General features: G+C 53.5%; 47 protein-coding genes and 1 pseudogene (1 of these 48 cut by a window edge). 40 read left to right on the forward strand and 8 right to left on the reverse strand.

Translation table 11 applies throughout. The annotated features are described in order from the left end of the window. The 10 genes from GT019_RS13980 to GT019_RS14025 all read left to right on the forward strand — a co-directional run. Positions 1–3,141 carry the 3' portion of an InlB B-repeat-containing protein gene (locus GT019_RS13980; RefSeq protein WP_161743792.1) on the forward strand. 2,262 nt of this gene lie to the left of the window's left edge, so only the last 3,141 of its 5,403 coding nucleotides appear in the window; its start codon lies off the left edge, out of view; its stop codon occupies positions 3,139–3,141. A gap of 22 nt (positions 3,142–3,163) precedes the next feature. Beyond that, positions 3,164–4,354, forward strand: a complete 1,191-nt coding sequence (locus GT019_RS13985; protein ID WP_161743793.1) for a glycoside hydrolase family 88 protein — start codon at positions 3,164–3,166, stop codon at positions 4,352–4,354. Between the two features lie 48 nt (positions 4,355–4,402). After that, on the forward strand, positions 4,403–5,563 hold the full coding sequence (locus GT019_RS13990) for a right-handed parallel beta-helix repeat-containing protein (RefSeq protein WP_161743794.1): 1,161 nt from the start codon (positions 4,403–4,405) through the stop codon (positions 5,561–5,563). A gap of 17 nt (positions 5,564–5,580) precedes the next feature. Continuing rightward, the gene (locus tag GT019_RS13995; RefSeq protein WP_161743795.1) at positions 5,581–7,734 is read left to right on the forward strand and encodes an alpha-amylase family protein; all 2,154 of its coding nucleotides are present in this window, start codon (positions 5,581–5,583) and stop codon (positions 7,732–7,734) included. Between the two features lie 260 nt (positions 7,735–7,994). Continuing rightward, positions 7,995–9,797 carry a sensor histidine kinase gene (locus GT019_RS14000; protein ID WP_161743796.1) on the forward strand — a complete coding sequence of 601 codons (1,803 nt, stop codon included), beginning with the start codon at positions 7,995–7,997 and terminating at the stop codon, positions 9,795–9,797. Positions 9,798–9,803: 6 nt separating this feature from the next. Then, complete coding sequence (locus tag GT019_RS14005) at positions 9,804–11,480, forward strand: response regulator (protein WP_161743797.1); 1,677 nt, start codon at positions 9,804–9,806, stop codon at positions 11,478–11,480. Positions 11,481–11,587: 107 nt separating this feature from the next. Continuing rightward, entirely contained in the window at positions 11,588–13,345 is a 1,758-nt protein-coding gene (locus tag GT019_RS14010) for a type 2 periplasmic-binding domain-containing protein (protein WP_161743798.1), read from the forward strand. A 73-nt stretch (positions 13,346–13,418) separates the two neighbouring features. Further along, the gene (locus GT019_RS14015; protein ID WP_235947934.1) at positions 13,419–14,318 is read left to right on the forward strand and encodes an ABC transporter permease; all 900 of its coding nucleotides are present in this window, start codon (positions 13,419–13,421) and stop codon (positions 14,316–14,318) included. Positions 14,319–14,339: 21 nt separating this feature from the next. Further along, the gene (locus GT019_RS14020) at positions 14,340–15,227 is read left to right on the forward strand and encodes a carbohydrate ABC transporter permease (RefSeq protein WP_161743800.1); all 888 of its coding nucleotides are present in this window, start codon (positions 14,340–14,342) and stop codon (positions 15,225–15,227) included. Positions 15,228–15,363: 136 nt separating this feature from the next. Beyond that, positions 15,364–17,256 (forward strand): heparinase II/III domain-containing protein, encoded by a 1,893-nt coding sequence (locus tag GT019_RS14025; RefSeq protein ID WP_161743801.1) that lies wholly within the window; start codon positions 15,364–15,366, stop codon positions 17,254–17,256. Between the two features lie 172 nt (positions 17,257–17,428). Here GT019_RS14025 and GT019_RS14030 read toward each other — a convergent pair whose 3' ends face one another. After that, complete coding sequence (locus GT019_RS14030; protein WP_161743802.1) at positions 17,429–18,187, reverse strand: MBL fold metallo-hydrolase; 759 nt, start codon at positions 18,185–18,187, stop codon at positions 17,429–17,431. A gap of 141 nt (positions 18,188–18,328) precedes the next feature. Here GT019_RS14030 and GT019_RS14035 point away from each other — a divergent pair, with 141 nt between their 5' ends. Continuing rightward, positions 18,329–18,766, forward strand: a complete 438-nt coding sequence (locus tag GT019_RS14035) for an Lrp/AsnC family transcriptional regulator (RefSeq protein ID WP_161743803.1) — start codon at positions 18,329–18,331, stop codon at positions 18,764–18,766. A 65-nt stretch (positions 18,767–18,831) separates the two neighbouring features. After that, positions 18,832–19,467, forward strand: coding sequence for a peptide-methionine (S)-S-oxide reductase MsrA (gene msrA / locus GT019_RS14040; RefSeq protein WP_161743804.1), 636 nt, complete (start codon positions 18,832–18,834; stop codon positions 19,465–19,467). 67 nt (positions 19,468–19,534) lie between these two features. Here msrA and GT019_RS14045 read toward each other — a convergent pair whose 3' ends face one another. After that, a complete protein-coding gene (locus GT019_RS14045; RefSeq protein ID WP_235947937.1) occupies positions 19,535–20,347 on the reverse strand; it encodes a BclA C-terminal domain-containing protein in 813 nt (270 codons plus the stop codon). A 383-nt stretch (positions 20,348–20,730) separates the two neighbouring features. On the opposite strand from GT019_RS14045, the gene GT019_RS14050 reads away from it, so the two are divergent. From GT019_RS14050 to GT019_RS14075, 6 genes are all read left to right on the forward strand, one after another. After that, positions 20,731–22,236: a YVTN family beta-propeller repeat-containing protein gene (locus GT019_RS14050; RefSeq protein ID WP_161743806.1), complete on the forward strand. Its 1,506-nt coding sequence runs from the start codon at positions 20,731–20,733 to the stop codon at positions 22,234–22,236. Positions 22,237–22,870: 634 nt separating this feature from the next. Further along, positions 22,871–23,404, forward strand: a complete 534-nt coding sequence (locus GT019_RS14055; protein WP_161743807.1) for a hypothetical protein — start codon at positions 22,871–22,873, stop codon at positions 23,402–23,404. 214 nt (positions 23,405–23,618) lie between these two features. Then, a complete protein-coding gene (locus GT019_RS14060) occupies positions 23,619–24,047 on the forward strand; it encodes an FMN-binding protein (protein ID WP_161743808.1) in 429 nt (142 codons plus the stop codon). Continuing rightward, positions 24,047–24,943: an FAD:protein FMN transferase gene (locus GT019_RS14065; protein WP_161743809.1), complete on the forward strand. Its 897-nt coding sequence runs from the start codon at positions 24,047–24,049 to the stop codon at positions 24,941–24,943. Before GT019_RS14060 ends, GT019_RS14065 begins: the two co-directional genes overlap by 1 nt. Continuing rightward, entirely contained in the window at positions 24,944–25,771 is an 828-nt protein-coding gene (locus GT019_RS14070; RefSeq protein ID WP_161743810.1) for an RnfABCDGE type electron transport complex subunit D, read from the forward strand. Beyond that, positions 25,768–26,388 (forward strand): hypothetical protein, encoded by a 621-nt coding sequence (locus GT019_RS14075; RefSeq protein WP_161743811.1) that lies wholly within the window; start codon positions 25,768–25,770, stop codon positions 26,386–26,388. Before GT019_RS14070 ends, GT019_RS14075 begins: the two co-directional genes overlap by 4 nt. 12 nt (positions 26,389–26,400) lie before the next feature. Here GT019_RS14075 and GT019_RS14080 read toward each other — a convergent pair whose 3' ends face one another. Both GT019_RS14080 and GT019_RS14085 read right to left on the reverse strand, forming a co-directional pair. Further along, complete coding sequence (locus GT019_RS14080) at positions 26,401–27,645, reverse strand: sensor histidine kinase (RefSeq protein ID WP_161743812.1); 1,245 nt, start codon at positions 27,643–27,645, stop codon at positions 26,401–26,403. After that, a complete protein-coding gene (locus GT019_RS14085) occupies positions 27,635–28,321 on the reverse strand; it encodes a response regulator transcription factor (protein ID WP_161743813.1) in 687 nt (228 codons plus the stop codon). Before GT019_RS14085 ends, GT019_RS14080 begins: the two co-directional genes overlap by 11 nt. 139 nt (positions 28,322–28,460) lie before the next feature. Here GT019_RS14085 and GT019_RS14090 point away from each other — a divergent pair, with 139 nt between their 5' ends. From GT019_RS14090 to GT019_RS14165, 15 genes and pseudogenes are all read left to right on the forward strand, one after another. Next, positions 28,461–29,186, forward strand: coding sequence for a VIT1/CCC1 transporter family protein (locus GT019_RS14090; RefSeq protein WP_161743814.1), 726 nt, complete (start codon positions 28,461–28,463; stop codon positions 29,184–29,186). Positions 29,187–29,310: 124 nt separating this feature from the next. Next, on the forward strand, positions 29,311–29,829 hold the full coding sequence (locus GT019_RS14095; RefSeq protein ID WP_235947954.1) for a ferritin-like domain-containing protein: 519 nt from the start codon (positions 29,311–29,313) through the stop codon (positions 29,827–29,829). Between the two features lie 278 nt (positions 29,830–30,107). Next, positions 30,108–30,974 (forward strand): SDR family oxidoreductase, encoded by an 867-nt coding sequence (locus GT019_RS14100; protein WP_161743815.1) that lies wholly within the window; start codon positions 30,108–30,110, stop codon positions 30,972–30,974. A 517-nt stretch (positions 30,975–31,491) separates the two neighbouring features. Continuing rightward, positions 31,492–32,568 carry an alpha/beta fold hydrolase gene (locus GT019_RS14105; RefSeq protein ID WP_161743816.1) on the forward strand — a complete coding sequence of 359 codons (1,077 nt, stop codon included), beginning with the start codon at positions 31,492–31,494 and terminating at the stop codon, positions 32,566–32,568. 852 nt (positions 32,569–33,420) lie between these two features. After that, positions 33,421–39,102, forward strand: coding sequence for a tandem-95 repeat protein (locus GT019_RS14110; protein ID WP_161743817.1), 5,682 nt, complete (start codon positions 33,421–33,423; stop codon positions 39,100–39,102). 198 nt (positions 39,103–39,300) lie between these two features. Beyond that, a pseudogene (locus GT019_RS31970) lies at positions 39,301–39,677 on the forward strand (sensor histidine kinase). 13 nt (positions 39,678–39,690) lie between these two features. Further along, positions 39,691–40,050 (forward strand): hypothetical protein, encoded by a 360-nt coding sequence (locus tag GT019_RS14120; protein ID WP_161743818.1) that lies wholly within the window; start codon positions 39,691–39,693, stop codon positions 40,048–40,050. 28 nt (positions 40,051–40,078) lie between these two features. Beyond that, positions 40,079–42,220, forward strand: a complete 2,142-nt coding sequence (gene secF / locus GT019_RS14125) for a protein translocase subunit SecF (RefSeq protein ID WP_161743819.1) — start codon at positions 40,079–40,081, stop codon at positions 42,218–42,220. Positions 42,221–42,710: 490 nt separating this feature from the next. After that, positions 42,711–43,250, forward strand: a complete 540-nt coding sequence (locus GT019_RS14130; RefSeq protein WP_161743820.1) for an NAD(P)H-dependent oxidoreductase — start codon at positions 42,711–42,713, stop codon at positions 43,248–43,250. Further along, positions 43,250–43,882, forward strand: coding sequence for a DsbA family oxidoreductase (locus tag GT019_RS14135; RefSeq protein ID WP_161743821.1), 633 nt, complete (start codon positions 43,250–43,252; stop codon positions 43,880–43,882). Before GT019_RS14130 ends, GT019_RS14135 begins: the two co-directional genes overlap by 1 nt. A 118-nt stretch (positions 43,883–44,000) precedes the next feature. Next, positions 44,001–44,663: an NAD(P)H:quinone oxidoreductase gene (wrbA, locus tag GT019_RS14140; RefSeq protein WP_161743822.1), complete on the forward strand. Its 663-nt coding sequence runs from the start codon at positions 44,001–44,003 to the stop codon at positions 44,661–44,663. A 154-nt stretch (positions 44,664–44,817) separates the two neighbouring features. Beyond that, positions 44,818–45,120 (forward strand): EthD family reductase, encoded by a 303-nt coding sequence (locus GT019_RS14145; RefSeq protein ID WP_161743823.1) that lies wholly within the window; start codon positions 44,818–44,820, stop codon positions 45,118–45,120. A gap of 376 nt (positions 45,121–45,496) precedes the next feature. Next, the gene (locus GT019_RS14150; protein ID WP_161743824.1) at positions 45,497–45,817 is read left to right on the forward strand and encodes a WGxxGxxG family protein; all 321 of its coding nucleotides are present in this window, start codon (positions 45,497–45,499) and stop codon (positions 45,815–45,817) included. A 135-nt stretch (positions 45,818–45,952) separates the two neighbouring features. Next, positions 45,953–46,264, forward strand: coding sequence for a WGxxGxxG family protein (locus tag GT019_RS14155; RefSeq protein WP_161743825.1), 312 nt, complete (start codon positions 45,953–45,955; stop codon positions 46,262–46,264). Between the two features lie 586 nt (positions 46,265–46,850). Then, positions 46,851–48,101 (forward strand): MFS transporter, encoded by a 1,251-nt coding sequence (locus tag GT019_RS14165; protein WP_161743827.1) that lies wholly within the window; start codon positions 46,851–46,853, stop codon positions 48,099–48,101. Positions 48,102–48,222: 121 nt separating this feature from the next. Here GT019_RS14165 and GT019_RS14170 read toward each other — a convergent pair whose 3' ends face one another. The 4 genes from GT019_RS14170 to GT019_RS14185 all read right to left on the reverse strand — a co-directional run bounded on the left by GT019_RS14170 (position 48,223) and on the right by GT019_RS14185 (position 52,557). Further along, positions 48,223–48,570: a putative quinol monooxygenase gene (locus tag GT019_RS14170; protein WP_161743828.1), complete on the reverse strand. Its 348-nt coding sequence runs from the start codon at positions 48,568–48,570 to the stop codon at positions 48,223–48,225. Between the two features lie 256 nt (positions 48,571–48,826). Beyond that, positions 48,827–49,912 (reverse strand): GerAB/ArcD/ProY family transporter, encoded by a 1,086-nt coding sequence (locus GT019_RS14175; RefSeq protein ID WP_161743829.1) that lies wholly within the window; start codon positions 49,910–49,912, stop codon positions 48,827–48,829. A gap of 39 nt (positions 49,913–49,951) precedes the next feature. Next, positions 49,952–51,115: a Ger(x)C family spore germination protein gene (locus GT019_RS14180; RefSeq protein WP_161743830.1), complete on the reverse strand. Its 1,164-nt coding sequence runs from the start codon at positions 51,113–51,115 to the stop codon at positions 49,952–49,954. Next, the gene (locus GT019_RS14185) at positions 51,112–52,557 is read right to left on the reverse strand and encodes a spore germination protein (RefSeq protein WP_235947956.1); all 1,446 of its coding nucleotides are present in this window, start codon (positions 52,555–52,557) and stop codon (positions 51,112–51,114) included. Before GT019_RS14185 ends, GT019_RS14180 begins: the two co-directional genes overlap by 4 nt. Positions 52,558–52,912: 355 nt before the next feature. On the opposite strand from GT019_RS14185, the gene GT019_RS32680 reads away from it, so the two are divergent. The 7 genes from GT019_RS32680 (at position 52,913) to GT019_RS14225 (ending at position 57,246) form a co-directional block, all read left to right on the forward strand. Next, positions 52,913–53,095 carry a redoxin domain-containing protein gene (locus tag GT019_RS32680; protein WP_407945082.1) on the forward strand — a complete coding sequence of 61 codons (183 nt, stop codon included), beginning with the start codon at positions 52,913–52,915 and terminating at the stop codon, positions 53,093–53,095. A 387-nt stretch (positions 53,096–53,482) separates the two neighbouring features. Next, positions 53,483–53,887 carry a hypothetical protein gene (locus tag GT019_RS14200; RefSeq protein ID WP_161743834.1) on the forward strand — a complete coding sequence of 135 codons (405 nt, stop codon included), beginning with the start codon at positions 53,483–53,485 and terminating at the stop codon, positions 53,885–53,887. 260 nt (positions 53,888–54,147) lie between these two features. Further along, positions 54,148–55,017: a LysR family transcriptional regulator gene (locus GT019_RS14205; protein WP_161743835.1), complete on the forward strand. Its 870-nt coding sequence runs from the start codon at positions 54,148–54,150 to the stop codon at positions 55,015–55,017. Between the two features lie 442 nt (positions 55,018–55,459). After that, positions 55,460–56,302, forward strand: a complete 843-nt coding sequence (locus GT019_RS14210; RefSeq protein WP_161743836.1) for an SDR family oxidoreductase — start codon at positions 55,460–55,462, stop codon at positions 56,300–56,302. A 34-nt stretch (positions 56,303–56,336) separates the two neighbouring features. Then, positions 56,337–56,522, forward strand: coding sequence for a DsbA family protein (locus GT019_RS14215; RefSeq protein ID WP_161743837.1), 186 nt, complete (start codon positions 56,337–56,339; stop codon positions 56,520–56,522). Continuing rightward, positions 56,492–56,791, forward strand: coding sequence for a DsbA family oxidoreductase (locus GT019_RS14220; protein WP_161743838.1), 300 nt, complete (start codon positions 56,492–56,494; stop codon positions 56,789–56,791). Before GT019_RS14215 ends, GT019_RS14220 begins: the two co-directional genes overlap by 31 nt. 185 nt (positions 56,792–56,976) lie before the next feature. Continuing rightward, the gene (locus GT019_RS14225; RefSeq protein ID WP_161743839.1) at positions 56,977–57,246 is read left to right on the forward strand and encodes a hypothetical protein; all 270 of its coding nucleotides are present in this window, start codon (positions 56,977–56,979) and stop codon (positions 57,244–57,246) included. Positions 57,247–57,671 lie beyond the last annotated feature (425 nt).

A 57,671-nucleotide genomic window follows, 5' to 3' on the forward strand; every position in this document is an offset into this window, starting at 1 on the left:
CTGGTGCACGTCGCCCCCGGCACCTCCAAGGAAATCGGGTTGAACCTGATCGAGACGTATGAGAACGGCAACGAATTGAACCTCAAGGGCGTGAGCGGCTACGAGTTCGCGGCCATGACGAGCGCGGACTACGACGGCCACATGAATTCCATGAAGTCATGGCTGCACGATACGGACATCGATGTGAACGCGCGGAACGGGAATTACATCTATACCGAGAAGGCCACCGGCAAGCCTTACTCCGGCGTGGGCATCAAGAACGCCGACCCCAATGCCAAGCTGTCCATAGCGGGCGTCGGCGGCCTCGACCTCAAGTTCTTGGAAGAGATGACGGAGTGGTTCCTGACCTACAGAACGCCGGACGATTACCTGGATATCAACTATTTCTTCGACGGGGGGTCGTATTACCGGAAACACGATACCGAGAAGAATAAGCCCTACACCAGAGAAGAAGCGCTGCTCGGAGAGGAACACCCCGAGGAACCGGGCAACTTCCTGTACCGGTTCGAGCAGTTCCCGGTAGACGTACTGAACGTGCACCACTATGCCCCCGACTCCAAGGACGTCGCGAACGGCAGGCCGATCGGCGGCGTGGCGCCCGAGGAAGACCAGTGGACCAAGCAGACGTGGAACCAGGACGTTCCCCTCGAGTACGGGATGAAGTGGGTCATGAATCTTCGCGCGCTGTATTATCCCAATGCCGAGGTATGGCTTTCCGAGCTGGGCTGGGACAGCGCCCAAGGCACGGCGACCACCGCCAAAGCGAATCAGGATTATTATCCCGGCGTCAACGCCGAGCTCGAATTGAATCCCGCTCTTTATCCCGGCTTCCCCGGCAAGAACGATCCGGCTACCTTGCAAAACGTCGTCGGCGGTTTTGAGATGCAAGGCCGTTGGATGGTCAGGGAATTCCTGCTTCTGTCGTCGTGGGGCGTGGATCGCGCCCAGCAGTTCATGCTGCGCGGTTCAGGAACGGGTACCGCCGGGAAATTCAATACCAGCGGGTATCTGGATACCCAAGACGTGCTCGGCGAGGGTCCGAACGCCAAGAAACCCGCATGGTACTACGTCGCGACCATGCGCAGCTTGCTGGGCGACATGCGCTTCGAGAAGGAAGTGGAGACCCCTGCCTATACCAAAAAAGTAGAACCGTGGGATCCGTCGGGCAACGCTTTCACCAATAACGATACCACGCCCGAAAACGCGCTGAACGTTCTTCAATTCGGCTTCGACGACAAGAACGCCGGGAAAGACGAGCAAGACAAGAATAACGGCAAGGGTTACGCGCTCTGGCTCGGAACCTCGAAGGGGGATATTGACGGCAACTACGTGGATTACGAGCTGGATCTGTCCGCCATACCTCAAGCGGATATCGAGGACGTAAGGCTGGTCGAGCTGGTGCGCAATAGCGAGACCGGTTCCTCGACATCCATAAAGTCTCGGCTATCCGACGGAAAGGTGACCGTAAGAGTCACGGAAAAGCCGGCGTTCGTCATGGTGACCACGGGCGATAATCCGGCGCCTGCGGCGCACAACGTGACGATCGGCCAGACGGCGAACGGAAGCGTGACATCGAATAAAGCTCAGGCGACAGCGGGCGAGCTGGTTACCCTCACCGTTGCTCCGAATCCCGAATACAACATGCAACCTGGCTCGCTCAAGGTCAACGGCAGCGCCGCCGGCCTGACCAGCCTTGGCGATAACAAGTACCTGTTCGCCATGCCGGACGAGGATGCCACCGTGACGGTTTCGTTCGTTGCGATAGAGGCCGGCGACGGATACGCCGTTCTGTACGACGAGAACTTCGACGCCGACGTCAGTGTCGGCGGAGGAGCATGGGCCGGCGACAGAGCGGCGATTGTCGACCGTCCGGGGGGCGGCAACGGAGACAAGGCGGTTGCCATTACGCAGGGCGCCGGCAATAACCTGTACCAATTACCCGGGATCTCCTATAAATCGGGCGTCGACTATACCCTTGAATATGACTTCAGGGGCGACAGCGGCATCGACGGAACCAGCTTTTATTTGAACGACGGCCAACGGCTGTTCGACGGCGACGCCCCGGTGGACGGCATGATGAATGTGCGTTCGGCCAGCACTTGGAGCGCGAAGACATATACCCAAAACCAATGGCATCATTTCAAATTGCAGTTCAGGCACGACGGCGTGAAATGGACGTTTACGCTCTATATCGACAACGTCCTGATGGCCGACGGCCCGGTCGCTAGCGCCACCGCTACCGGGAGCCAGACGGCGAAGCTGAAGAACGGCTACCTTAGCGATGAAGGCGGCAAAGCGTACTATGACAACTTCTTGCTCTATCAGGGTCGGCGGGAGGGCGTGAAGACGCCGCACGGCATCGCGGTACCCGGCGAGATCGCCGGAGGCTCGGTCACCGCGGACAAGGCAACGGCGGCCGAAGGCGAGAACGTCACGCTGACCATAGCCCCGGAGGACGGCTACACGCTGTCCTCGCTCAAGATCAACGGCGTGGAGCAGACGACAGCCGGCGGCAGCCACGTATTCCTGATGCCCGACGAAGACGTCGTCGTAACGGCTGCGTTCGAGGACCTTGAGGTTCCATACGCAGTCTTGTACGAAGAAAACTACGATTCGCGCAGCGCTCCGGGCGAGGTTGCCGGATGGGCCGGCACCGGCAGCGCGATTGTCGCCGCTCCGGGCGGAGCGGGCGGCAAGGCGCTCGAGATCACGCAAATCGACGGCAATAGCTTGTATCAATTCCCGGCGCTCGCGTTCGAGCAGGGAATCGGCTACACCTTGGAATACGACTTCATGGGCAGCGGCGCGAGCACCGGAAACGCGCTCTATAACGGGTGGAGCGAGAGATTCTATGACAGCGACGGCGGCAGCGACGCGAGCAAGCTGCATCTGCGCATGTGGCAGAGCTGGGTGACAAGTTCGTATACCAAAGACGCGTGGCATCATTTCAAAGCGGAGTTCAAGCACGACGGCGCGAAGCGGAGCGTAAGGATCTTCCTGGATGGCGTGCTCGTGGACGAGAACGATGTGAACGGCGCGGTTTCTCTTAACCAGCAGCTGATGTTGAAGGTCGGCGGGGCCGGCGGTCAAAACTATTTCGACAACGTCGAGCTCTACCAAGGCGAGAAGCCGGCGGTGTAGGAGCTACGGGAGAGGTGGAAGCATGACGGAGCATAAGCTGCAACGCGGTTCGGAACGGGATTTGGGCTGGGCGGACGAGGCATGGAGCCGGGCGGAAGCAAAAATCGGCCGGAACGCCCGGACGATCGGAGCCGCATTTCCGAACGGAACGATAAACGGACGCTACGTCAGGGGGCCGGCGCACGATTGGGTCGCCGGCTTCTGGCCGGGCATGCTGTGGCTTGCGTATCGCGAGAACGGCGACGAAGAGCTGCGATGCGTCGCGGAAGCGTGCGAGCGGCAGCTCGCGGAGACGCTGCAGACCTACGACCTGCTGCATCACGACGTCGGCTTCATGTTCAGCTTGAGCAGCGTCGCCCAGCATCGTCAGGCCGAAGCGTCAGGGCGCGGGGGAGATGCGGACGCCAAGCGGCATGCGCTCATCGCGGCCAACCTTCTGGCCGGGCGGTACAATCCGCAGGGCGAGTTCATCCGCGCCTGGCCGAACTGGGACGGAGAGGATCATGCCGGCTGGGCGATCATTGACTGCCTGATGAATTTGCCGCTGCTGCATTGGGCAGGACGCGAGATCGAGGATACGCGTTATAAGCACATCGCGATCCGGCACGCCGACTCCGTCCTGCGCGATTTCCTTCGTCCTGACGGCTCGGTCTGCCATATTTTCCGCTACGATCCGGAGTCGGGAACGCCTATCGGATCGCTGGCAGGACAAGGCTATGCGGCGGATTCCGCTTGGGCGCGCGGAGCTTCCTGGGCGCTGTACGGCTTCGCGCTCAGCTCCCGCTGGACGGGCGAGGCGCGGTATCGCGAAGCTGCGCTGCGTGTCGCTCGGTTCTTCGTCTCGCAGCTGCCGGAGGACGCCGTCCCTTATTGGGACTTCTTCCTGCCGGAAGCCGGCAAGGAGTCGATGCCGAGAGATTCGTCCGCGGCGGCGATCGCGGCGTCCGGTCTGCTGGAGCTGGCCGAGCAGTTGACGGCTTTCGGAGGAGCGGGAGTCGAGGACGCCGCTTGGTGCCGGACATCGGCCGAGCGGATCGTCCAGTCGCTGTGCGGGCGCTATGCGGAATGGGGCGACGAGCATGAAGGCCTTCTGCGGCATGCGACCGGTTATTATTCGCGCGGCGTATACGTAGATGAATCGCTAATCTATGGCGATTATTTCTTCGTTGAAGCGCTCGCGAAGCTGCGGGGACGCAAGGAGCTATTCTGGTAAGCGACGATATCGGAGAACGTGCAACGGGGTATCGAGAGGAGGAGAGAGATGGGGCTGAGAGATCCGATGCTGCGCAATCGCATGATCGAAGTGACTGCGGGAGGTCCGCAAAGCGACTATCCGGGCTTCACGTCGATGGCCGTTCAGTCGGCGGTCGACGAAGCGACCCGGCACGGCGGCGGCATCGTGCGGCTGGATAAAGGCGTGTATGACGCGTACGGACCGATTCGGCTGACGGATCGGGTCACGCTGGCCGGCGCCGGACCGGAGACGGTTCTGCGCAAGACGGACGGCTTCAAGAGCCCGTTCAACGTCGACGCCGACTACGGCGAGCTGCGCGCGGAGGTGGCGGACGCCAGCGGATTCCGGGTCGGGATGGGGCTTCAAATTTTCGACGAATCGCAAAAATGGGGATGGGACGAAAGCACGGCGGTCATTACGGCGGTGGACGGCAACGTGCTGCGCTTCGACCGGTACCTCGAGCGCGATTACCGCGCGGACGACGGCGGCATGGCAACGAACGCCTGCCCGATCATCGAGGCGGTGGACGCCGAGCAGGTCCGCGTGCGCGACCTTGCGATCGACGGCAATAAGGCGGCCAACGAGCCGATCGGCGGCTGCCGGGCGGGCGGGATCTATCTGAAGCAGGCGCGCGACTGCAGGATCGAGCGCGTCTACGTGCGCGACTTCAACGGCGACGGCATCAGTTGGCAGATTACCGAGAACATCTCCGTGCTTCACTGCGAGGTTCGCGGCTGTACAGGATCGGGGCTGCATCCCGGCGCCGGTTCGCATTCCTCGCAAGTCAAGGATAACACGTGCATCGGCAACGGCACGGCGGGGCTGTTCGTCTGCTGGCGCGTCCAGTTCGGCGAGTTCGAGCGCAACGTGCTGGAACATAACGCCGGGCCCGGCATCTCGATCGGACATAAGGACTCCGACAACCGGTTCGCCGAAAACGTCATTCGCGGCAACGGCAATGGCGGCGTCTATATCCGCCCGGTGAACGCGGCCAACGGGGCGAACCGCAATAAGTGGCACCGCAACGTGATCGAAGACAACGACGGATTCGGATTCTTCGTCAATGCCGGGTCCATGGACAACGAGCTGAAGGAGAATCTTATCCGTGATACGGGAGCGGGCCGGCAGACGGGGGACGTCTGGCTGGCGGAAGGCGCGGATCGCTTCCTGACGAGCGGCGACGCGTGATGAAACGGGAGGCTAAGGTGAAACCATTTCCGGAAATCAAGCTCGCTGCACGACAGATGATGTTTTGTTGGAAAACGGATCAGGACCGGGCCGTACTCGAACGGGATGGCCGCATCGCGTGGCAAGGAAGCCTGCTGCCTTCTTTTGAGTTGGCGGATGACGACGGACTGCCATCCTATACGGATGCGATGATCTTGAACGTGTCCGCGCTTTCGGACTCCCATTATCAGATCGCGCTTGAATTCGGCGCGTTTGGCAGAGGCGCTCTGCAGGTCATCATCGAAACTTGGGGAATCCGATTTACCGGTCTGGAAGTCGTATGGCATCAGCCGGCCCGTATCGTGGCGCTTTACTTTGGAACGAAGCGAATGACGGACATGCAGCGCCGAGCCGCTCCGTCGCTTGCCAAGCCGTTCTGGCCGAACTGGAAATCGGAAGGGTACTGCCTGCCGTGCGCTGGCACGAATCCGACGCGCAGCTTTTGGCGTTTTTTCGATATGGGCGATTCGCTGCTGCCTCTCGGCAGCTTCGGCGATGCGATGGGAACGCCTTATGCGGCGGCTTACCCGAGGCCGCTTTATGCGGCGGCGATGGGAGGCGGCGACGGCTGGCTGTCGTTCGGACCCGGAACGATCCCGGATGCGGCGCTATCGTTGCAGTTAAGATCCGCCACCGCTTGCCTGCAGTATTTATACAGGGAGGATTTGTGGGAAGCGCCTGATCTTCTAAATCGAAGCTGGCGCGAACCGCTCAGGCTTGCCTGGGGGATGCATGGATTCGATGCCTACGACCGGCTGTATCAGACCTTTCCGGTCAGCGGTCCCAAATCGTCCGCTCATGCGAAATCGTTCGTATGCATTTGGGGCGATTTCAAGGAAGGACGGTTTAATCTGAGGGCCATCACAGAACGGGTTTCGCGATCGGCTCCTGCCGATATGATCGTGCTCGACCAATATTGGGAGACTTGCGACAGCAGCGGAATTCCGGACTATGACCGGTTTCCGGAGTTTGACCGAGACATTGCGCATATGCGGGCAGAAGGCTTCGAAATTGCAGTCTGGCAGTCGATCGGCTGGATTGAACAGCCTGAGGCGTTCGGCTTGACCGATAAGGATCTGTTATGCGGAGCCGACGGGAAGCCGAGGCTCTGGAGCTGGTCGGGCGATCCGATATACGGCCAATCCTACCATTACTGCTTGGATCCCAGCTCGGAGCGGACCAGGGCGTTTCTAACGGAACGGACCAGGTCCATCGTCAACCGGTTGAATCCCGCGGCGCTGAAGCTGGATTTCGGCTATGGCTTGCCCGGGCCTGACGTAAGCGCGCCGCGTCGTCCGGAACTGCGGGGAGAACGGCTTTGCTCGGAACTGCTCAAGCTCATTACGGGCGCGGCAAAGGAGGCAAAACCGGATATCGCGATTATCTATTATGGGCTGCATCCGCTGCTTCACGACCATTTCGACGTGATCAATATGGACGATCTAGGCGACGCCGGAGACAGTGCGGCTTACGAGGCCATTGGGCACAATCAGCGCTGCATGTGGTCGGCGCTCGCGGCGCGCCGCGGCATGTCGATCAATACGTCGACCGGCTATTACTGGGACGCGTTGGAGCAGATTTTGCTCAACACGGCCGTCGTCGGTACCAACGGCTTGACGCTCGGAGCTGCCGATCGCGCCGGCAAGGCGATGACCGCCTCGCAGCGGCTCCGCTGGCTTGCGCTCGAGCGATGGCGCAGGCCCGGCGGCGGCTGGTCTCCGTTATGGCTGGACGCCGATTTCGGAGACGTGAGCCGCGAGCCGGTCATCCGATCATGGGGACGGGTGGAGTCGCATCAGGGCCGTGACCGGATAACTGCCCTCGCATTGCGACATGCGTCAGGCGGCGAGAAAACGTTTCCGCAATTGTCCGGTATCCGCTTCACGGGGGAGTGGGCGATTATCGCGCAAGACAACGAGGACATCTTGCAATGCTCCAAGCTGGCCTGTATCCCGTTTGCGCCCGGCGCCCTTACGATAGAGGGCAACTTCGAAGCGGTTATTGAATACCGTCATGCCGAAGGGAGCGCAACGAAAAAGGTTTCGGCTTCCGATCATAACGGAAACGTGACATTGTGCATCAGCGGCAATGACCTTCATGAGATCGTCGGATTTATGGTAGCACGCAAATAAATGCAGAAATCGGAAGGGGCTGGCCAGGCGGCAGCCCCTTCGTCATGTACATGACCAAGATCCGATCGGTGATTTTTATCGGAAACTTCGAAAACTACGATTTGGGGATATATGGGTCGTATTCCAATTGGAAGCGCTTTATAATAGGATGGAAGATGAAGTTACCGACAGACCGATGGCTTGACTTCGGAGAAGGAGGCGAGCTGCAAGCTCGTTTGATCGTTGTTCTCATGCCGAATTCACATAAGGGGCGATTCGAAATGGATATTTTTCGAAAGCAACAATGGCGAATGACGATATTTCCGAAGCTGATCGTCGCGTTCCTGCTCGTGGTCGCTCCGATCTACGGCATCGGCCTCATGATGAATCAGCTGGGCGAAAAGAGCGTGAGCGAGGAACTGTCGAAGTCGCTCAACTCGCGGGTCGACTTTTACCTCAACTCGCTTGAGGTGGAAAATGATCGGATGATGGAGCTGCTTCAGCAGTACATCGTCGACAAAGACATCCAACACGCCGCCTTCGTCAGCAATACGATGTCGATCGGAGAATGGACGGAGACGGTGCAGCGCATCCAGGACAAGCTTCAGCTGATCAAGAATTCGAGCCTCTACATCAAGAGCGTAAGCGCGCATATTCTGACGCTGAAGCGGACGATATCGAGCGATGCCACGATCAGCGACACGCTCGGTTCCGAATACGAGGCCGTCGCCTCCATATCCAAACTCCGGGGTGTCGGCAAGTACTACTGGAATAACCGGTTGTTCCTGGCGATCGCCTACCCGGGCTCCGATCTGCCGAATATGAAGGAAACGTACGTTCTCTCGGTCGAGATCAACGAGGACATGATGAAGCAGTCGCTGCAGAACTTCTCCGACTACAAGAACGCGGGAGCGCTGCTCGTCAATTCGGAGCACGGCTGGTCCTTGGGCAATCGAACCGACGAAGCGCTTACGAGAGAGCTCACGGATTACTTGAGGGAGCGTCCCGAAGACGGCAGCGGCGAAGGCTACGCGCAGATCTCCGCGGGAAAGAGTTCCTATTTTGTCGCCTATAAACGTTCGCCTACGTTCGGCTATGATTTGATCGCGTACGTGCCGTCGGCCGAGATGCTCGGTCCCATCGACAAATACCGGATGCTGCTATGGGTGATGTCGTTCGTCTCGCTCGTCTTTATCGTCGCCTACTCTTACTGGCTGTATCAGCTCATCCGCAAGCCGCTGCATCGGATGATTACCGGATTCCGCAAGGTGGAGGCGGGAAAGATGGAGCCGATGCCGCTGCCAAAGGCGCGCGACGAGTTCCAATACTTGTTCCAACGGTTCAACATGATGACGAACAATCTGAAGGTGCTGATCCAGGAAGTGTACGAGCAGAAGCTGCGCGCCCAGACGTCGGAGCTGAAGCAGCTGCAGTCGCAGATCAATCCGCACTTTCTGTACAATACCTTTTTTATCCTATACCGCTTGGCGAAGATGCAGGATCATGACAGCGTCATCCGGTTCAGCCAGCACCTCGGCGAATACTTCCAGTACATTACGCGCAACGGCTCCGAAGAAGTGCCGCTCGGCGCGGAGATGAAGCACTCCCGCTCGTATGTGGAAATTCAGAACATTCGCTTCGCCAAAAGCCGCATTGCCGTCGATTTCAGCGAACTGCCCGAAGGCTGCGGCGACATGCGGGTACCGCGGCTCATCCTGCAGCCGTTCATCGAGAACGCGTACCATTACGGGCTCGAGACGAAGCGCAGGGACGGCAGAATCGCCGTGACGATGACCGAGCAGGATGGCCAACTGCTCATTTCGGTCGAGGATAACGGCGAACGGCTGACGGACGCCGACCTGCGGCGGATCGAAGCGAATCTAGCGCAACAGGGCGCGGATATGGAATATACCGGCATGCTGAACGTTCACCGACGGCTGCAAATCCGCTTCGGCGCCTCGTATGGCGTGTACGTAACCCGCGGCGAAATGGGCGGCATGAAAGCGACGCTGAGGCTGCCGATGCCGCAGTCCTCGGACAAATCCGCGGAACCAACAGACGCGCAAGACGCGAAAGGAGAGTGAAATGCCATGTACCGACTGTTGATCGTCGACGATGAACCGATCATCGTCGAAGGTTTAAGCGAGCTATTCTCGCAGTCCGGCCATCCCTTGGAGGTCTATCAAGCGTTCGACGGACTGGAAGCGCTGGCGATCGCGCGGAAGCTGCGCATCGACATGCTGCTGACGGATATCGAGATGCCGGAGATGAACGGCATCGAGCTGCAGAAGGAGGTGCTGCGCCTGTGGCCGCGCTGCAGGTCGATTTTCCTGACCGGCTATAACGAGTTCGATTATGTCCAGTCGTCCATCCGCGGCGGAGCGATCGATTACGTGCTGAAGACGGAAGGAGACGATCCGATCGTCGCCTCGATCGAGAAGGCCATTCGCGTCATTGCCGAGGAGGTGACCTACGAAGGATTAATCGCGAACGCCCGCTCGTCCCTTAAGCTGGCGCTGCCGGCGCTGCGCAAGGAGTATTTGACCGGGCTGCTGGAAGGGGAAGCCTCGTCGTCCGCCGCGCGGAGAGAACGGTTCGCGCAGCTTGAAGTGCCGCTCGATCCCGACTTGCAGGTCGTCATGGCCGTCGGCCGGATCGACCGTTGGCGCGAGGATGCGACGGGAGGCGACAAGGTGTTGTTCGCGTATTCGATCAACAACATCTTCGAAGAATTCGTGGCGCAGGAATTCGACCTGACGCACTTCAGAGGCGATCACGAGCGGCTGATCTGGCTGCTGCAGCCGAAGACGGGGTCGGGGTATCGCCATGCGATCATCGGCAAGGCGCCGCTGCACGCAGGCGCAAGCGCGGAAGCCGATCCGGAAGCCGACCTGCACGCTTACTTGCTGGGGATGCTCGAATCCGTGCAAGACGCTTGCAGCCGATACTTGAAGCTCGCCTGCTCGTTCGTCGTCTCCAGCGAGCCGTTCGAGTGGGACGCGCTCCCGTCCAAATACGAACGGCTGTCGCAGCTGTTCGGCCGCGGGCTCGGACTCGGCAGCCAGATGCTGCTGTCGGACGACCGGGCGAAGGAAAGAGGGGACGAGCAGGCGCGAAGCAAGGTCAAGCGCATTCGCCTGCTCGATCAATACTTGATGCAGAAGGAACGGGAGAAATTCGAGCAGCTGTTCGACGAGATATCGGAAGCCGTCGGCGAGCCGGCTCTGCTTGCGGCAGGCTTGCCGCTCGAGGTGTTCTACGAGCTGTCCGCGATCTTCATTCCGCATCTGAATCGGTTCGACGCGCTCGGCGCCGGCGGCGGTCACGCGATCCCGAGCAAGCTGTTCTCGATCCGCGAGCATCGTTCGTGGAGGGAGGCCTCCGGCTTTTTCCGCGAGCTGGCGGATGTGCTGTTCGAACGCATGGAAGGCGGCAACGAGCAGGAGACGAGCGAAGTCGTCGAACAGCTTCATCGCTACGTGGAGGAGCACATCGAGGGCGATCTGTCGCTGAACCGCCTGGCCGAGCACGTCTATTTGACGCCGTTTTACCTCTCCAGATTGTACAAGCAGAAGACGGGCCATACCATCAGCGACCATATCACGAGGACGAGAATCGAGAGAGCGAAGCGGCTGCTCGGCGAGAGCACGCTTAAGATTCACGAGGTCGGCATGCGGATCGGGTACGATTCGGCGTCCTATTTCACCCGTTTTTTCAAAAAAACGACCTTGCTGACGCCACAGGAATACCGCGATTCGCTCAAGTAGATATAAAAGGATAAGGAAGGTAAACGTTTTATTATATTCGCCGCGTCGGATGAACCTCATAATGAAAGCGTACCACATTTCATGCAGGGTACAGGGGAGGCAAGCAGATGGTGTTGAAAAAAGCGAACGCGAAAAGGTCGGCCATGCTCTCATTGCTGCTGATCATGACAACTGTGACGGCTTGCAGCAACAGCAATAACGGCAATAACGGCAGCAAAAGCGACACACCAAGCGCATCGACCAGCGAAAGCGGCGATAACAAAAACGAAAGCCCGCCGGCTTCGCCGGCAGCATCCGGTCCGAGCGGCCCCGAAGGCAAATACGATCCGCCGATCGAGGTAACGACCGTGCGCGCCGTCAGCGCGGCCGCCGAACTTGCGCCCGGCGAAACGTTCGACGAGAACATTTGGACCAAGACGTTCGAAAGCGATCTCGGCATTAAGGTGAAGAACCTCTGGAAGGTTAACGCGGAGCAGTATCAGAACAAGATCGCCGTCACGATGGCCTCGGGCGATATGCCCGACTTCATGAACGTTGACGCCCAGCAGTTCCAGATCCTCGTGGAAGCCGGCACGATCGCGGATCTGACCGACGTCTACGCGAAGTACGCTTCCGACCTGACGAAGAGCTCGTTCGAAGGAAGCAACGACCTGCGTCTCAAAGCGGCGACGGTAAACGGCAAACTCATGGGGATTCCGGCAGACGGGGGAGAATCCGCCGATACCCATCTCATCTATATTCGCAAAGACTGGCTTGCCAACGTGGGGCTCCAGCCGCCGAAGACGATGGACGACGTCATCAAGATCGCCTTGGCGTTCACGAAGAACGACCCGGACAAGAACGGCAAGAACGATACGTACGGATTAAGCCTCGACTACAATTTGTTCAACGGCTGGTCCGGTCTTGACGGCTTCTTCAACGGCTACCACGCGTATCCGTTCAACCCGACCAAGGGTACCGGCACGAACCTGAACTTCATCAAAGGCTCGGACGGCAAGGTACAGTGGGCCGACGTTCAACCGGAAGTGAAAACCGCGCTCGGCAAGCTGGCCGACTTGTTCAAGCAAGGCGCGCTCTATCCGGAATTCAGCGTCATCGACGGCATCAAGTCCGGCGAGCTCGCGACGTCCGGTAAAGTCGGCATGACGTTCGGTTCGTTCTTCGTGCCGACATGGCCGATCAACAATATGTACAAAGACGTGCCGGGTTCGGATTGGGGCATCTATCCGCTCGTATCGTCCGACGATCAGCCGGTGCTGGCGCAAAGCACGACGGGATTGCCTTCGCATTACTTCGTCGTCAGCAAGAAGTCCGAACATCCGGAGGCTCCGTTCCTGCTGCTCAACACGTACATGGAGAAGCTCTACGGACACTTCGATAAGAATTACCATACGGTCACGGTGGATGGCAAGGACTACGGCGAATTCGGACTCGCGCCGATCAACGGAGGCTTGCCGGGCAACAATCCGAGGGCGGCCGTCGCGATTCAAGCGGCGAAAAAGTCCGGCGATACGTCGGCGCTGAACGATGAACAGAAGTCCTACTTCGATCAGGTGGCCAAATTCGAGGCCGGCGACGCGACGATGTGGGCCGCGAACAAACTGTGGTCGGAAGGCGGCGTATTCAGCCTCCAAGGCCAATATATCGACAACCACCAAGTGTTCACCTCGGCGTACGTGGGCAATCCGACGCCGACGATGGTCGCAAAAGGTCCGTCGCTTCGCGACGAAGAAGTCAAGATGATGACTTCGATCATCATGGGCTCCAAGCCGCTCGACAGCTTCGACGAGTGGGCGGCGAATTGGCTTGCCTCCGGCGGTCAGGATATTCTGAACGAAGTCAACGCCAGCGGCATGGTTCAATAAGACGAAACAATGGGGATAGGGGATGGCCGCTAGCCGCTATCCCCTCTTTGCAACCAGGCAGGAGGGAAATCGATTGCGCCGCAGAAATTGGAGACTGGAAATGCCGCTGCACCTTATGCTGGTGCCGGGTATCATCGTGGTGCTGCTGTTCAGCTACGGCCCGATGGTCGGCGTCGTCATCGCCTTCGAGAATTTTATCCCGGTTAAAGGAATGTTTCGCTCCGAGTGGGTCGGACTCGAACATTTCAAGTATATCTATCATTTGTCCGAGACGAGGGAAGTGCTGCGGAACACGGTATTCATCGCGCTTATGAAAATGATCGGCGGACTCGTCGCGCCGCTTGTCACCGCGCTTCTGCTGAACGAGGTCATGAAGAAGTACTACAAGCGCGCCATCCAAACGATCATCTATATGCCGCACTTCATGTCCTGGGTCATCATGGCCGGCATCTTGCTCGACGTGCTCTCTCCGACATCCGGGATCGTGAATCAATTCATCGCGTGGCTCGGATTCGATAAGGTATTCTTCCTCGGCAATGATAAATGGTTCCCTTATGTGCTGGTCGTGACCGACGTCTTGAAGGAATTCGGGTTCGGAACGGTCGTCTATCTGGCTGCCATTACGGCCGTAAATCCGTCTTTGTACGAAGCAGCCGTCCTGGACGGCGCGAACCGCTGGAAACAAACGCTTCACGTGACGATTCCCGCGATCATCCCGATCACGATATTGCTGACGACGCTCGCGCTCGGCAACGTGCTGAACGCCGGCTTCGACCAAGTCTTCAACCTGTATAACCCATCCGTCTATTCGACCGGCGACATTCTCGATACGTACGTCTACCGGATCGGCCTGGCCAGCGCGCAATACGGCGTGGCGACCGCCGTCGGACTGTTCAAGTCGGCGATCTCGCTCGTCTTGATTTCGTTGTCCTATTTCTTGGCCTATCGTTTCGCGAATTATCGCATTTTCTGACCACCCGCAAGGAGGATTGTCATGGTCCAACACTACTCATGGAGTCGCAAGCTGTTCGTTGTTTTCAACTATACCTTCCTTGCGGTGTTGTCTCTGATAAGCATTCTGCCATTAATCAATGTCTTCTCTGTGTCCTTAAGCTCGGCCGCCGCGATAGAAGCGGGCAAAGTGACGCTATGGCCGGTCGACTTCTCCTGGAAGGCTTACGAGTTCGTCGCGAAGAAGCGCGAGTTCCTGGTCTCGATGGGCATCTCCGCAGAGCGCGTGTTGTTGGGCGTCAGCATCAACATGCTGTTAACGGTGCTTACGGCTTACCCGCTGTCCAAGGAAGCGGCGAATCTGAAGTTCCGAACGGGCTATGCCTGGTTCTTCGTCTTCACGATGCTGTTCGCCGGCGGATTGATTCCGACCTATATGATCGTGCGGAATTTCCACCTGCTCGACAGCATCTGGGCGCTTGTGCTGCCGGGAGCGCTGCCTGTGTTTAACGTTATCTTGATGCTCAACTTCTTCAGAGGCTTGCCGAAGGAACTGTCGGAATCGGCGTTCATCGACGGCGCCGGACATTGGCAGACGCTGTGGCGGATCATCATCCCGCTCTCGATGCCCTCGATCGCGACCGTCACCTTGTTCGCGGTCGTCTCGCACTGGAACGAATGGTTCAATGGCCTGATCTACATGAACGATCCGATCCATTATCCGCTTGCCAGTTACTTGCAGACGATCGTCGTGCGCATGGATATGTCTTCGATCAGCGACCCGGCGATGCTGCTCTTGTTGTCGAAGCTGAACGATCGGTCGGTGCGCGCGGCGCAAATTTTCCTCGGCATGGTGCCGGTGCTGTGCGTATATCCGTTCCTGCAGCGTTACTTCATGAGCGGCATGACGCTCGGAAGCGTCAAGGAATAAGCCGTCGTTCGATGAAGCCGTCCTGTTCTTCGGAGCAGGACGGTTTTCTAGCAGACATGTTGTGCCGCTGACGCGGCTCGCGAATGATCGCAGCGTGGGCAGACGCGGGTAGGTGAGATTGGGAGGAGATGGAACGATGTTAGTAGAACGTTACGGCTCGGCCCGGCTTGAGGAGCTTGACTTCGGCGACGGCCCTTACGCGCCGTTCCCCAAGGCGGAAGACCGCGAAGCCTGGGGATCGCTCTCCTCTGAGAAAAGAGCGAATTGGCTGCGGCTTGCGGACCATTATGCGGATTACGGGTGGCCGGTGCTCAAGGTATCGGACTATCGCGCCTATTGGACGAGCGGCGACTTGTCGCGACTCAGTCTCGCCTACTTCGAACGGAGAAGCGTGCTCGGCATTCTCGTCATCGCCGAATGCATGGCAGGCGAAGGCACCTACATGGATCAAATTTTAAACGGGATCTTCGCCATCTGCGAGGAGACGACCTGGGTGTCACCGGGACATCGCAGTCACTGGAAGGAGTTCGATAAGCAAGCGAGCATCCCTAGCAGCACGGAATCCGGAGTCGAGCTGGCCTCTGCGGAAACGGCGCGGCTGCTGCTATGGACCCGCTATTTGCTCGGAAGCAAATTTGACGCCATCAGCCCGCGAATCAACGAGCGCATCGTTCGGGAGACGAAGGAGCGGATGCTGAAGCCTTACCTCGAGCATGACGATTACTGGTGGCAAGGCTTCACCCCGGGCGAGCGGGTCAACAACTGGAATCCGTGGTGCAACGGCCCGGTGCTGGCGGGATTCCTGCTGATCGAGGAGGACCCGGACGTCAGAAGAGCGGGAATCGCCAAGGTGATGCGAAGCCTCGACGCGTTCATCGCGACTTATGCGGCGGACGGCTGCTGCGACGAAGGACCGTCTTATTGGAGCGCGTCGGGAGGCGGCTTATATGAATGCCTGGAGATGCTGTCGCTGGCGTCGCAAGGACGTTTCGACATTTTCGGGGAGCGGATCATTAAGGATATTGGCGCTTATATGCCCAAAGTACACATACATGGCGATTATTACGTCGCTTTCGCCGATTGCGATGCAAAGGCGAGTCCGGGAGCCGGGGGCGTGTATCGTTACGGCCTTAGCGCGGGGGAAGAGTCGCTCGTCCGTCTCGGCGCCAGCCTGCCGCCAAGCGGCGATCCGAGCACGCGCATCTGGTTTAACTTGTACGGCTACGCCCGGGATTTATTCGTCGAGAAGGAACGGCTCGCGCAGAGAGCGACTGCTCCCTATATGCGCGATGTGTGGTTCCGCGTGACCGAAGTGATGACCGCAAGGGAGCGGGAAGGCACCGAGCAGGGCTTGTACGTCGCGGCCAAAGGCGGCAACAACGGGGAGGCGCACAACCATAACGACGTCGGCAGCTTCCTCGTGTTCGCCGACGGCTATCCGCTGCTCGTCGATCTAGGCACGGAGGAGTACAAGGCGCAGACGTTCAGCGCGCGGCGCTATGAGCTGTGGTATTTGCAATCGCAGTACCATAACCTGCCTACGGTGCGCGGGGTACTGCAGCACGACGGCTGGCCGTACAAGGCTCGCAATGCGGAATACTCGCAACAGGGCGGCCGCTCCGAGCTGCGAATGGACATCGCGGGCGCGTATCCGGAGGAAGCCGGGATCGCGACTTGGGCGCGTACGGTTCGGCTGGATCGGGACGGCGTCCCAGCCGTGACGGTGAGCGACGTATTTGCCATGAAGGACGGCGCTCCGGCGGAAATGTTCCATTCGTTGGTTACGCCTTGCGAGCCTATCATCGGCGGCGAGGGCAGCGGCGAGATCCTGTTGACTTACGCGCCCGGCAAGCAAGCGGTCATCCGTTACGACGACGGGCATCTTCGGGCGCGAATCGAGAAGATCGAATACATGGAAAGCCGACTAAGAAGAAACTGGGGCGACCGCATGTACCGCATCGTGCTGGAGGAACGGCAGCCGGTCGCTGCCGGCGAGAGGACGATCGCCATAACGCTCGAGCGCGGATGATCCGATCGCAGTCACGCTCGAGCCTTGTTGATCCCATCTCAGTCACGCTCGAGCGCGGTTGATCCGACCGCCGTTGCGTTCGATCCCGGCTCATCCGGTCGCGCCTAACGCAGCCGTTCCCGGTGTCGCTTTATATTCGTTGTCCTATATGCCGCGTCTTGAGATCGGTGTTCTAAAACGCATAGGATTCGCCGTCATTCGGCACGAACACATGAGAAGAGATCCCCTTTTCGGCAAGGAAGCCTTTTAGTTCCGCTCTCGATAAGGTCCAGTGATTCACCGCTTCCATATGGACGGAGATGATGATGGAGCTTGGAGCAGCTTGATAAACATGATGAATATCCTCTTTCCCCATTACTAATGAACCGCCTTGCAGGAATTGATTATCCCCGCCGTTCACGACAATGATCTCGGGTTTATGGGTTTCGAGCACTTCCCGGACGGCATCATGCCATACCGTATCGCCAGCTACGTATAGCGTTTTCTCCTCTGGATTCTTGAATATAACGCCGCACACGCTGCCTGCGAGTGTCAAGATTTCCCCCCGGCCGTGCTCGCCTTCTGTTTTGATAAGCCGAATATCTTCAAAACGCGAATTGTCGCCAAGGATCTCAACGTGCTGGAAACCGGCGTTGCGAACTTCCTTGGCGTCTTTTTCGTTTTGCACGAACATTGGAATGCCTTTTGGCAATACTTCTTTGGCTTTTTGATCAAAATGATCTAAGTGAAGATGAGTTACAATAACGGCATCAACGTTTATAATGTTGTCCAGGGAAGCGGGCAAGCTAACCAACGGATTATTTTGATCCTGTCTTAGCGAATTAGGGAATGGCGGATAAGCTCCCCGGTCGCCCAAGAATGGATCTACTAAAAACTTTTTGCCTGCATATTCAACGACCAACGTCGCATTTCGTATCAATGTCACTTTCATCATAATAGCCCCTTTACTTGATTATGCTGTTATTGTATCGGAAGCACGTCTTTACTAACATGGCTTCTTTCAAGTCTTTTGACGTTTTTGCTTGAGATTTGAAAAATCCGTGATGTCAAAAGCAACTACAGGAGGACTCCGATGGATCAAACCGACTCGATTATCTTGGCCGAACTAGCCCGAAATAGTCGCATCACGATGAAGGAATTAGGGGAAAAGGTCCATTTGACCGGACAAGCAGCCGCAACCCGCGTTGCGAAGCTGGAGGATACCGGCGTCATTGAAGGCTACACAATTAAAGTAAATCAATCTAAATTAGGCTGCGCTATGCACGCCTTTATTACGATTTTCACCAAATCGCGCAATCATCAGCCATTGCTTGCTTTTATTGCATCTCAAGATCACTATGTAATGCATACCTACAAAATTAGCGGCGATGGATGTTATCTGCTAGAGTGTCGGTTCCCCTCGAACGAACGCGTCGATCAATTTCTGAATGGATTGAATGAACATGCAAACTACAAACTATCGATGGTCATCAAGAAAACAAGCGCGGAATCATCGTTCGAATTAAGATGAATTTGTATTTACGGGAAGGCGAGCTAGAGCGCCGCGAAGGTAGAAGGCTAATGGAGGTGGCTGCGATGAATGACGACAACATAAGCACGGTGACGCTTGGGATGGGATGCTTTTGGAGCCCTGACGCTTTGTTCGGACAAATGAGAGGAATCATTAGAACCCGCGTCGGCTATGCCGGAGGAACCCTGGATCATCCTACTTACCGGCAGCTTGGGGACCATACGGAAACGGTCGAATTGGATTTCGATCCTCGGATCCTCTCCTTGGAGAAGGTTCTGGATGTATTTTGGCGTAACCACAATCCGTTCAATATCAACGATTATAAAGGCCGTCAGTATCAATCCTTGGTTTTGTATCGCGACCTGGATCAGCAAAGCGTCATTCAGAACGTCAAGAACATGCAGGAAGAGCACGGAAATAGAAAGCTTGATACCGAGATTGCGCCCTTTAACCGCTTCTACCTTGCCGAGGATCGACATCAGAAATATTATTTGAAGCGCTATCCGAATGCAATCGATGAGCTGAGCAATCTCTATCCGTCCCCCCAAGAACTGACGGACGCAACCTTGGCAGCAAGGCTGAACGGATTGGCCAAAGGGTATGTCAATCTGCAAGCGATCCTAGACGAAATCCGTGCATGGCCGATCGACGAGGAGGAAAAAGGAAACATGCTCCAAATTATCCAACGCATTAGATGGTGATTGAAAAGAAAGTTAAACAAGCTGACCCCGGTAAATTACCGGGGCCAGCTTGTTTAGCAGGATTTTTCTAACTTAATTTTTTGATAATCACTGAAGCGTTTACGTTGGTTTGCGTGCCGCCTGCCAATGTCTGAAGCGTTACCGCTGCCGCCGAACTATGGTTTCGTAACGTAAGCACATCGCCAGCCGACATGGCGATAATCGCCTGCCCGTTATTCTGCTGCGTGCCGGCACCCGAGCCGTACAGGGTTCCCGGAAACAGATTGCCATTTATGAAGAGCGCGAATTGACCGGGTTCCACGCCCGAGACGGAGAAAGCAACTTCGTAGCTGCCAGGGCTGACAACCGCAATCTCAGAGCTGCCGGGTGCATGAAGGATGCCGGGCGTGAGTATACCGTTGGTATCGAAAATCACGTCTTCTTCTATGGCGACAACTCGCCCGGTCAAATTGTAAATATAACCGAACTCGGATACGAACGCGGGACCCGTAGCACCTGTTGCGCCTGTAGCGCCTGTAGCACCTGTAGCGCCAGCAGGTCCAGCCGGCCCGGTGGCACCGATAGCGCCGACTGCCCCTGCAGTTCCAACCGTACCTGCGGCACCGACACTGCCGGCAGATCCCACAGCTCCGACGCTTCCGGCGGTGCCGACAGAACCGGCGCTGCCTACCGTTCCAGCAGCGCCTACACTACCGGCAGCCCCAACGGCTCCGGCTGTATCGATGGCGCTTTGGGGAATGTTTACCTGTACGATTTGTTTCTTGACGATAATTTTTCCGCAACAGCAGCTTTTCTTCGATTGGCGCTTTTTCTTAGTCGGGCATGCAGCGCCCGTTTTCTTTTTGCAGCCTTTTTTTGGTTTTACCGAAGGACAACCCAATGACAGCACCTCCATTAGAATTGCTGTATAGTATGACTTTTATCTAGTAGGGGCATGGATAGATGTCTTTTAGGTAGTAGACTGCCATCCATTTCTTTTAAAGATAGGCTTTTGCTTAGGGGAGTACGCCTGGAAGTAACTAAAAATGCTTTCCTAGTCACTCACCATAATTTTTTTATTTGCATATATTGTGAGTGGACAATCCATTACTATTTTCTAAGACCCTCGATTGAGGGTCTTTTTTTTGTGCGGTTTATCATTACTGGACGGATAATAGGGGGAAACAACCTATTTTTTATTAAGTAGACCGATGTCTATGAATTGCCCATTCATTCAATAGATGAACGCCATACAATGGTAGGTGTCTATAAGGAGGTGTAGGAATGAGTCATCCAATCCATCGGCATAAACGAGGGATGAAAAATAAGATCGTTCAAAAACCCCTCTCTAATAGGAAAAAGCGAACTCCGAAGAAAGGTTTCTTTTGCAGAAAAATCGTTGCCAGAAAGCAAATCATTCATGTAACGATTCCTCAAGGAGCACTAGGGGCAGTAGGCGCGGTGGGTGCAGCGGGAAGTGTCGGTTCGGCAGGTACGGTCGGCGCCGCGGGTGCGGTCGGTCCGGCCGGCACGGTTGGCGAAGCGGGTAGCGTCGGTACCGCGGGCACGGTCGGTCCGGCAGGAGCGGTAGGTGCCGCGGGCAGCGTGGGCTTTGCGGGGATGGTAGGCGCAGCAGGAGCAGTAGGTACCGCCGGAGCAGTAGGAGCCGCAGGGGAAGTAGGCGCCGCAGGGGCCGTAGGCGTGGCTGGGGCGGTAGGTGCCGCCGGCGTGGTTGGACCTACAGGTCCCGCAGGACCAGCCGGCACGGTCGGTCCTGCAGGAGCAGTAGGCGCAACTGGAGCAGTAGGCGCAACGGGAGCAGTAGGCGCAACTGGAGCAGTAGGCGCAACGGGGGACGTAGGTCCGCAAGGGCCGCAAGGGCCGGCCGGTTCGCTATCGGTCAATCGTATTTATGTGGCTAACTTCAATAGTAACGATGTATCCGTAATAGACGGGATAACGAACGCGCTCATTGCTACGATTCCGGTTGGAGTTAATCCCGCGGGAATAGACGTTAACTCGTTAACCAATCGAATCTATGTTGCAAATGTAAACAGCAGTGAAGTTTCCGTCATTGACGGATTAACCAATACCGTAATCGCCACCGTACCTGCAGGGGATGGATCCGGGGATGTGACCGCCAACCCGGCTACGAACGCGATTTATACTGTGAATTTCAATAGTAATGACGTCACGGAGATTGAAGGTTTGACCAATACCGTCGTGACCACCTTTACGCCCGTTGGAGGGAATCCTTTTCCTACGGGGATAGCCGTCAATCCGTTGACCAATCGGATCTATATCGCCAATTTCAATTCCGATATCGTAACGGTGGTCGATGGCGCGAACAATACGGTTATCGCCAACATTCCAGTCGGGGTTAATCCATTCCGCGTAGGAGTCGACCCGGCTACAAATCTAATTTATGTTTCGAATTTTACCAGTAATTTTGTTTCCGTCATTAATGGCGCTACCAATGTCGTAGTCACAAACGTTCCTGTTGGGATTACGCCGGGCGAAGTTGGGGTTAATGCTTCGACGAATGCGATCTACGTCCCCAATCGAGATACGGATGACGTGTCGGTAATAAGCGGACTAACGAACACCGTTATCGCCACGATTCCGGTTGGAAATAATCCGAATGGGGTAGGCGTCAATCCAATCACGAATCGGATCTATGTCACCAATCAAGATGATAATAACATGTCGGTAATCGATGGAGTAACCCAAACGGTGATTGCCACGATCCCGACAGGGGCGCGTCCATTCGCGGTAGGTATCAATCCTTAGGAATTAACGATGGGGCGGTGATTCGTATGAAGGAAGTTCGATCGGCGAATGAATTATGGGAACGGTTGTCTAAACTGACAAAAGAAGATTTTCTATGTCATGTCTTGATCCCCGGGATTGGAACATTCGTTATTGTATTGCAAGGCAATCATTATGATCAAGGATTGTTGGATGAAGAAAAGGAACCGCCCACCATGTCAGCATCCGAGCTTTCGAGAAATCCATATCTCCTAGATTGATTAGCTACTGCAAGCTTTTAAAAACGTATCTAAGGGCCATACAAAAAGCCGGCGTATCAATTGATCCGCCAATGCTTAAAATGGTGCTTAAATGTTCAAACGAATTTTTGGAGCTTTTCTTTATGACAATTGCAATAAGTAAGGAAGCAAAAGCCGCTTACCGGGCAAAACCCGGCATGCGGCTTTACTATTGCAGGCAGAATCCTTCGTTACCCGATTGTAACTGTTTCGTTCCCGTTCTGTCATTCTTGTCGAGGCCGAGTTGGGTAAGATGAGGTTGTAAATCAACCGTCGCTTGTCTCCAAATAAAATAAGAGGTGAAATACAATGTGTTGATCAAATCGAACATTCGTATAAATAAGCCGCAATATAAACAAAATTAGGAGGAAATGAACATGAAAAAGAAGAACAAGGGAGCCGCGGCGCTGCTGCTGCTGCTGGCTGTCGTCGCCGTATCCGTGCCTGCCGTGGTGTCCGCAAACAGAGCGAATCATGCTGAACAGGCAGTGCCCGTCGTCGCGCAAACGAATCAAGTCGAGCAAACCGTCTATGAGAATACCCAGTATGGCTTCCGATTTACGCTGCCGGACAGCTGGAAAGGGTACACGATCGTAACGGACAATTGGAAAGGTCAGGATGCGACTGACGGCAAGGTCGTTGAAAGCGGCGCGTCCATCAGTATCCGCCATCCCGAATGGACAGCTGACAAGCCTAGACAGGACATCCCGATTTATGTCTTTACGATCGATCAATGGAACGCGCTTCAGCAGGAGAAGTTTTTCATCGGCGCGGCGCCAATGGGACCAAGCGAGCTAACTCGCAATGACAAATACGTGTTCGCGCTTCCGGCGCGCTATAACTTTGCTTACCCTGAAGGCTACCAAGAAGTGGAAGACATCTTGAACGCCAATCCCATTCAACCGCTGTAATCGAATAGCAAAGCAAGAAGGATCCGCCGAAACGGCGGGTTCTTTTTTTATGACTGCCAAGCAACCATGTTAGCTGTTCATTAGAACTTATCCGCCAGTTTGTTTTCGCAAGTTGAACGGCCAAATAGTTGGTCCGATTTTAAAAGAATCGCAATGTTCGACGTCTATACTAAAACTGTAGAGGAGCTAAATGAAACGGACAGGAGGTTAAGGAATGGCTAACATGAGCAAAAAATGGATTGTTCTTTGTACAGCGGCAATTGCGACCGTATATGCTGCCGGATATTGGGATACCGAATCGCAAGCAACCATTCCAAACGCTGCCGCCGATGATCAAGTCCTGCAGGCAGCATCGTCGGAGCCTTCGATAAACAATACGTACAAGGACGGCATTTATTCAGGCACGGGTATGAACCGCCGCGGTTCGATTCAAGTAACGATCACGATCGAACAGGATCGGATCATGGATGTGGAAATCAGCGACTTCGCCATGCATTATTCAGAAAGCGATATTGTCGGGCTCCCTGACGAAGTGACGCAATCGCAAAGCGCGACGGTGGATAATGTATCCGGCGCGACATACAGCACGGCTGCATTTGAAGATGCCGTGCAAGACGCGCTCGCTCAGGCGGCAATTCATTGATGGATACGTTAAGCAAAGCGAAATTGGCTATGGATACGGTCATCCGGATCAAAGTGGTCCCGGGCCATCACCGATTATTGCAAGAAGCGGAAGAAAGAATCAACCGAGCCTTCATGGTCTTTCGAAGCATCGAACAGGCTTGCAGTCGTTTCGATGTCAATAGTGAGCTCATGAGGGCATGCCGGGAAACGGGGAGACCTGTTCCTATCAGCCCTCGATTATTCGAACCGCTTAAATTCGCGTTAGCCATGGCCGAGGTGACTGACGGCGCATTCGATCCAACCGTAGGTCTGGCGCAGGAGGAGCTTGGATTTAACCGTCATTACTTAACCGGTGAAACCGCTCGAAGCACTGCTGACCGGCTAGCTTCGTTCAGGGATATTGTTTTGAACGAACGGGACCGGACGTTGTTTTTGCGTACACCGCTCGTCATCGATCTTGGCGCCGTAGCCAAAGGATTTGCTATTGATTTGGCTGCAAGTGAATTGAAGGATTTCGCCGGTTTCATGATCGACGCGGGCGGAGATCTGTATGCCGGAGGGTTGAACGAACGGGGAGAGCTATGGCAGGTAGGCATTCGTCACCCGATTTACAAACATTCCTGTTTGCAGACTCTCGACATTTCCAATCAGTCGATCTGCACATCAGGCGGCTACGAACGCAAAAGTCCGCTAATGAAAGGCGTTCATCATATCATCGATCCCAAATCGCGTCGCTCGCCAAATGAATGGATCAGCTGCAGTATCATCGCTCCTTTTGCGATGATGGCGGACGCATTTTCGACCGCTGCTTTTCTGATGAACGCCGAGAACGGAGAACGATTAATCGAACAAGCCGGTATAAGCGGCATTATGATGTCATCGAACTTTCGGATCGTCAATGTAGGAGGGATATAAATGAAGACCGGACAATGGCTAAAATCGCCGAAGGGGCAGCTAACCTCCATTTTGGCCGTCAATCTGATCTTAGCCGTCGGTGCCTCGCGTGATTGGAAGGGCATACTAATCGCGGGCGTGGCCGTTGCCTTCGCCGTGTTGACAGATATCCTTATTGGTTCGATCAAGAAAAGGAAAAGAATGGTACCGGATGGAGCGGTCATAACCGGCTTGATCCTAGCATCGGTCATGGGAACGCATACTTCATGGACAATCGCCGCGGCCATGACCATGATTGCGATCGCATCCAAGCATCTGATTGCGCACAAGAAGAAACCGGTGTTCAACCCGGCCGTCGTGGGGCTGCTGCTTGCGATTCCTTTGTTCCACGCAGAGCAAAGCTGGTGGGGGGCTTTCGGAGATTCACCTGCTTGGACCATTGCGCTTTTAGTGGCCGAGGGATATTGGATCACGAACAGGGTACGCAAATTCCCGCAGGCATTTTCGTTTTTCGGTACGTATTTCTTGATCATGCTCGTCATGGGCATGTTTCATGTCGGCGATGCGTCAGATGCATGGCGTGCGCCATTTATTAACGGTGCTTTGTTTTTTGGTTTCTTTATGATGACCGATCCGCCGACGTCTCCTGCAAAAGCAATGGATCAGGTGATTTACGGCGTCATTATAGGAACAGCGGGAGCTGTTGTATATAGCATTTTCGGAGGGCTCATCTATTTCTTCATCGGCCAGCTCGCAGGTAATCTCTATTACTTCTTGAAGGTTCGATGGCCGAATCATAAGAAACAAACCCGACAACCAGTCAATTTTCAAAAAAGGAGTTCATTATGAGTCGAAAAAAAACCGTTTGGATACCAGCCGTCTTGTCGGTCATAATCGCAATCCTGTTCGTCGCTTACTATCTTTATACATGGTCGTCACACGGCAGGGGAATGGTAGAACCTCATCCTCCGAAGGGAGGAGAAGGTGAACGCGCCGCGGGACTCTTTTCTACCATGGGAACCATGGCGCTCTACATTGCGGCGGCGGGCTTTTCCTGGTTTTGGTTCAAGAAGAAGCTCAGGTCGCCAGCGAAATGGGTTCGTCTAGCCGGCAAGATATTCCATGCCGCTCACAAATGGCTGGGATGGCTGACATTGCTCCTCATTGCCATTCATGGCGCCTTCTTCTTGGTAACCAAGCTCCATGATAAGCATATTTTTACCGGTTTGGCGGCCTTCGCGATTTTGTTGGCCATTGCAGGATATGGATATTCGATCCCAGTAATTAGAAACATATGGATGAGAAGGGTGCACCGGACGTTGGGAATCGTTTGGATCCCACTATTGTGGTTGCATGCGGGCGGTTCTGCCATCATCGCGGTTATCGCGACGCTAGCGGTTGGCGGAATTGCGGCGATGCTCCACAAGAAAGCGGTTAAGGATGCGCGCGCAATTCAAGATCGATGAGCAGGCAAGGCGTTAATCGTATTTCTTCCTTGGAAGACGCAGCTCGACGATAGTTCCTTCGTTAACGGTCGATTCAATCGAAATGGTACCCCCATGTGCATACGCGATCCAGTGGGCGATGGACAAGCCAAGCCCGGTCCCGCCTTCGGCGCGCGACCGGGCTTGATCTCCGCGATAAAAACGGTCGAATACGAAAGGCAGATCCCGATCGGCAATTCCGCAGCCATTATCGGAAACGCGAATAACGAGGAAGCTCGTTTGAATGCGAGTCCGGATTTCAACAGTACCCGATTCAGGCGTGTATTTAAGCGCATTATCCATCAAGATAATTAGCAGTTGGCGAATGCGTCCTTCGTCGCCCCAAAAAAGAACCGGTTGTTCCGCGGCATACCGAACGGTAACATTCTTGGTTTCGGCCAAGAGCCGGAACCGCTCCGCAATCTCCTGCACCAATTCATCGAGTTTGAAAAACGAGGACTGGAGCTGTAATTGGTTGGAATCGGATCGCGCCAATGTCAGCAGATTGTCAAGCAATCGATTCATGCGGTTGCTTTCTTTCAAAATGGCGGCGATTTGATCGGCTTCTTGTTCGATGGAATGCGCGGGATTCCGGAGCAGCAGCTCCGTCTGGGCGTGAATGATCGCGGTCGGCGTGCGAAGCTCATGCGAGGCGTCCGCAACGAAGCGCTGCTGCTTCTCCCAAGACTTGCGAATCGGTACGAGGGAGCGACCGGCAAGAAAGAATCCCGTAAGCACGGATATCAGCACGCCGGCGATGATGGCTGAAATAATATCCATCTTCAATGCATGCAACGTGCTTCGCGCATCATCCAGGCTTCTGACGATGCCGATGGAAGCGATAGCATGCGACGATTGCTTGAAAACAAGTATACGGTAATGGTGGCCACCTGCAGCCAGCGTACGAAGAGACGAAGCTTCGAAAGCGGGCTTGAAGAATGAGACAATCGAATCCGGAAAAGATTGCTGGGGCATTTGTCCGATTAGTTTCCCTTGCCTATTCCAGAACAAATAAGTGGTCGTCTCATCCTGCGCGGGATCGGGACGACCGGATTGCAGCAGCGCGGACAAATCGGCGAAGGATTGAATACGCGCCTGCGCCAACTTCAAAATCTCGTCCGTATCGTGGTATAAGCGATACCGCATGTGGGCATAAATCAACGTGCTAAGCAAGGCGAGAACGATAAGAATGACCGTAGCATTCACGACAACAAGCTTTTTGCGAATTTTAGCGAACATCGGACTCGCCTTTCAGGAGATAACCGACTCCGCGAATCGTCCGGAGGAGTGATTCCGCTCCATGAGCAGAAAGCTTCTTGCGCAGATGATGCACGTAGACGTCGACGGCTGTCGCGGCAACTTCCGAATGCATCCCCCAGATTCGGTCGACGATTTGCTCCCGGGTCAGGATCTGGTTCTGATGGCAAAGGAAGTACTCAAGCAAATCATATTCCGTCGCGGTCAAATTCAACGAACATTCTCCGGCGTATGCATCTCGGGTGGAGAGAATCAATCGTATCGGGCCGCAATTAAGTTCTCCTTCAAGACCTAAGGTCCCCCGGCGCCGGAGTACGGCCCTCGTCCGTGCCAACAATTCCGAGACCGCAAAAGGTTTCGTCACGTAATCGTCCGCTCCCGCGTCGAGTCCGGCTACGCGATCTTCAACGGCATCTTTGGCTGTCAGCATGATAATAGGCACGAGGATGTTTTGTCCTCTTAATTTACGCACGATATCGTAGCCGCTCATTCCAGGCAGCATTACATCAAGAATAATGAGATCATGTATTGCTTGCTGCGCCAAATAATGGCCCTCGTCGCCCGTTTCGGCGCCGTCCGTCTCAAAGGATTCGCTTTCAAATACGTTTCGGATGATTTGGAGGAGGGAAACATCATCTTCAATCACGAGCACGCGCATTCCAATCCCGACCTTCCTTTAGCAACATGCAATTCGATAAATTTCATTATACTGGATCCAGACGAGCGTTACGAATCCGCCAAATATACATAACAGGCAGTCCAATGTAACCATCATGTTATCGAGAAGAGGGATGAAAATGGTCCGTTTCCAAAGGAAAGCGACGGCTTCAGACAAGGATAAGCATATTGAAGCGCACTTCACGGCGTCAGACCTCATTAAAGATATAGTCATTGGGATGGCGGACGGATTAACGGTTCCGTTCGCGCTTGCTGCCGGTCTGTCGGGTACGCTATCCAACTCGAATCTCGTTGTCGTCGCGGGTTTTGCCGAGATCGCCGCGGGTTCCATTGCCATGGGGTTAGGCGGGTACTTAGCGGCGCGTACGGACCATGAACACTATATGGCCGAACTGGAACGCGAACGGTTTGAAATTGTCATGTATCCGGAGAAGGAACGGCAAGAAGTGGCGGATATCTTGCACGCTTGGAATCTGCCCGATTCGGCCATTTCGCAGGCTGTGGACACGATCAGCAAGGATCCCGACCGTTGGATAGATTTTATGATGAAGCATGAATTGGGACTTGAGAAGCCTGAGCCCAAGAGAGCCCGCAACAGTTCATTGACGATAGGGCTTTCATATATAATTGGAGGGATCATACCGCTTGCCCCGTACATCATGATCGCCCGGCCTGAAATGGCATTAATCATATCGGCGGTCGTCACTTTGCTCGCACTATTTGGTTTCGGATACGTTAAGGGAAGGTTTACCGGATCGACGCCGTTCAAGAGCGCATGGCAAACGATGCTAGTGGGGGGGCTAGCCGCGGGCTTTGCATATTTGATATCCAAATGGATCGCGTGATCGCTTAATCGGAAGTCGTTACATCCCCGGGCAGGCAGCTGATTGACTCTTCTTGGACATGGTACGAATGAAGCCGCTCCGAATAAGTTAATTAAAATGGGCTTCATAACTGGAGGAGAACAAATTGAATACTTTCATGCCTGGCATGTATATGCCGGTTTCACCTATACATCCTGCAAGTCAGCATTATTATGGATTCGCAAGGCAACAGCCGATGTCCTATAAATCATTACAGGAGGCGCTTACGCTCGTTAAACAGGCCGTTGCCGGAGAACGGGAAGACGAATTGTTTTATGAATATCTGATTTCCGTGGCGCCTTCCCAAGAAGAGAAAGAAATTATCATTAGCATTCGGAACGACGAACGAAAGCATAATCAAATGTTTCGCAAGATTTATCAGGATTTCACAGGTCAATCGATTGTTGTCCCGGCAAACGCGACATTCGAGAAACCGGTGTCTTACCTTGACGGTATTAGGAAAGCGTTATTCGGCGAACTCGGCGCCGTAGAACGTTATCGTGATATACGCGCAGGACTGCCTACACGTTATTACAGGGACATGGTGTTTGAAATCCTAACCGATGAACAGAAGCATGCAACCAAGTATAACTATATTTTAAATTTGAATGTAAGGTCCGTGTGAAACTCCAAAGATTAGTATAACCTTAGCAGCGAACGAATTCTTGTATCGAAGCCGAACCCGCTTATTCCTTTTAATCAATAAGAATATTACATGAAATGCGTTGGAATAAATAAATGAGATCCAGTATGATGGCATTATTAAATCTCGGGTGGCCAGTTCAGATTAATTGTTCCGATCATGGCAAAGCTAACAGGCGAGTTTGGTCCTACCGGAATAAGCATGATTTGAAAAAGACGAACTGTATGATAGCAGGACGTTACTGCAAAGGAGAAATTAACATGATCCTTATAACTGGAGCAAACGGCAAAACGGGTCGTGCGGTCATCAAAGCTTTGCTTTCTAAAGGAGAGCGGATCAGGGCTTTCGTTCGTCGAACCGAACAAATCGAGGACATTCAATCATTAGGCGAGATGGACGTCGTTACAGGAGATATGCTGGATCAAAAGGCCGTAAACGAGGCCTTAGCCGGCATCAGGGCCGTTTACCACATTTGCTCAGCCATGAATCCCGACGAAGTTCAAATCGGACAAGTTATCATACAAGCAGCTCGCTTGGCCAAGGTTGAGCATTTCGTCTTCCATTCCGTCATCCATCCCGTCATACAAGAAATGCCGCATCATCACAAAAAACTCATGGTTGAGGAGCTCCTGGTGAATTCAGGAATCCCCTATACGATTATTCAGCCAGGCATACTCATGCAGAATATACTCGAGTCTTGGAAGCCGCTTAGCGAGGAGGGTATCTTTCGGCAAAAGTACTTTACGACTCAAGAAACTCACATAGGCATGATTGACTTGGATGACTTAGCCGAGGCAGCTGCAATCATTCTTACTCGTCCGGGACATGCTTGGGCTTCATATGAATTTTCTGGACCCGAAAATTTATCATTGTCTGATATGACAGCGGCAATGGAACAGCATTTCGGCCGTGAAATCAAAGTTGAAACGCCTCCGGACGACATGTTCGCGGCACAATTAAAAAAGCGCGGATCGGGCGACTATCAAATAAATACAACCTTAACGATGTTTCAACATTACAACGAACATGGATCCGTCGGTAATTCGAATGTGCTAACGTGGATATTAGGTCGAAAGCCGAACGATTTTTCATCCTTCATTCTTAGAACCTTAACAAGCAAGAACTGATACGGCAAGAAAGCAACTCGCAGCTACAGCCAATGAAACGCATAAAGGAAAATGAACATACGGGAAGCATTACTCTTGGCATTGCGCATGAAAATAGTCATGCGCAACGACCGAAAGCGATGCTTTTTTTTGTGCATATTCATGACCTTTAACAGATTTGGCACGCCGTGCCGCTTGATAAAATCAAGGTGCAGGAACGAGCGAAGCCGGAAGGCGATTCCTAGCCGATGGAGCTTCGCTGCTGCACGAATACCGCATCGCTGTTCTTTGCTTGATGCCAAAGGGCAAAGCGGATACGGGAGTGAAGCCAAATCATGATAGGGGAGGCCAGAAAAACGAGCGCTTGTTCCCGTCGCGGATTATGAAGTGAATTCGCTGACAAAAGTCCAGTCAAGCGTAATTCGGAAAGGTGCGGTAGTTGCCAGGCTTCGCATACATTGCCCGATAAGGGAAAAGATAGCCGGTGTAAGTCAAGCTCAGGGCATGAATGTGATGCATGTATACGGGAGGGATTACGATGTTGGGTAACCAATCGAGATGGATGTCGAAATGCACGCTAATACTGCTGATTGCGGCATTTATGCTGCTTTCGGCCTGCTCGCGAAACGGCAGCGCGCAAGACGGCGAGCGCGCCGCCGATATTCAGCCAACGCAAGCGGCGTTAACCGCCGCAGCCAAACCGGCGCCCGATAAGTCGTTGTCCGACGAGGAGCTCGTCAAAGAGCTTCCGGGTTTCAAGAACGGCTACAAGGAAGCGAACGGCGTCAAGCTTCACTACGTCGAGGGCGGAAAGGGCGAACCGCTGTTTCTGCTGCCGGGCTGGCCCGTAACCTGGTATTCGTTCCGCAGCATGATGCCGGAGCTCGCCAAGTACTATCATGTCTACGTCGTGGAATACCGGGGCATGGGCAGTTCGGACAAGCCTCAGTCGGGCTATGACAAGAAGACGATGGCAACAGATATTCATGAATTGGCCACAGCGCTCGGATACAAGAGCATCAATATCGCCGGACATGATATCGGCGCGACGATCGCGTACGCCTACGCAGCCAATTACCCGCAAGCCACGAAGAAAGTCGTGCTGATGGATGCATCCCATCCGAACGATAACTTTTTGAAGATCCCGATTTTGCCGCCGCCGGGCGTGTACGACGAGAGCAACCCCGAACGCGCCAAGTTCTACTGGTGGTTTGCCACCAATACTATCCCGGGCTTGTCGGAGCAGATGCTGGAGGGCAAACAGCTGGATCTGGTCTATAATTGGATTTACGATTATATGGGCTACACCAAGGATGCGCTCGGCAAGAAGGAACGCGAGGTTTATCTCGCGGCCTATTCCCGGCCCGATGCGCTTCGCGCCGGCAATGAATGGTACAAGGCGTTCAGGGAAGATATCGAAACGCTGAAAACGTACAAGCCGTTGTCCGTGCCCGCGCTCGGCATCGCCGGCGTATCCGGTTACGCCATGCTGGAACAGTTCTTAAACGAGCATGCGCCGGATTCGAAGACGGTGAAACTGGAGAAAACCGGACATTGGATCATGGAAGAGAATCCGCAAGCGGCCATTAAGCTGTTTAAAGAGTTCTTCCAGTAAACCTTTACGGCATGACGCCGCTGACGGTTCGGGAGGTCTCATGCATGCCCGAATATGTCTTGGAACAACAAGGACATCTCCTGTACCTGCATAACACACTTTCATGTGAACGTGACAACCAAAAGAACCTCACTGTTGAATAGACAGCGGGGTTCTTTTGATTGGCGTCGGTTTGCTGAGGCGCGGGACCATGCGCATCCGAGTCGATTGGAGGATGTTCCAATTTGGCAGGATGTATGAAGCAAAACGATGCCCATAGCTTTCTCCACCTGCATATCCAACCGGGGGACGGGAAGTTAAATGGATACGCCTTTCATTAAACTTTCTGTGTAAGCTTGAGTCATTAATGTGTTTGGACCGTGATGAAAGGGGGATGGCAATGGATCAGCAAAATCCGATTTTCATTCTGACTCAAACCTTTCTCCCATTGGTTCTGGGCTATCTATTGGTCTACAAGGGTATGGAACGAGCGAATCATTGCTTGTCCCGTTTGCGGTTACAAAGGCAGGATGTCCATCGTAAAAGATTAGCGCGAAGCATGTCATGCAACAGGCTACGATTTCGGAAGAATCGGCGGTCAACTAGGAAGCGACTCGAGCCTCTTCAAACGAAGAGGTTTTTTGTGCTGCTTGGCGATCGTCAGGGTCCGCAAATTAGGATCGCCATTTTTCGACTTTAATCTACCATTTAGAGGGAATAATGATATAATTGATTGGGGTTTTATGGTTCTGTAGAACTACTAAATGGGAGAGGTTATAAGCCGAAGGGAGGATTATACGCACGTCTTTATCTTATTCTTGCAAAAAGATTCGGAACTAGGAAGCAACAATGAAAGAGAGGTCATCATTCAACATGGCTAGCACAACACGATTATTTTCGCGCTGGCGGAAGCCGGTCTCCGCGCTTCTGGCAGGCGCGCTGCTGGCAACGTCCGCCGCGATCGTCCCGCCCAAGGCGTTCGCTTCGGTAGCCGAAGGCCTGCAGGTGGTCAATGTCGCCAACAATGTCATGAACTTCGGACAACCCGTGTCTCGTACGGGTACGGATAAGGATTTAGGGGCCGTTTACACGTATGCCAACGTCATTACCAGAGACGGCATTACGGTCGACGCGAAGGTCACGATCGAAGCGCGCAACAGCGCCACGCTCGCCCAGTTCGACAATAACTTCCCGAGCGATGCGGACCTGCAGAAGCGGCTCAATCCATGGGTGACGACTACCGGCGAAGGATCGTTCACTTTGAAGATCGATTTTTACGATCAGGCCACGGGACTGCCCGTACAGCTTCAAAACTTTTACATGACCGTCATCGACGTCGATGGCGACAATTCCAACTCGGAATTTATTGAGGCTTCCGCATTCGCCAGCTACACGCTCAGCAGCAAATATACCTCCTCCTCGAATCCAACGGGCTTGACCGTTTCTTCAGTTACGGGAGGCAAACTTCGCTTCAAGGGCATCCTGGACGGCATCAACGGCACGGTGTTTAACGACCGGGATTCTTTCGTGACCAATTATACGGCGCCAATCAGTTCGATGAAGGTCGTCGTCGGCAATACCGGCACGATGAGCTCTCGCCAGTTCTCGATTAACTTCGGCGCGAGCGGCGTCGGACAGTTCCTGGAACCGATTCAGACGATCAATAACCCCAACGCTCCGACGCTCACGGTCGGCATCGCCGACGGCGGCGATGGCCATTTGACGCCGGGCGCTGATAATCTCGCGCAAGTCATCGTGTCCGGCGACGTGAATCCGGGCGCGGGCAGTTCCGTCACGGGGCAGCCGGTGACGATTATCTTGAAGGACGCGGCAAACGGGACGAAATCGTACTCGGCCAACGTCGACGGCGAAGGCCATTACGAGCTTCCGATCGATCTCGCCGCGTTTCCGAAAGGACCGATTAACGCGGAGGCGAGCGTCGTCAATACGGACGGCAATCCGAGCGCCGTTCCCGCGACGGCGTCCACGATCAAGGACAACACGGCTCCGATCGCGGCCGATATCGCCAAGAACGGATCGGAGGACCAGCCGGTCGCCTTTGCGGCAGCGGACTTCACGAGCCGGTTCACGGACGCGGACGGCGCGGACGTCTTGACGAAGGTGAAGCTCACCGATTTGCCGGAACATGGCACGCTGTATCTGGGCGATACGCCTGTAACCGACGGGCAGGAGATCCTAGCGGCCGAATTGGGTTCGCTGACGTTCTTCCCGGATGAATCCTGGACAGGCAGTACGGGCTTTTCGTGGAACGGCTTCGACGGTTCGACTTACGCTGCCGCGCCTGCGAATGTCGCGATCGCGATCGCCGGCGTGAATCATGCGCCGACGGTGTCGAACATTTCGAAGAACGGTACGGAGGACGAGCCAGTCACGTTCGCTGACGAGGATTTCACAGGCAAATTCAATGATCCGGACGCCAACTCGCTCGCGACCGTGAAAGTCACGAGCCTTCCGGCTCAAGGCATGCTGGCGCTGAGCGGAACGCCGGTTGCCGTCGGTCAAGAAATCCCGGCATCGGAGCTGGATGAACTGACGTTCGTCCCGGCTGAATCCTGGACCGGCAACACCTCCTTCACATGGAACGGCAGTGACGGCATGACCTATGCGTCGGTGCCGGCGAATGTAACGATCACGATCGCGCCGGGCAATGTCGCGCCGACGGTAGCGGACATCGCCAAGAGCGGAACGGAGGACCAACCGGTCGCATTCGCGGCGACAGACTTCACGAGCCAGTTCACCGATCCGGACGAGGACGATGAATTGGTATTCGCGAAGCTGACGAATCTGCCCGCGTACGGCAAGCTGAAGCTTGACGGCACGGATGTGACCGAGGGCCAGGAAATCGCCGCAGGCGACTTGGACAAGCTGTCGTTCGTGCCGGCCGCGAACGTGAGCGGCATCATGACATTCACATGGAACGGCAGCGACGGCAAGCTGTATGCGCCGGCGCCAGCGATCGTGAAGATAACGATTGCTGCAGTCAACGATGTGCCGACAGTGACGGATATCGCGAAGAACGGAGCGGAGGACGAAACGCTGCCGTTTGAAGCAGGCGATTTCACAAGCAAATTTGCCGATATGGACCAATTGGATCGACTGGTTCGCGTGCAATTGACGAGCCTTCCGGCAAACGGAACGCTTAAGCTGAACGGCGAAGCAGTGACCGAAGGGCAAGAAGTCGATGCGGAAGAGCTGTCCGGTCTAACCTTCTTGCCGGCCGCCGATTGGAACGGTACGACGACGTTCCACTGGAACGGCAGCGACGGCAAGGCATACGCTGCCGACGTAGCGACCGTAACGATCACGATCGGCGAAGCGAACGATAAGCCGGTCGCGAATCCGCAGACGGTTGCCGCCGACCAAGAGCTGCCTGCTGTCATCACGCTGTCCGGTTCGGATCCCGAAACACCAGCCGGTGAGCTGACCTACTCGATCGTGACGGGGCCGCAGCATGGCGAAGGAAGTCTGTCCGGCAACGAGTACACGTACACGCCGGCGGACGGCTACACGGGCTCGGATACGCTGACGTTCACGGTGTCCGACGGTACCTTGACCAGCGACCCCGCTACGGTGACGATCACGGTTAACCCGCTGACGCCGCTTGACGGATGGGCGGGCGAACGGAAGCAGAGCGAGACCACGCCATACGTTATCGTGTCTCCCGGCAGCCCGCTGAAGCTGTCCGCGGCAAGCTCGCTCGAGGCGGTCAAAGTGACGGCCACGGTATACGGCACGACGACGGATCTGACGCTGACCAACGCGGACACGGCCGTCGAGGACGGCAAGAAAACATGGGCCGCGACGGGCCACCGTCTGCCGGACACGATTGCGTCCGGCGATTACAGCGTGCAATTCGTCGCGTACGACCGCGACGGCCATGTGCTGCAAACCGAGAAGCCGTCCCGCGTCGGGGAAGATAACGCCTACCACGTTCGGGCGCAGGACAATTTGAAGGGTACGATCTCGGCGCAAGAGAACAACGAGCCGATCGGGGGCGCCAGCGTCGCCTTGTATGATTCCACGGGCACCGTTCCGATCGGAACGCCGTTCGTGACAGCGGCCGACGGCAAATACCAATTTACGAATATCAAGACGGGCAATTACTTGGTGATCGTGAAGAAGGACGGCTTCGGCACGAAGCGCAGCGCGGTCCGCGCGCTGCCGGAGAACCTGACCGATACCGACATCGTCCGGGATTACGAGCTCGTGCCGTTCGCGATGACGCTGTCGGCGTCTCCGAGCGCCATTGTCGGCGACGGCGTTTCGACATCGGCGCTCAAAGCGGTGCTGACCGATAAGGACGGCAAGCCGATTGCCGGGGTAGGAGTCGCCTTCTCCGCGCCTCGCGGCACGTTCGCCGGCGGATCGGAAGCCACGACGGATAAGGACGGCGTCGCCGTCGTCACGTACAAATCGGAGGCCATCGAAGGGATCCTGTCGCAAAACATCGTCGTCACGGCGACGGTCGACGATCCCGAGCATAACCTGTATGCCGTCGATCAGATGATCGTGACGTTCCAGCCGGCGTCCATCAAGGGCGTCATCACGGACAATAACGTCGACGTCGACCATGACGGCAAACCGGATCCGATCGCCGGCGCGGTCGTTCGCATTACGAAGGACTTCGACGGCGACGGCGTCATCGATTTCGCCGGCGAAGCGATCACGAACGCGGACGGCAGCTACAGCATCGCGATTCCGCGCGGCGACGAGGAATACGACGTCGCCATCACGCGGACAATCGAACGGGACGGCCAGCAAAAGACCGTGACGTTCAATCAGAAAGCCCAAGTCGGCGCGGTTACCGGCAGAGGCGAAGAGACGTTCGCTTCCACGAAGACGGTATCCGGGATTATCGGAACCAAGGATTCGAACGGCAAAGCCGTCTTGTCGCCTCCGGTTGCGAGCAACCTGGTCATTTATCTCAAGGACGGCAACGGCGACTACGTGCTTGACGGCGTCACCGGCGAGCCGAAGCGATTCCCGGTCAGGGCGGACGGCGTATTCAGCGCCGATGATCTGGCGGTCGGCACGTACGGCATGGAAGTGCGGTTCGTTCACGCCGACGGCGAGGAAATCATCCTCAACCAGCTGGCGGACGGCTCGCTGCCGAAGGTCGGCGTCACGGACGACGGCCAGCTGAACATCACGCAGGAGCTGATCGACCCGTACGGGACAATCACGAACATCAAGACCGAGAAGGAAATCGAAGGCGCTCACGTCGTGCTGTACTATGCAGATACCCCGCGTAACCGCGGCAAAGGCATCACGCCCGGCACGGAAGTGACGCTGCCCGCGCTGACAGGATTCGCGCCGAACGACAACGCGAACCCGCAGGACAGCAACGCATTCGGTAAATACGCTTATATGGTTTACGGTCATACGGACTATTACTTGATCGCGACGAAAGCCGGGTATTCGACGTATACGAGCCCGACACTGTCCGTCGAAACGGCGATCGTGCGGCACGATTTCGGCATGGCTCCGATCGAATCGCCGCCGTTCGTATCGCCTCCCGTGACGCCGCCCGCGAAGGCGGACGTCGATGCGGCCACCAACCTGCAGCTGGATGGAACGGTGTATCCGGAAGGCAGCAAAGTGCCGGTGGCCGTACAATTCAGCGACCTGTCCGATGCGGCGATCGAAGGCGGCAAGGTGACGCTGCAGCTGCCGGACGGCGTCAAGGTCGACAATGCTGACGGAGGTACGGTAGACGGTGCGGTCATTACGTGGACGATCCCGCATGCCGATCCGTCCAAGACGAACACGTTCCACCCGGTACTTGTTCTGCCGCAAATCGGCGGAAAAACGCAAACGCTCGAGCTGGTCTCGGATTTCCGCTATGATGGCAAGCTGCTGCATCCGGAATGGAGCGCATCGTCCGTGAAACTGACGGTCGTGTCGGACCGGTTCGGCGATCAGGAGCATCAGCGTTACATCCAGGGCTACCCGGACCATATGTTCCATACGGACCGGTCGCTCACTCGCGCGGAGCTGGCGGCGATCATGGCCAGGCTGATCGGCAAATACGACGGAGCGGATCCGGAATACAAGGATGTTCCGACTGCGCACTGGGCATCCGGTTATATCCGCGCGGTAACGGCGGAGGGCTTGTTCCAAGGTTATGAGGACAATCGCTTCTTGCCAGACCAACCGGTGTCGAGAGCGGAACTGACGGCCGTCATGGCTCGGTTCCTTCACCTCAAGACCGGTACGCCGATCGCGCTGCACTTCAAGGACATTCAGGGCAACTGGGCGTCCTCGGCCATCGAAGCGCTGTATCGAAACCACATGATCAGCGGCTACGGGGACGGCACGTTCAAGCCGAACAGCGCGATCAAGCGGGTCGAGGCCGTCGTGCTTATCAATGCGATGCTGTTCCGCGGACCGCTGACGGACATCGATCCGACGTTCCCGGACGTTCCCGCAAGTTTTTGGGGCTTCGGGCAGATCGAAGAAGCGTCGGTCTCGCACGCCTCGAACTGGAATGACGAAGGCCAAGAACATTTTATTAGCAAATTGCAGACCAAGTGAAATAACGCATAAAGCCGCGAACTCGAGTTTTCTTCGAGTATCGCGGCTTTTTGTCGTCTCAGATCGATGAACATGGATCCGCATAATGTCCTGGTCATGGTATGGGCAGGACAACATGCGGACGTAAGCTTTATTGCACAGCCTTCCAAGTCGCAGCTTAACGGTTTATTGCACCGGCACCGGCGGTTGAGGTTGCTTATGCGTAATCGCATCCTTGGCTTCGTTATTTTTCAGGAAAATGCGATCAAATATACCTTATCCGGGGGCACGGTGTCCTTGACGGTGGCGAAACAGGCCGTATTTTCAAAAGACGCGCTCCTGAACGAAGTTAGCGATACGGGAATCGGGATTCCTGAGGAAGAGTTGCGCGAATCTTCGAACGGTTTTATAGGCCTGACAAAACACGCTCGCGGGATATGGGCGGACACGGTCTTGGGCTCGCTATCGCCAAGCAGATCGTGGAGTCATGCGGAGGGACCATAAGCGTAAAGAGCCAGATGGGAGAGGGGAGTTCGTTCAAGGCGGAGCTGCCCATGGCTCGCATGGAGCGCGAAGAGGAATACGGATCTCCATAAGGGAGGTGTTACGATGAGAAAATGGATTCCTATTGCGCTCTTGGTCGCGACGCTGCTCGTTGCTTGCTTGTGTCCGCTGCTGCATGCCGAATCCGCCTCCGATGACAATTATTCATCCGGTCCGGCTATTACCGCGGGCGGCGACGATTACGGCTTCGGCGCGATCGAACTTGGCGCAGCCAAGAACGGCTCGGATGCACCGCATGTTTTATTCTCCTTTGTTTTTCTGCTGCTGCTATTGTCCTCCTCTTTCCCCGAGAGCTGGATAAAGCTCTACTTCCGTTCTCCCGTGCCCATCCTCAAACGATTTTACGTACTCAACCCCGTTCGTTTTCAATCCCGCTATATGAGCTCGCTCTCCGTTCATCTATGATTCTATAGAATGAAAGGGAGAATTCGAATTGTCCAAAATAATAAAAAGCTTGCTGCCGTTCGTGCTGACGGTTCTTTTCGTGCTGGCCTTGATGACATCGACGCTGCCGCGCATCGTCGGCAATTTGAAGCTGGGCCTCGATCTTCAGGGCGGCTTCGACATCCTCTATCAAGTGAAGCCAATCGATTCCGAACAGCAAGTGACGAAACCGCAGCTGCTCGCGACCGAGCGAATGATCGAAAAGCGCGTCAACATTACGAAAGTGTCCGAGCCGGAGCTGACGATCGAAGGCGCCGACCGGATTCGCGTCCGGATCGCCGGCGACGGCGACCAGACGAAGCTGCGGGAGCTGATCGGCCGGCCAGCCTTTCTCCGCATCGCGGACGAACAGGACCGCGTCGTGCTGGACGGCGGCGATTTGCTGCCGAACGGCGCGGATACGGGATACGATGCATTGAACCGGCCCGAGGTCATCGTCAAATTCAAGGACCCGGCGAAGCTTAAGCGGGTAACGCAGGACAATCTGGGCAAGACGCTTACGTTCATGATGGACGACAACGTCGTATCTGAAGCTGTCGTGCAGGCTGTCGTCAGAGACGGCGTCTCCGCCATAACAAGCGGCGATCAGGACGCCTCGACCGAGCTGAAGGACCTGTTGAACGCCGGCTCGCTTCCCGCCCGGCTCATCGAGCTGCAGGTCGATACGATTTCGCCGGGCCTCGGAGAGGAGGCGCTGCAACATACGCTGCTTGCGGGCGGGATCGCGGCCGCGGCGATTCTCGCCTTTATGGCTGCGGTCTATCGGCTTGCGGGGCTGGCAGCCAATCTGACAATCGCCTGCTTCGCCTACATCGGCCTGGTTGCGCTGGATTGGATGAACGCGTCGATGACGTTGTCCGGCATCGCCGGCTTCGTGCTGGCCATCGGCATGGCCGTCGATGCGAACATCATTACTTACGAGAAGATTCGAGAAGAACTGCGGGAAGGAAAAAGCCTGCGCTCCGCCTGCCGCGTCGGCGCGCGCGCTTCCATGGCCACGATTGTCGACGCACACGTGACGACGCTCATTGCGGCCCTCATATTAATGATGTTCGGCGACGGCTCCGTAAAAGGCTTTGCGGTCGTGCTGACGATGACCATCGTCGTCAGCCTGCTCACCAATGTATATGGTTCGAGGCTGTTCCTGCGGCTGCTGCTAAGAGGAGACGTGTTCCGCAGTGCCGGCTGGTTCGGCGTGCGCATGGCCGGCAATGCCGATCAAACCGCGCGGCTTCCGAATCTCGTCAAACGCAGAAAGCGATATTTGAGCTTCTCCGCGCTCATTCTCGTATTGGGATTAGCGGCGATATTGGTCAGAGGGCTGGAGCTCGGAGTGGATTTCAAGTCGGGGACAAGGCTGGAGCTGGCGATCGGAGTACCGTTTGAAGCCGCGGACGTCACGACGGCAATTCGCGAAGTCGTACCGTCCGTCGACATGAGGCCCGTCATCAAGTCGGGCCATGGCAGCATTTCTTCGGCCGTGACGACGTTCGGCAGCACTTTGTCTCCCTCCCAGCTGGACTCGATCGAGGACAAGCTGCGGCAGCTTTACGGAAAACAGGTGACCGGACAGGAATCGACGGTCGATCCCGTCATTGCCGGCGAAACGGTGAAGAAGGCCGGGTACGCCGTTCTGATGGCCGCCGGTGCAATCGTGCTGTATACGGCACTTCGATTTCATTATTTATACGGCATCGGATGCATCGTCGCGCTCGCGCATGATATTTTCATTCCGATCGCGCTATTCTCCGTATTCGGGCTGGAGATCGATCTGACCTTCATCGCGGCGATATTGACGATTATCGGCTATTCGCTCAACGATACGATCGTTATTTTCGACCGGATCCGCAGCAAGATGCGAAAGGAACGGCCTACGACCACGGAGCAGCTGGAACAGCTCGTAAACGCAAGTTTGCGGCAGACGCTGCGGCGTTCCGTCTTCACGGTGCTTACGGTCTTCATCGCCGCTTTGGCCTTGTTCGTCATGGGCGGGGAGGGCATTAGGTTATTCTCGCTCGCCCTGCTGTTCGGTCTTGCGTGCGGGACGTATTCCTCGATCTTCATCGCCGCGCAAATATGGATGATGCTGTACAAGCGCATCCGTTTAAGGTCGCAAGCAAGCCGTAAATAACGCGTCTTCGTCTGCCAGGCGAAGCGGTCTTCCGGGCGGCAAATTGTCCGGGACCGCCCGCTTCGTTTGGTTAGCCGAGCGTTAAACCAATGATGATTTTACTAGCTAAACAAATCTTTGCATGATAAAGATCATTGACTTCCTATCTACTAAAAGGTAGAATTCGTACATGAACAATAACACATTCACGGCAGAGCCGATTTTAGATATCGCGCAAGAGCAAGTGCACGCGTCGGTCTCAAAGGGTTCGACTTGATCGCCGAAGACATCTATCGGATATAACGTATCAGAATGGAAGTTTTACTAACTGCTCAATCTACCTTTTAGTAGATAGTTTGGTCCATTAAATGGTGAATCTGAATTGGAGGTGAACAGAACTTGTACGAAATGCCGAACGGCCCTCTGACGCAATAGCAGGAACGTATCTTCATGCTCAACGGGCATGATTCCAAAATAACTAACCAAATTTATGAAATGGGAGCGAATAATAATGAAAATACTCGTCATCGTAGCACACCCGAACTTGGAATCGTCCAACTGGAACAAAGCTTGGGTCGAAGAATTGAAGAAGAACGGCGACATTACGATTCATGAGCTGTACAAGGAATATCCAAGCCGGAACATCGACGTTCGGCGCGAGCAGGAGCTCGTCGAAGCGCATGACCGTATTATTTTCCAATATCCGCTGTACTGGTACAACATGCCGCCGCTGCTCAAACAATGGTTCGATGACGTGCTGCTTTACAACTGGGCTTACGGTCCCGAAGCAAAGGCGACGACGGGCAAGGAAATCGGCGTTGCCATCTCGACTTATGGTACGGCTGAATCTTATCAGCCTTCGGGATCCAACCGCTTGACGCTGGAACAAATTTTGGCGCCGATTCAAGCAAGCGCCCGTTTCATCAGTGCCGTATACCTGCCGCATTTCAGTGTGAATGATACCTCGGACGCGACGCCAGAGCGTTTAGCCCAAAGCAGCCAAGCTTACGCGGAGCACATCTTGTCGGTTAAACCCGCGACGGAGGCCTAATGGAAAACGTAACGATCGACGTTTATATGGATACGGTATGCCCCTGGTGCCGTATGGGCGATGCAAGCCTGAGAACAGCGCTGAAAGAGCTGCCGGAAGGCGCGAACGCTAAAGTTCGCTATCATGCGTATCAGTTGAATCCCGGCATTAGCAAGGAAGGCGAGGACTATCGGAAGGTCATGATCGGCCGTTTGGGCGGAGAAGTGCAATTCGAAGCAAGAATGAAGCAATATAATCAAACCGGTGCGCGCTTCGGCCTGAATTACAATATGGAGCTGGTGAAATATACGCCAAATTCAGTGTTGTCGCATCAACTGATCGCAATTACGCCGGAGCATCTGCAATCGCAATTGCTTGAGCGTTTATATACGGCTTATTTTGAAGAAGGCGTAAATATCGGCGATGTGGACGAACTTGTTAAAATCGCGCAAGGGAGCGGGATCACGAACGATCCGGCTGCGCTCAAGGCACGGCTTCTCCAAGGGGAAGGACTCGAGAAAGTGGAAGAAGGACAGCGCGACGCGCAGAAGCTTGGCATCAGAGGCGTACCATACTATGTCATCAACGATAAGCATGCGCTAACCGGCTTGCAGTCGCCGGCTGATCTAATCAGCGCATTTAAGCGGCAGTAAGCCGCCAACGGAAGATTCGTTCATCACGGTGCCGGCTAGGCCGCAGCATCCTACAGTTGCAATGCGTGCCGACATACTTGATTTCATCATACACGTAAAAGTTTGGAGCGATTAAACGATGGGAATTTTGAATTGGTTTAAAAAGGAGAATTCGACAGTGACAACAACGAAAGTGAAATTGGCCGTCATTTACTATAGCTCTAACGGAACGAACTATCAATTAGCCCAATGGGCAGCGGAGGGCGCCCGCGAAGCCGGAGCCGATGTGAAAATCTTGAAAGTCCCCGAAACGGCGCCTCAATCCGTGGTGGACGGTCAACCGTCCTGGAAAGCGCATCTCGAGGCAACGAAGAACGTACCGACAGCGATGATAGAGGATTTGGAGTGGGCGGATGCCATTATCTTCAGCATGCCGACTCGGTTCGGCAACTTGCCGGCGCAATTGAAGCAGTTCCTCGATACGACCGGCGGTCTGTGGGCGCAAGGTAAAACCGTAAATAAAGTCGTGAGCGCCATGACATCCGCTACCAATCCGAATGCGGGTCAAGAGCAGACGATCCTGCAGCTGTACACGTCCATGTATCATTGGGGCGCCATCATCGCCGCGCCCGGTTTCACGGATCAGTCGGTCTTCACGGCCGGAGGCAATCCGTACGGCACAAGCGTAACCGTCGGTCAAGACGGCAAGATTAAAGAAGATGCACGCGGCGCGGCAGCGCATCAGGCCAAACGAACCGTATCGATTGCAAAAGCGTTGAAAATCGGTTTTGAACAACAATAAAAAGCGGAAGGCGGCTGCACAGCAAGCAAACGCTGAAAGTTAATCCTAACCTAGTAATAGCGCAACTAGCCGCCGAACGGGCTGCTGCAGCCCGTTCGGCATACACGTCAGTCCGAGCTGTACAAAAAACCGATAAAGGAGACCAACCAAACCAATGGCAAAAATGATCGTGCTTTATGAACAGCCGAAAAACCTGGAAGCGTTCGAGAATTATTACTTTGATGTTCATATCCCATTAGTGCAACAAATTCCCGGCGTACAAAGCGTTTCCATTCATCGTGTAAAGCAATCGCTGTACACCGATAGGGAATTATATTTGGTCGTTGAAATTGCATTTGAGCACTTGGAGGCTTTGAATCAGGGGATGGCGACAGCCGAAGGCGAAGCCGTACAAAACGACCCCCAAAATTTCATTGCGTTTTTGCATAGCCCGCCAGCTATCTATATCGTGGAATAACAATTTCACGACATTGTCAGCATGAATCCCTCCCTGGGCTTCACCCTGGAGGAGCGTGAGCGCCAGCGCGTCGATCGCTCATCGGATGACCTAAGCTGGGAGGAGGAGCACGCTACGGGTGACGCGACCTTCGCTCGGTGGCCGCGCGGGCGAGCGACGAGAGGCGAGTATGTCAAATGATAAGAAATATAATCCAAATGAAGTCCGTGAAAAGCACGGGCTTTTTTTGTTATGGGAATACGACGCCGATGAGGAGAACGATTGTTCGGACATACCGGTATTTGTATAACAGAAAATAACGAAGAAACGCATACTTCGGTATCTTAGTGGGGAAACCAAAATTGATTTACAATATCAGCTGAGGAGTTGACATTCCATGAGGAAAATGAAATATCTCTTGACGTTTTCGCTGCTGAGTTGCTTCACGCTCATGCTTGGCGCCGGAATTTTAAGCGCTGCGGGCTCAAATCATGCAAATAGCATGACCTCGCCTTCTACCCCAAGCAACCAGTCTTACGACAACCGTTCGATGAATAGCTACAACGCGACCTCAACTACAGGAGGGAACTATCGGGCGAATGCAGTTAACGATGACAATGATTTCGATTGGGGCTGGTTAGGTCTCTTGGGTCTGATCGGTTTAGCTGGCATGAGAAGTCGCTCACGTGATAACGATCGCGACCATGCACGTACCTAGATTTGATTTAACCGAAAGCCCTTGTGCGCAGGGGCTTTTTGTGTTTATGAGGCGAGCAAGCGAACGGAATAATCAAACACCACTATGGGAAAACCAACTAAGAAATTCAAACAACCCGTTGAGGAGTGAATTACCTTGAGACAGAAATTTCTTCTTACATTGTTGCTGGTAGGCTGCTTAACCTTAATGTTAAGCGCAGGCGTACTAAGCGCTCACGGAACAGTTGCGAACCAAAGTAACAACGGTGTCATGAACAACCAATCTTATAACAACCAGGCAATGAATACGAACAGCTACAATGCTACATCGACTGCCGATGGCAACTATCGCGCCAACGCTGTGAATGATGACAACGGAATGGATTGGGATTGGCTCGGCTGGTTGGGATTGCTGGGCCTGATTGGCTTGAGAGGTCGTAGTCATAATCGCGAACCAGAACGTAGATAATTCAGAGACAAAGCAGCAAAGCAAAAGCCCCGGCGATTAATCGCCAGGGCTTTTAGCTTTCTCGCAGAAGGGAGGCCCGCCGTCCGGTTAACAGGCCATCTCCGTATGCAAACACAATCCTATTGAGCTCGGGAGGTTGACGCAACAGGATCTAGACGGAGCCAACTATTTTAAAACAGACATCCCCGCGAGATGATTACCAACAAAATAAACAGTACAAGTATAAATCCTATGGCGTTACCGCCGCCGAAGCCGCCGACACCTACGCCACCAACACCATATCCCATTGTGGTCAGCTCCTTTAATTTAGATACATCGCAGTATATGTCGATTAGGGTATCGTGTATGGGCTGTTGTCAGAAAGGGGCTAATGTCTACTAAGTACAAGGTCTTGTGTACAAAGAAGACCGACTCGCGTGTGGCCTTGATTCGAATCGCGGGCGCACCATAGCGTCAAAATGGGAGCACAAGGCGCAGCTCGGCACCGTGCGGAAGGGCATTTTTTGTAACCAAGCCTTCGCGTATTAAAGTTTATGAAGGACATACTAAGCGCAACATTTCAAGCAATCCTAAGAGGAGTATGCGTATGAAAAGAATGTTGCTGGTCGTTTTGTTGATGTCCTGCGGAGCGCCATATATCTCATCGTTGTTTCCCGTATACGCCGAGCACTTTAATATGAATAATTTAGAAATCACGATCTTATTTGCCATCTATGCTTTAGTGCTTTTGCCTTCGTTATTAATCACCGGCGCCAATGGCGATTATTGGGGCCAAAAGAAAGTGCTCAGATTCAGCATTCTGATTTCAATAGCATCAACCGTTTTTTTTATTCTAAGCGTCAATATTTGGATGTTATATTTCGCAAGGGTATTGGAAGGTATCGCTTACGGGGTTTTCACTGGAGTTGCAAGTGCTTATTTGCTCAAACAAACCGCATTGAATAAAACGGAATCGATGTTAAAAATATCGGGAGCGGCAACTAATTTAGGATTCGGCTTAGGACCTGCAATTTGCGGACTGACTATTCAATACCTGCATTTCGCGCCGCTTCGCATGCCTTTTTGGATCCTGCTCGGCATGTTGCTGTTTTCTTCGATATTGCTGGAGTTCCTGCCGAATGACGATAATCGCAGCGCGGAAAAGCGCAAAATTTCAATGGGCATTCCAAAAAATATGACAGGCCCATTCTGGTCGTTTATCGCGCTTCCGATTTTCGCTTTGTTTACTTTGGCAGGGGTAGCCCTTTCTCTAATTCCGTTATTTGTAAGAAATGTCATGCATTCCAGCAATCTATCTATATCAGGATTACTGATACTGCTGCTTCTAGGCGGAGGATCAATGCTGCAGTTCTTTCCATGGCCTGCTCATCCAGTTGTGCGAATGCGCATAAGTATCCTGGCGCTAATTATTGGATCATGGATCATCGGATATTCCGGGGAGATCTCTAATTTGCCTTTGCTTTGGGTCGGTATATTGCTTGAAGGGCTTGGATCAGGATGGACATTCCAAGCCGCTTTGCGATTTTCTGGTGAGCTTCCCAAGCCGGAGGAGTGCACCAGAGTCATAACTGCGTTCTATATCTGTGCATACGCCGGCTTCATTATTCCTCCGGTAACAGTGGGATTATTAACGTTAGTCTTTCAGCTCAATACATCTTTGATGATCATTAACGCGTTTGCTTCAATAATCATTATTTATGTGCTTGCGTATTCGGTTCGTTTTAATCGGTATTACGCAAGCGTCGTTTTGAAGGAAAATAGTTCTGGCAGAATTGTGGATGCCCCCAGCTTTGCATCCGTAAACAGGTCCGGCCATCGTAATCGAGAACGCGGTTGATTAGGAGCAGGGGGGGCATCCTTCTTTTGGCGCTGCCGTTTTCACTAAGCGAACGACAAAAATCCCTTACGGCTTCCGTAAGGGGATAATGTTTGATTTCGTTTTTCGAGTCTTCTGGCTATCAAGAAAAATGTTCAGCTGCAGTAATCTTCGTTCCCCATTCACCCGTCGGCGCGTAGAAACTAAGTTCTCTGCCCAATAAGAATTCTGCTGCCTTCGCATACGGCCCTTGGCGATAAGCTTTTGTTTCTTCTTCCGCCAGCCATTGCTCTTTAGAACAGTTCCAAATTTCATAAAATACGATTTCATCCGGATTGTCCACGTTTTCGTGAACAATGCCGTTTACAAAGGTCGGTTCTTTTGACATCGTGTCAAACAGCGGCTTGAGGTTATCAAAAAAGGCTTGTCTATCCGAGTTCGGCTTTAACTGAAAACGGGCTATAATCACAGTTTGTTCTTTTTGGTTCATGCTGATAACTCCTTTATGCTGCGTTTTTGTTTTAGGTTTCCCGGGAATATCTTAAATTATATCTGGGACTCACGGGATGTTCTGTATGCTAGATTACAATCCACATTTAGGAAGCGGGAGGCGGGAAGGGTCGTGTTTCCAGATTCTGCGGCAGTCGATGGACGCGCAGCCTCCGGTCAACGAGCCGGAGGAGCAGCTTTGTCAAAACGAAGCTTGCCGCCATCGACATTCCGCTTCCTGCGGCCCGGAAGGGCGCTTACGCTTGCACGGATTTTTTTCTCGCGGCCGACAGTATCCACAACAGAAGGGGAACCCCGATTCCGCAAAAGGGGATAATCGCGTCCTGCCATAATTTCTGAAACATGACGATCCACGTCTGATTCGGAACCATAATCGCCGAGATAAAGATGAGCGGCGCTCCGAACAAAATCATTTTTCGCCAATCCTTTACATTGAACCAGTTCGACATTTCGTAGCTGGTCAGGAACAAATAGAGCGACAGCTTCGCAAACACGCCGAAAATCCAAATGTAGATGACGAAAATATCGACGTTCTGGATAAAGTTTAAAATGCTGATGGACCGTACGATCATAAAATACGGAAACTTGAACCCGGCGGACAAATGGGATCCGAAAACGAGCAAAACCATAGAGGTTGCGGCGAACACGCCGACGATGGTTATAAATAGGCCGATCATCGATTTCGACATCGCCTTCTCCGGCTTGTTCATGAACGCAATGACCGATAGCAGCATGAAGGTCTCCCCGAAGAAGGAACCGGGAGCGACCGAAGCCTTCGCGACTTGCTTCCAGCCGATGTCGTTGAATACCGGCGTCAGCTGGCTCCAATCCACATTGCCCGCATTTAAAATGAAGGTGAAGAACATGGTGATGACGGTGACGGGGCCCGCGATCTCGCAAAACCGGCCGATGGATGTAATGCCGCCGGCAAAGGTAATATACGCCATCAACGCCACCATGAGCAGCTCGATCAGCCATACGGGCGTCTGGTCGAGCAGGATCAGGTGGATAAAATCGGCGAATGAGCGGAGCACGTCGATCGAAAGCATATACCATGCCGCAAAGTACGGCAGAACAATCGCTCTGCCGAACCCTTTCCCGAGCAGCTTCTGGCTGTACTTGACCAGGGTCTGACCGGGATGGAGCATGCTGACGCGAACGGCCAGGAAGGTCAAGACGATGCCGATCAATCCGGCGAGCAGCATCGACATCCAGGCGTCCTGCTCGGCAATCTCGATAGCGGGCGATATTCGGAGCCAGACCTCCATGACCAATTCGGCGGTCGCGATGATCCAGACGACTTGTATTCCAGTCAGCTTCATAAGTCGTTATCCCTCCAGTCCGGCCGGCAGCACAGGCTTTTAACCCGGCTTTTGAAATGATTTCATCAAGGATGAGCTGGACTGGCCCGGGTCCTTGCATTGAATGTCCACCTTCACGGTGATATGAAGCAGGGGAAAGGCTTCCTTCCACCCGGTCCTTAAAGTTTTCCACTGAACGGGTTGCTGCCGATGGAAACTTTCCCCGAACGCGAATATATCCGCCTTGTACCGCTTCTGTACCTTATTGACCATCTCGACGATGGACGTCTGGGTCGCCTCGCTGAGCGCCTTTTGAATCGTCATGAGATCCATCCGGTTCGTCGGATCAAGGTTGGAATTGTTTTCGACGATTGTCCCTTTCCCGGTTAAATGGACGTCGACGTTGATCTGCGAGCCTGAAGGTTTTACGTGAACCTTATGATTCAGCGTCTGGAGCTTCACGCTGACATTGCCGTCTCCCTTCTTGACGAGGGCTGTGATGGCCAATCGGTTCAGATTGCCGAGTATCCAGTTCGCATACAGCGCTTCTTTGGCATTCAGGAATCCGATAAGCTTCAGGTCGTCGTCCTTGTTTAAAATGGCGCCTCCCGCATACACGTACTTATGCATCTCATTCAAGCTGATGAGCGGCACCAGCGGCAGCTTCGTCTCGCTCATCGATTCCGCCAGAAAATTGCGGAAATAGTAAGGCTTCAAGCCCATCGACCTGATCTCCCGCGATAGCGTCGGCGTAATGATGGGGTCGAAGATCGGCGTAATGGTAAAGATGTCCTTCGCTTCGGCGTTTTTCACCACGAATATCGAGGAGCGCAGCTCCGCTTGCGGGTTGCGGATGAAAATGTCCATAAAGCTGCCGATGCCGTGCACGGCCATCCGGTGACCGATAATAATGGTCTGTCGGTGACCGAAGAAGAGCGCCCGCGAAACTTGCTTCTGTAGATTCTCAACCGCATCGTACACGTTCTTGCCGTTTGCCTTCATCATGCGGAAGCTGTCGGGCTTCTGGCTGCCGCCGCCGTCTTGCGAGCTCCCGATGCCCGAAGGAACGACGATCTGGGAGCTGAGCATGACCTCCCCTTGCTTCGTATAGTCGAGTCCGGACCCGAGGACGAAAGCCTGCTCGTCGGGTTCCTCGAGATTCCAACAGGCGGTTAGCGGCACGACCAGCAGCAGCGCCAGCAGGAGCTTGCCCGCCCTCCTCATGAAGACTCCGCCTCCGGACCGGACCTTTTGACAAGCTTGCGCGGCTTCCTCACCAGGATATCCTTAAGCCTGCGGGAAGCGAGCGGCGCCACCGGGCTGAAAAACGGGGTCCCGAAGGAGCTCAGATGAATCATATGAATCAGGATCGCAATGATCCCGACGGCCATCCCGAACAGGCCGAATAGGCCGGACAAAACGAGCAGCGGAAACCGGAGCATCCGCAGCGGATAGCCTGCGCGGTAGCGTGGAATAACGAAGGAGGCAATGCCGGCGGCCGCGACGACGATGACGATCGGCGCCGAGATGATGCCGGCGCGGACGGCCGCTTCGCCGATGACGAGCGCCCCGGCGACGGTGACGAGCGGGCCGATCTGCATCGGCAGGCGGATGCCCGCTTCGCGCAGCCCCTCGAACATGAGCTCCATCAACAGCACCTCGATGACGGTCGGGAACGGCGATTTCTCCCGCAGCATCGCGATCGTCGTCATCAGCTTGAGCGGCACCATTTCCTGATGATAATTGGTCAGCGCAATATACAAGGACGGAAAGAGCACCGAGAAGAGAATGAACATGAAGCGGATCCAGCGGCTGAAATCAACGAACAAGAACCGCTCGTAATAATCATCGGGCGCCTGCAGACCGCCCCAGAATGTGACCGGGGCGATAAGGACGAACGGAGAGCCGTTGGTGATAATGGCGACTTTACCCTCAAGCAATTCGGCCGCTACGACGTCGGGACGTTCCGTGTTGCCCATCTGCTGAAAGGGGGTGAAATGAAAGTCCTCAATCGACTCCTCGATGTATCCCGACTCGAGAATGCCCTCCAACTCGATTTTGCCGATCCGCTCGCGAACAGTCTTCAGAACGTCGGTAGAGACCTTGCCTTCAATATAAGTGATGACGATCTCCGTCTGCGACAGGCTGCCGATTTTATAAGATTCCATCTTTAGTTTTGGCGTCCCGAGTATGCGGCGAATCATGGTGGTATTCGTTCGAAGATTTTCGGTAAAGCTTTCCTTGGAGCCGCGGAGAGTGGCTTCTTCGGTCGGTTCCTCGATGCTGCGGGCTTCGAAACGCTGGATATCGGCGAGAAGCGCGTGCGGTTCCCCGTCGATCAGCAGGGCGAGGTGCCCCTTTAAGATCAACTCGGCAATAGCCGTCGTATCGGACAGCCTCATCGTCTCCAGGACGGGTAAGAGCTCCCGATTGAACATATGGGCAATGCTGTCCATCGCCCCCAAGCCTTTCGGCTGCCCATTATAAAGGAGCGGCTTGAGAACGTGCGACAATACGATATCCGTATCGACCATGCCGTCCGTGTAAATCATGAGCAGCTTGGGTTGGTCGTTAATTGCAATCTCACGAAATTTGACATCCGAACAATTCTGAAAAACATCCTTGAAAGCTTGTTCATTCGCTTTGAGGTCTGTGCCGATATTCATGATTGTTCTCATCTTTCATGAAGGGGTGTGTGAATCGAGACGCAAGTTATAGAGTACCTCAATACAGGAATTTTATACTTTATTTGGTTGCATTTGCGATTAAGCCTCCTTACAGCCCAGCTGCCGATTCCGTTGGGAGCTTCAACCTTTTGCGGAGCTATAAGTTTCAACCGGCGTGCGCGAAAGCGATCAGTCGGAATTGGAAGTTCAGGCGAACATTAACTCAAGCAATATGCACTCAGCGACCGTTTTTGAGAAATATTTACAGTATCTTCATGACAATGGTGCAGGCAAGGGACTAAACAACGGAGATGTGGCACCCGATTTCACATTGGAAGACGCAACTTGAAAGTGGATCACGTTATCGGAGGAATTGAAGAAAGGTCCTATCAATCTCATTTTCTACAGAGGAGAATGGTGTCCATTTTGTAATTTGCAATTAAAAGCCTATGAACGCATCAGGAGCGATATAAAGTCGGCAGGTGCTCAACTTATAGCTATCAGTCCGCAGACGCCAGATCATTCATTATCGCAATAAGAAAAGCAAGAACTGAGTTTTATGGTGGTAAGTGATCGCCAAAATAAAGTGGCTGAAAAGTATAACTTGAATTACGCACTTCCCGATTTCATGCATGGCATTTTGAGTCTGTTACTGGAAATAACTGGGTATGATTCGTTTGAACTGCCTGTCCCTGCAACTTATATCATCAATCAGAACGGCCGAATCATTGCTGGCTTCTCGGATATTAATCACAGAACAAGAATGGAACCGTCAGAAGCTTTGGAAATTGTCATGTCTCTATAGTTGAGAAGCACTAGCATCGTTTGCGATATTTTTGCTCATGATAAAGATACTTGTCCAAGCGAATGGTAAATCCATCCATAAAATAGAATAGCAATTTATTTAGGATGGAGTGAAATGTGAATGCCTATTTATAATCCGAACAATATGCAAGGTGCTCATCGCACAGATGTCATCATCTTATCAGAAGGAGATGCGCCAGCCGTATTAATGGAGTGGGGACATTATTTTGATACAGTGCCTAGTTTACTTTCAATTCAGGGCGGAGCGATAGTCAACAATATTTCCGAACATACCATTTCTGTTGCACTGCGGATTATGTTTAATAATATCGTTCTGGATTCTTATGTTGTTCGATTAACATCTGCAACTTATACCAGCGCGTTTTTTGGAACTTCATTGTTCAATGTTATCGAAGGGCATCATGTTTTTCGTATCCTTGCACAAATCACTGAGGGCGTCACAGGAGATACCGCTACCATTACAAATAGACAAGTAATATCGATCTCTGGCGTGGGAACCCTTTAGATACTGTTGAAAATAATCCTGCGTTGACTACACGATAGCTCAATCATGATACGACGGCAGCAGGTAGTTGAACGGCTGCCGTCATTGCGTTAACGGACTCAGTCCCAATTTCGTGATTGACCGAAAAATTCGGATTGAATAGCCTGAATATTCAGGGGAAACCTAAAGATCGTATATCTTAGGTTGACGATTCTAAATCACTTCTGCAGCTGAGCGCTCTGTGTAAATGGATATCATTGATAATTATGAGGGAGATGGATATGCGGATAGAATGGTTAGAATCCTTTCAAATCGTAGCAGACTCAAAGAGCTTAACGAAAGCCAGCGAGTCCTTACATATCAGTCAGCCTGCATTAAGCAAACAAATTCGGAGTTTGGAGGATGAATTAGGGGCGAAATTATTGATGCGTTCATCCAGTGGAGTGACGCTGACTCCATCTGGTCAGATTGTACTCGAAAGAAGCAGAAGAATAATTAGGGATATTAATCGGATCAGAAGGGAAGTTACGCTCAGTCAAGACGGAGGAAAGTTATGTTTAATTCTTGGTTCTTGGCCGAGCCTCGCGGCGTTATACTTTCCAAAATTAATAGCAAGTAAACAGTCGAATATGAAGTTAGAAATAAAAGTTAGAACCTTCTATTATTTTAACGACATCATGACAAATTTGGAAAACGGCACTCTAGATGGTGCCCTTTTTGATGATTGCGGCATGAAACATCCGTACTACAGCACGCCCGCTTTTACGGAGGAGTTCTTTTTGTTTACGAGTACTCAACATCCGTTGTATGGAAATAAAAAGGAAGTATTCTTTGAGGAGATCAAGAATGAAACCTTTGTGATGGTACCTGAAGGATACGATATCCGGATGTTGGTTGAAAAAGAATTCGCTATTAGAGGGGTAAAGCTGAATATTGCGTTGGAAATTGAGTTGGGACAAGGAATTCTTGGTTTTATCGAAGCCAGCTTGGGGATCGCCATCCTGCCAGCAATCTTCCTCAACCACATCAATGAAACGATTAACGCGATTCGCATTCCCGACTTTATCGTGAAACGTCGGATCGCCATCATTACGCGAGAAAAAGCCATGGGCACGCTGTTAGGTGACTTCATAAGCCCCTCGAATACATAAACTTGTGAGATGTCAGATGTTGCTTGAAGGGCTTGGATCAGGATGGACATTCCAAGCTGCTTAGCGATTTTCTGGTATAAACTTGACAGGTGAAACCATCATTCCTTCCTCCATGTTAGCATCGTTCTACCGGCATATTGGAAACTTCCTGCCTTCGGGAATCCCTGGTTTTATGCAACTCCTATACATTGGACATGGGATATGGAACTTCGTACTGAATTTGCTGCTAATTTCGCTTGTCAGTCGGGGAAATACAGTATTCAGGATATATATCGAGAAGAATGCATCTTCTCCAGCGACTATTGAAGTCAGGCCGGCTACTGAACATTAGCTTAATACGTTGTATCAATTGTTCAACTAATTTATCGCGGCATGAGGATTATCAATAACCGATTTCGGAATTTAATACCATGTAAGGCGAAAGCCGAGAGGAGTGTTCATAATGGATTTCCCAGCTCAGCAACAAAGTAAACCTGGCATTGAATCATTCATGACGCCAAGACCTGTATTTGATAACCCTAAATACAAAGCATCCGGTAAACTGATGAATAAGGTGGCGCTTATTACTGGTGGGGATAGCGGAATCGGGAGAGCAATCGCTGTTGCGTTCGCGAAAGAGGGAGCAGACATTGCAATCTCATACCTGGATGAACATAGCGATGCTGAAGAGACAAAGGAATACGTCAATAAGCACGGTCGTCGTTGCATTCTGATTCCAGGCGATATTGGATATGCGCAGCCCCGACAAGAAGCTGTCATGCAAACGGTTGAGGAATTCGGTCGAATAGACATTCTCGTGAATAATGCCGGCGTCATGCACGTGAAGGACGATATTCTAGACGTGGATTCGAAGCAGAGAGCAGATACGTTCCACACCAATAGTTTTTCGCAGTTTATTCTGACGAGTGCTGCCCTGCCATACATGAAATCAGGAAGCTGCATCATAAATACAACCTCCATCGATGCCTATCAAGGAGCGAAAGATTCAGTTGACGTCGCGGCAGCTAATGGCGCCATTGTTTCGTTTACACGTTCACTGTCGCTACATCTCGCAGAGAAGGGAATTCGAGTGAATGGTGTAGCCCCAGGAACAATTTGGACGCCATTGATTCCATCTTACTTACCTGCTGAACAGATTCCCGCATTTGGAAACAATGTTCCTATGAAGCGAGCCGGTCAACCGTTTGAGGTGGCACCTGCTTACGTATTCTTGGCATCCGATGATGCATCTTACATGTCAGGGCAAATTCTGCACGTAAATGGCGGGGTAATTGTAAACAGTTAAAAATGCGCAAGTTGCTCAGAAGGAGAGCTATTCTATGAAGGTGGACATCATCAGTGATATCGCATGCCCGTGGTGCTACGTGGCGAAAACACGTTTTTGGCGGGCGTTGCGCGAGTTTCCCGGTGCGGAGCGGGTTGAGGTTGACTACGTTCCTTTTCAGCTCAATCCGATGATGCCGATGGCGGCAATGTGGCAGATCTGGAAACGCTGGTCGGATTAGCGGCCGCGGCCGGGATGGACACCCGTCGGGTGCGTACGGCACTCTCCGGGGACATCGGTACAGAGCAAGTGCAGGCCGCAATCAAGCAAGCTCAGGAACGCGGTATCTCCGCAATGCCAACCATGATGTTCAATGAACGATATGCAGTTCAAGGCGCACAGGAGGTTGGCACCTACCGAAAGATTCTCGAAAAAGCAGCCGCCGAAGACGCGCTGACGCTAATGATCGATCGCGCCCCCAACTGCAACGACGATAGCTGTAAACGATGACATTCGGCATGAACTCGCATAGTCGGGTTAAACCGCGGAACTAGACCGCAAAGGCATGCTGCGGTTGCCGGTGTTTGAAGATGCTGCTCCTGAAAGTGCCAATTCAAGGCACTTTTTTTACATACACAGAAACCTAATTGGAGCATAGTTTATTTTAGTCGGAAAACAAAAGGGAGGCTTATTTATTGAAAAAAAATGGTCAAAGTCCGAGTAATGAACCTACTATTAAGCCTGAATACGTCACTGAAAAACTTGACATTCTGGGCGGGGCGTTCTCCACTATTGGAGATTTCTTATCTACAATTGCAACCATACTCGCCTTGGATGAACTCATTATCGCTGATAAAGAAGCTCAACAAAATAGTGCGAACCAAGAAGAACGATTGATGAATATGCAAAAAGAAATCGATGATTTAAAACAAGAATTACGGAATCTCAAGAATGCAAGGCTTTAACGGGGAGCGTCCACTGCGGGCGCTCTTTTCGTATACATCAGCATCTGTGTTATTGATGAAACTCAAACCAGAAACCAATCGGATGAATAGACTGTTCTAACCATTCCGGAAGGTAACGCATATGGAGGCCTCTCGGCAGCGTCGATTAGTGCCCAGTCCGCCACCTGTAGAGTTGCATAAATTATTCCTGATGCATTTATACGGGAAAGGGCGAAGTGATATGAAACAGAACCGCAAACGGAGAGTTATGCCGCCTGTGAAGAAACGAACGACGGTCGACAATGACCGAGCTCGGCAACGGATCGATTCGAACTTCAATGAGCTCGAATGGCTGGACGAAAAGAGCCCCATGAATCAAAAGAGGCGCAAGCCCAAGCATTAATTTACCTCTTGCATGACGAACGTACATTCGGATTATAATAAGA

It is taken from the genome of Paenibacillus glycinis (genome assembly GCF_009909185.1).
Classification (GTDB): Bacteria; Bacillota; Bacilli; order Paenibacillales; family Paenibacillaceae; genus Paenibacillus_Z; species Paenibacillus_Z glycinis.

Excerpts from the sequence above, each read along its gene's own strand:
- GT019_RS14175 (WP_161743829.1), bottom strand. The coding sequence starts at position 49,912 with ATGAAGCTGACTGGAATACAAGTCGTCTGGATCATCGCGACCGCCGAA.
- wrbA (WP_161743822.1), top strand. The coding sequence starts at position 44,001 with ATGGGAATTTTGAATTGGTTTAAAAAGGAGAATTCGACAGTGACAACA.
- GT019_RS13990 (WP_161743794.1), top strand. The coding sequence starts at position 4,403 with ATGGGGCTGAGAGATCCGATGCTGCGCAATCGCATGATCGAAGTGACT.
- GT019_RS13985 (WP_161743793.1), top strand. The coding sequence starts at position 3,164 with ATGACGGAGCATAAGCTGCAACGCGGTTCGGAACGGGATTTGGGCTGG.
- GT019_RS14200 (WP_161743834.1), top strand. The coding sequence starts at position 53,483 with ATGCCTATTTATAATCCGAACAATATGCAAGGTGCTCATCGCACAGAT.
- GT019_RS14010 (WP_161743798.1), top strand. The coding sequence starts at position 11,588 with ATGGTGTTGAAAAAAGCGAACGCGAAAAGGTCGGCCATGCTCTCATTG.
- GT019_RS14000 (WP_161743796.1), top strand. The coding sequence starts at position 7,995 with ATGGATATTTTTCGAAAGCAACAATGGCGAATGACGATATTTCCGAAG.
- GT019_RS14020 (WP_161743800.1), top strand. The coding sequence starts at position 14,340 with ATGGTCCAACACTACTCATGGAGTCGCAAGCTGTTCGTTGTTTTCAAC.
- GT019_RS14100 (WP_161743815.1), top strand. The coding sequence starts at position 30,108 with ATGATCCTTATAACTGGAGCAAACGGCAAAACGGGTCGTGCGGTCATC.
- GT019_RS14135 (WP_161743821.1), top strand. The coding sequence starts at position 43,250 with ATGGAAAACGTAACGATCGACGTTTATATGGATACGGTATGCCCCTGG.
- GT019_RS14070 (WP_161743810.1), top strand. The coding sequence starts at position 24,944 with ATGAAGACCGGACAATGGCTAAAATCGCCGAAGGGGCAGCTAACCTCC.
- GT019_RS14080 (WP_161743812.1), bottom strand. The coding sequence starts at position 27,645 with ATGTTCGCTAAAATTCGCAAAAAGCTTGTTGTCGTGAATGCTACGGTC.
- GT019_RS14120 (WP_161743818.1), top strand. The coding sequence starts at position 39,691 with ATGAGAAAATGGATTCCTATTGCGCTCTTGGTCGCGACGCTGCTCGTT.
- GT019_RS14150 (WP_161743824.1), top strand. The coding sequence starts at position 45,497 with ATGAGGAAAATGAAATATCTCTTGACGTTTTCGCTGCTGAGTTGCTTC.
- GT019_RS14005 (WP_161743797.1), top strand. The coding sequence starts at position 9,804 with ATGTACCGACTGTTGATCGTCGACGATGAACCGATCATCGTCGAAGGT.
- GT019_RS14075 (WP_161743811.1), top strand. The coding sequence starts at position 25,768 with ATGAGTCGAAAAAAAACCGTTTGGATACCAGCCGTCTTGTCGGTCATA.
- GT019_RS14065 (WP_161743809.1), top strand. The coding sequence starts at position 24,047 with ATGGATACGTTAAGCAAAGCGAAATTGGCTATGGATACGGTCATCCGG.
- GT019_RS14030 (WP_161743802.1), bottom strand. The coding sequence starts at position 18,187 with ATGAAAGTGACATTGATACGAAATGCGACGTTGGTCGTTGAATATGCA.
- GT019_RS14180 (WP_161743830.1), bottom strand. The coding sequence starts at position 51,115 with ATGAGGAGGGCGGGCAAGCTCCTGCTGGCGCTGCTGCTGGTCGTGCCG.
- GT019_RS14035 (WP_161743803.1), top strand. The coding sequence starts at position 18,329 with ATGGATCAAACCGACTCGATTATCTTGGCCGAACTAGCCCGAAATAGT.
- GT019_RS14205 (WP_161743835.1), top strand. The coding sequence starts at position 54,148 with ATGCGGATAGAATGGTTAGAATCCTTTCAAATCGTAGCAGACTCAAAG.
- GT019_RS14050 (WP_161743806.1), top strand. The coding sequence starts at position 20,731 with ATGAGTCATCCAATCCATCGGCATAAACGAGGGATGAAAAATAAGATC.
- GT019_RS14090 (WP_161743814.1), top strand. The coding sequence starts at position 28,461 with ATGGTCCGTTTCCAAAGGAAAGCGACGGCTTCAGACAAGGATAAGCAT.
- GT019_RS14110 (WP_161743817.1), top strand. The coding sequence starts at position 33,421 with ATGGCTAGCACAACACGATTATTTTCGCGCTGGCGGAAGCCGGTCTCC.
- GT019_RS14060 (WP_161743808.1), top strand. The coding sequence starts at position 23,619 with ATGGCTAACATGAGCAAAAAATGGATTGTTCTTTGTACAGCGGCAATT.
- GT019_RS14210 (WP_161743836.1), top strand. The coding sequence starts at position 55,460 with ATGGATTTCCCAGCTCAGCAACAAAGTAAACCTGGCATTGAATCATTC.
- GT019_RS14055 (WP_161743807.1), top strand. The coding sequence starts at position 22,871 with ATGAAAAAGAAGAACAAGGGAGCCGCGGCGCTGCTGCTGCTGCTGGCT.
- GT019_RS14170 (WP_161743828.1), bottom strand. The coding sequence starts at position 48,570 with ATGAACCAAAAAGAACAAACTGTGATTATAGCCCGTTTTCAGTTAAAG.
- GT019_RS14215 (WP_161743837.1), top strand. The coding sequence starts at position 56,337 with ATGAAGGTGGACATCATCAGTGATATCGCATGCCCGTGGTGCTACGTG.
- msrA (WP_161743804.1), top strand. The coding sequence starts at position 18,832 with ATGAATGACGACAACATAAGCACGGTGACGCTTGGGATGGGATGCTTT.
- GT019_RS14145 (WP_161743823.1), top strand. The coding sequence starts at position 44,818 with ATGGCAAAAATGATCGTGCTTTATGAACAGCCGAAAAACCTGGAAGCG.
- GT019_RS14165 (WP_161743827.1), top strand. The coding sequence starts at position 46,851 with ATGAAAAGAATGTTGCTGGTCGTTTTGTTGATGTCCTGCGGAGCGCCA.
- GT019_RS14085 (WP_161743813.1), bottom strand. The coding sequence starts at position 28,321 with ATGCGCGTGCTCGTGATTGAAGATGATGTTTCCCTCCTCCAAATCATC.
- GT019_RS14185 (WP_235947956.1), bottom strand. The coding sequence starts at position 52,557 with ATGAATATCGGCACAGACCTCAAAGCGAATGAACAAGCTTTCAAGGAT.
- GT019_RS14130 (WP_161743820.1), top strand. The coding sequence starts at position 42,711 with ATGAAAATACTCGTCATCGTAGCACACCCGAACTTGGAATCGTCCAAC.
- GT019_RS14105 (WP_161743816.1), top strand. The coding sequence starts at position 31,492 with ATGTTGGGTAACCAATCGAGATGGATGTCGAAATGCACGCTAATACTG.
- GT019_RS14025 (WP_161743801.1), top strand. The coding sequence starts at position 15,364 with ATGTTAGTAGAACGTTACGGCTCGGCCCGGCTTGAGGAGCTTGACTTC.